General features: G+C 52.0%; 55 protein-coding genes and 1 pseudogene (1 of these 56 running past the window's edge). 24 read left to right on the top strand and 32 right to left on the bottom strand.

What is annotated here, in order from left to right; translation table 11 throughout:
- Both Y017_RS14395 and Y017_RS14390 read right to left on the bottom strand, forming a co-directional pair.
- A protein-coding gene (locus Y017_RS14395; RefSeq protein ID WP_035461696.1) for a hypothetical protein crosses the window boundary here: on the bottom strand, positions 1-1678 show its 5' portion. It extends 227 nt beyond the left edge of the window; the window shows 1678 of its 1905 coding nt (coding positions 1-1678); its start codon is at positions 1676-1678; its stop codon lies beyond the left edge, outside the window.
- Positions 1665-3197 carry a site-specific integrase gene (locus tag Y017_RS14390; protein ID WP_081737637.1) on the bottom strand — a complete coding sequence of 511 codons (1533 nt, stop codon included), beginning with the start codon at positions 3195-3197 and terminating at the stop codon, positions 1665-1667. Before Y017_RS14390 ends, Y017_RS14395 begins: the two co-directional genes overlap by 14 nt.
- Before the next feature lie 40 nt (positions 3198-3237).
- Between Y017_RS14390 and Y017_RS14385 the strand changes: the two genes are divergently transcribed.
- The 9 genes from Y017_RS14385 (at position 3238) to Y017_RS14345 (ending at position 14814) form a co-directional block, all read left to right on the top strand.
- The gene (locus Y017_RS14385; protein WP_035461692.1) at positions 3238-3825 is read left to right on the top strand and encodes a restriction endonuclease subunit S; all 588 of its coding nucleotides are present in this window, start codon (positions 3238-3240) and stop codon (positions 3823-3825) included.
- Between the two features lie 73 nt (positions 3826-3898).
- Complete coding sequence (locus tag Y017_RS14380) at positions 3899-5422, top strand: type I restriction-modification system subunit M (RefSeq protein WP_035461690.1); 1524 nt, start codon at positions 3899-3901, stop codon at positions 5420-5422.
- Positions 5412-6554 (top strand): restriction endonuclease subunit S, encoded by a 1143-nt coding sequence (locus Y017_RS15360; protein ID WP_081737636.1) that lies wholly within the window; start codon positions 5412-5414, stop codon positions 6552-6554. Before Y017_RS14380 ends, Y017_RS15360 begins: the two co-directional genes overlap by 11 nt.
- Positions 6554-6787, top strand: a complete 234-nt coding sequence (locus tag Y017_RS14370) for a DUF2188 domain-containing protein (RefSeq protein WP_035461688.1) — start codon at positions 6554-6556, stop codon at positions 6785-6787. Before Y017_RS15360 ends, Y017_RS14370 begins: the two co-directional genes overlap by 1 nt.
- A 124-nt stretch (positions 6788-6911) precedes the next feature.
- A complete protein-coding gene (locus Y017_RS14365; protein WP_081737640.1) occupies positions 6912-8582 on the top strand; it encodes an anti-phage dCTP deaminase in 1671 nt (556 codons plus the stop codon).
- A 40-nt stretch (positions 8583-8622) separates the two neighbouring features.
- Positions 8623-11916, top strand: a complete 3294-nt coding sequence (locus Y017_RS14360) for a type I restriction endonuclease subunit R (protein ID WP_035461686.1) — start codon at positions 8623-8625, stop codon at positions 11914-11916.
- A gap of 1 nt (position 11917) precedes the next feature.
- The gene (locus tag Y017_RS14355) at positions 11918-13393 is read left to right on the top strand and encodes a hypothetical protein (RefSeq protein ID WP_035461683.1); all 1476 of its coding nucleotides are present in this window, start codon (positions 11918-11920) and stop codon (positions 13391-13393) included.
- On the top strand, positions 13386-14126 hold the full coding sequence (locus tag Y017_RS14350) for a M48 family metallopeptidase (protein WP_035461681.1): 741 nt from the start codon (positions 13386-13388) through the stop codon (positions 14124-14126). The genes Y017_RS14355 and Y017_RS14350 overlap by 8 nt, the downstream gene beginning before the upstream one ends.
- A gap of 28 nt (positions 14127-14154) precedes the next feature.
- A complete protein-coding gene (locus tag Y017_RS14345; protein WP_035461679.1) occupies positions 14155-14814 on the top strand; it encodes a hypothetical protein in 660 nt (219 codons plus the stop codon).
- Between the two features lie 17 nt (positions 14815-14831).
- On the opposite strand, the gene Y017_RS14340 is transcribed toward Y017_RS14345, so the two are convergent.
- Positions 14832-15044: a helix-turn-helix domain-containing protein gene (locus Y017_RS14340; protein ID WP_035461677.1), complete on the bottom strand. Its 213-nt coding sequence runs from the start codon at positions 15042-15044 to the stop codon at positions 14832-14834.
- A gap of 123 nt (positions 15045-15167) precedes the next feature.
- On the opposite strand from Y017_RS14340, the gene Y017_RS15355 reads away from it, so the two are divergent.
- Entirely contained in the window at positions 15168-15626 is a 459-nt protein-coding gene (locus Y017_RS15355; protein ID WP_197017578.1) for a hypothetical protein, read from the top strand.
- A gap of 57 nt (positions 15627-15683) precedes the next feature.
- On the opposite strand, the pseudogene Y017_RS14330 reads toward Y017_RS15355, so the two are convergent.
- Together Y017_RS14330 and Y017_RS14325 are read right to left on the bottom strand one after the other, a co-directional pair.
- Positions 15684-15941 (bottom strand): annotated as a pseudogene (locus Y017_RS14330) (secondary thiamine-phosphate synthase enzyme YjbQ); the annotation flags it as partial.
- Positions 15942-16154: 213 nt separating this feature from the next.
- Positions 16155-17108, bottom strand: coding sequence for a 2-hydroxyacid dehydrogenase (locus Y017_RS14325; RefSeq protein ID WP_035461673.1), 954 nt, complete (start codon positions 17106-17108; stop codon positions 16155-16157).
- Positions 17109-17143: 35 nt separating this feature from the next.
- Here Y017_RS14325 and Y017_RS14320 point away from each other — a divergent pair, with 35 nt between their 5' ends.
- Entirely contained in the window at positions 17144-17812 is a 669-nt protein-coding gene (locus Y017_RS14320) for a DUF523 domain-containing protein (RefSeq protein ID WP_035461671.1), read from the top strand.
- A gap of 178 nt (positions 17813-17990) precedes the next feature.
- On the opposite strand, the gene Y017_RS14315 is transcribed toward Y017_RS14320, so the two are convergent.
- The 5 genes from Y017_RS14315 to speA all read right to left on the bottom strand — a co-directional run bounded on the left by Y017_RS14315 (position 17991) and on the right by speA (position 23567).
- Positions 17991-19520 (bottom strand): NAD(P)/FAD-dependent oxidoreductase, encoded by a 1530-nt coding sequence (locus Y017_RS14315; protein WP_035461669.1) that lies wholly within the window; start codon positions 19518-19520, stop codon positions 17991-17993.
- A gap of 1 nt (position 19521) precedes the next feature.
- Positions 19522-20370: an SDR family NAD(P)-dependent oxidoreductase gene (locus Y017_RS14310; RefSeq protein ID WP_035461667.1), complete on the bottom strand. Its 849-nt coding sequence runs from the start codon at positions 20368-20370 to the stop codon at positions 19522-19524.
- 464 nt (positions 20371-20834) lie between these two features.
- Positions 20835-21290, bottom strand: coding sequence for a DUF4112 domain-containing protein (locus Y017_RS14305; protein ID WP_011589669.1), 456 nt, complete (start codon positions 21288-21290; stop codon positions 20835-20837).
- On the bottom strand, positions 21290-21634 hold the full coding sequence (locus tag Y017_RS14300) for a Rieske 2Fe-2S domain-containing protein (RefSeq protein WP_011589671.1): 345 nt from the start codon (positions 21632-21634) through the stop codon (positions 21290-21292). Before Y017_RS14300 ends, Y017_RS14305 begins: the two co-directional genes overlap by 1 nt.
- A 52-nt stretch (positions 21635-21686) precedes the next feature.
- The gene (gene speA, locus Y017_RS14295) at positions 21687-23567 is read right to left on the bottom strand and encodes a biosynthetic arginine decarboxylase (RefSeq protein WP_035461665.1); all 1881 of its coding nucleotides are present in this window, start codon (positions 23565-23567) and stop codon (positions 21687-21689) included.
- A gap of 190 nt (positions 23568-23757) precedes the next feature.
- Between speA and speE the strand changes: the two genes are divergently transcribed.
- Complete coding sequence (gene speE / locus Y017_RS14290) at positions 23758-24618, top strand: polyamine aminopropyltransferase (RefSeq protein WP_011589673.1); 861 nt, start codon at positions 23758-23760, stop codon at positions 24616-24618.
- Positions 24619-24755: 137 nt separating this feature from the next.
- On the opposite strand, the gene Y017_RS14285 is transcribed toward speE, so the two are convergent.
- From Y017_RS14285 to Y017_RS14270, 4 genes are all read right to left on the bottom strand, one after another.
- Entirely contained in the window at positions 24756-26537 is a 1782-nt protein-coding gene (locus Y017_RS14285) for an AAA family ATPase (RefSeq protein WP_035461663.1), read from the bottom strand.
- Positions 26534-27016 carry a hypothetical protein gene (locus Y017_RS14280; protein WP_197017577.1) on the bottom strand — a complete coding sequence of 161 codons (483 nt, stop codon included), beginning with the start codon at positions 27014-27016 and terminating at the stop codon, positions 26534-26536. The genes Y017_RS14285 and Y017_RS14280 overlap by 4 nt, the downstream gene beginning before the upstream one ends.
- Positions 27013-28191 carry a dsDNA nuclease domain-containing protein gene (locus Y017_RS14275; RefSeq protein WP_035461660.1) on the bottom strand — a complete coding sequence of 393 codons (1179 nt, stop codon included), beginning with the start codon at positions 28189-28191 and terminating at the stop codon, positions 27013-27015. The genes Y017_RS14280 and Y017_RS14275 overlap by 4 nt, the downstream gene beginning before the upstream one ends.
- Positions 28192-28563: 372 nt before the next feature.
- Positions 28564-29496 (bottom strand): LysR family transcriptional regulator, encoded by a 933-nt coding sequence (locus Y017_RS14270; protein WP_035461658.1) that lies wholly within the window; start codon positions 29494-29496, stop codon positions 28564-28566.
- Positions 29497-29779: 283 nt separating this feature from the next.
- Between Y017_RS14270 and Y017_RS14265 the strand changes: the two genes are divergently transcribed.
- Together Y017_RS14265 and Y017_RS14260 are read left to right on the top strand one after the other, a co-directional pair.
- Positions 29780-30457, top strand: coding sequence for a histidine phosphatase family protein (locus Y017_RS14265; RefSeq protein WP_035461656.1), 678 nt, complete (start codon positions 29780-29782; stop codon positions 30455-30457).
- Positions 30458-30591: 134 nt separating this feature from the next.
- Positions 30592-31344, top strand: coding sequence for an SDR family oxidoreductase (locus tag Y017_RS14260; RefSeq protein WP_011589678.1), 753 nt, complete (start codon positions 30592-30594; stop codon positions 31342-31344).
- Between the two features lie 140 nt (positions 31345-31484).
- Here Y017_RS14260 and Y017_RS14255 read toward each other — a convergent pair whose 3' ends face one another.
- The 6 genes from Y017_RS14255 to Y017_RS14230 all read right to left on the bottom strand — a co-directional run bounded on the left by Y017_RS14255 (position 31485) and on the right by Y017_RS14230 (position 36177).
- Entirely contained in the window at positions 31485-32327 is an 843-nt protein-coding gene (locus Y017_RS14255; RefSeq protein WP_035461655.1) for an intermembrane transport protein PqiB, read from the bottom strand.
- Positions 32320-32835, bottom strand: coding sequence for a paraquat-inducible protein A (locus Y017_RS14250; protein ID WP_011589680.1), 516 nt, complete (start codon positions 32833-32835; stop codon positions 32320-32322). The genes Y017_RS14255 and Y017_RS14250 overlap by 8 nt, the downstream gene beginning before the upstream one ends.
- Positions 32825-33442, bottom strand: coding sequence for a paraquat-inducible protein A (locus tag Y017_RS14245; RefSeq protein ID WP_231483540.1), 618 nt, complete (start codon positions 33440-33442; stop codon positions 32825-32827). Before Y017_RS14245 ends, Y017_RS14250 begins: the two co-directional genes overlap by 11 nt.
- Positions 33443-33702: 260 nt before the next feature.
- Entirely contained in the window at positions 33703-35055 is a 1353-nt protein-coding gene (locus tag Y017_RS14240; protein WP_011589682.1) for a DEAD/DEAH box helicase, read from the bottom strand.
- A 196-nt stretch (positions 35056-35251) separates the two neighbouring features.
- Positions 35252-35467 (bottom strand): DUF1653 domain-containing protein, encoded by a 216-nt coding sequence (locus Y017_RS14235; protein WP_011589683.1) that lies wholly within the window; start codon positions 35465-35467, stop codon positions 35252-35254.
- Positions 35464-36177 carry a triacylglycerol lipase gene (locus tag Y017_RS14230; RefSeq protein WP_035461810.1) on the bottom strand — a complete coding sequence of 238 codons (714 nt, stop codon included), beginning with the start codon at positions 36175-36177 and terminating at the stop codon, positions 35464-35466. Before Y017_RS14230 ends, Y017_RS14235 begins: the two co-directional genes overlap by 4 nt.
- Positions 36178-36398: 221 nt before the next feature.
- Between Y017_RS14230 and Y017_RS14225 the strand changes: the two genes are divergently transcribed.
- Positions 36399-36965, top strand: coding sequence for an ATP-dependent zinc protease (locus Y017_RS14225; protein WP_035461651.1), 567 nt, complete (start codon positions 36399-36401; stop codon positions 36963-36965).
- A 91-nt stretch (positions 36966-37056) separates the two neighbouring features.
- Here the strand turns inward: Y017_RS14225 and Y017_RS14220 are convergent, their stop codons facing one another.
- Positions 37057-37962, bottom strand: coding sequence for a recombination-associated protein RdgC (locus tag Y017_RS14220; RefSeq protein WP_011589687.1), 906 nt, complete (start codon positions 37960-37962; stop codon positions 37057-37059).
- A gap of 218 nt (positions 37963-38180) precedes the next feature.
- Between Y017_RS14220 and Y017_RS14215 the strand changes: the two genes are divergently transcribed.
- Together Y017_RS14215 and Y017_RS14210 are read left to right on the top strand one after the other, a co-directional pair.
- The gene (locus Y017_RS14215; protein WP_011589688.1) at positions 38181-39134 is read left to right on the top strand and encodes an aldo/keto reductase; all 954 of its coding nucleotides are present in this window, start codon (positions 38181-38183) and stop codon (positions 39132-39134) included.
- 261 nt (positions 39135-39395) lie between these two features.
- On the top strand, positions 39396-40286 hold the full coding sequence (locus Y017_RS14210; RefSeq protein WP_011589689.1) for a haloalkane dehalogenase: 891 nt from the start codon (positions 39396-39398) through the stop codon (positions 40284-40286).
- A gap of 136 nt (positions 40287-40422) precedes the next feature.
- On the opposite strand, the gene Y017_RS14205 is transcribed toward Y017_RS14210, so the two are convergent.
- Together Y017_RS14205 and Y017_RS14200 are read right to left on the bottom strand one after the other, a co-directional pair.
- Positions 40423-40638, bottom strand: coding sequence for a VF530 family DNA-binding protein (locus Y017_RS14205; RefSeq protein WP_035461650.1), 216 nt, complete (start codon positions 40636-40638; stop codon positions 40423-40425).
- Positions 40639-40649: 11 nt separating this feature from the next.
- On the bottom strand, positions 40650-41570 hold the full coding sequence (locus Y017_RS14200) for a glutathione S-transferase family protein (protein ID WP_035461648.1): 921 nt from the start codon (positions 41568-41570) through the stop codon (positions 40650-40652).
- 199 nt (positions 41571-41769) lie between these two features.
- Here Y017_RS14200 and Y017_RS14195 point away from each other — a divergent pair, with 199 nt between their 5' ends.
- The 3 genes from Y017_RS14195 to Y017_RS14185 all read left to right on the top strand — a co-directional run bounded on the left by Y017_RS14195 (position 41770) and on the right by Y017_RS14185 (position 44413).
- Positions 41770-42378, top strand: coding sequence for a TetR/AcrR family transcriptional regulator (locus Y017_RS14195; RefSeq protein WP_051428789.1), 609 nt, complete (start codon positions 41770-41772; stop codon positions 42376-42378).
- Positions 42379-42486: 108 nt separating this feature from the next.
- Entirely contained in the window at positions 42487-43644 is a 1158-nt protein-coding gene (locus tag Y017_RS14190; protein WP_011589693.1) for an iron-containing alcohol dehydrogenase, read from the top strand.
- 79 nt (positions 43645-43723) lie between these two features.
- Positions 43724-44413: a type 1 glutamine amidotransferase domain-containing protein gene (locus Y017_RS14185; protein ID WP_011589694.1), complete on the top strand. Its 690-nt coding sequence runs from the start codon at positions 43724-43726 to the stop codon at positions 44411-44413.
- A gap of 143 nt (positions 44414-44556) precedes the next feature.
- Here the strand turns inward: Y017_RS14185 and Y017_RS14180 are convergent, their stop codons facing one another.
- Together Y017_RS14180 and Y017_RS14175 are read right to left on the bottom strand one after the other, a co-directional pair.
- Positions 44557-45555 (bottom strand): cytochrome d ubiquinol oxidase subunit II, encoded by a 999-nt coding sequence (locus tag Y017_RS14180; RefSeq protein WP_035461647.1) that lies wholly within the window; start codon positions 45553-45555, stop codon positions 44557-44559.
- On the bottom strand, positions 45555-46943 hold the full coding sequence (locus tag Y017_RS14175) for a cytochrome ubiquinol oxidase subunit I (protein WP_011589696.1): 1389 nt from the start codon (positions 46941-46943) through the stop codon (positions 45555-45557). The genes Y017_RS14180 and Y017_RS14175 overlap by 1 nt, the downstream gene beginning before the upstream one ends.
- Positions 46944-47236: 293 nt before the next feature.
- Between Y017_RS14175 and Y017_RS14170 the strand changes: the two genes are divergently transcribed.
- Entirely contained in the window at positions 47237-48250 is a 1014-nt protein-coding gene (locus Y017_RS14170) for a putative solute-binding protein (protein WP_035461642.1), read from the top strand.
- 402 nt (positions 48251-48652) lie between these two features.
- On the top strand, positions 48653-50107 hold the full coding sequence (locus Y017_RS14165) for a YdiU family protein (protein ID WP_035461640.1): 1455 nt from the start codon (positions 48653-48655) through the stop codon (positions 50105-50107).
- A gap of 73 nt (positions 50108-50180) precedes the next feature.
- On the opposite strand, the gene yghU is transcribed toward Y017_RS14165, so the two are convergent.
- The 3 genes from yghU to Y017_RS14150 all read right to left on the bottom strand — a co-directional run bounded on the left by yghU (position 50181) and on the right by Y017_RS14150 (position 53090).
- Positions 50181-51047, bottom strand: coding sequence for a glutathione-dependent disulfide-bond oxidoreductase (yghU, locus tag Y017_RS14160; protein WP_011589699.1), 867 nt, complete (start codon positions 51045-51047; stop codon positions 50181-50183).
- Between the two features lie 94 nt (positions 51048-51141).
- The gene (locus Y017_RS14155) at positions 51142-52098 is read right to left on the bottom strand and encodes an MBL fold metallo-hydrolase (RefSeq protein WP_035461638.1); all 957 of its coding nucleotides are present in this window, start codon (positions 52096-52098) and stop codon (positions 51142-51144) included.
- 101 nt (positions 52099-52199) lie between these two features.
- Positions 52200-53090, bottom strand: a complete 891-nt coding sequence (locus Y017_RS14150; protein WP_011589701.1) for a LysR family transcriptional regulator — start codon at positions 53088-53090, stop codon at positions 52200-52202.
- Between the two features lie 110 nt (positions 53091-53200).
- On the opposite strand from Y017_RS14150, the gene Y017_RS14145 reads away from it, so the two are divergent.
- A complete protein-coding gene (locus Y017_RS14145) occupies positions 53201-53701 on the top strand; it encodes a lactoylglutathione lyase family protein (protein WP_011589702.1) in 501 nt (166 codons plus the stop codon).
- A gap of 46 nt (positions 53702-53747) precedes the next feature.
- On the opposite strand, the gene Y017_RS14140 is transcribed toward Y017_RS14145, so the two are convergent.
- The 4 genes from Y017_RS14140 to ahpC all read right to left on the bottom strand — a co-directional run bounded on the left by Y017_RS14140 (position 53748) and on the right by ahpC (position 56981).
- The gene (locus tag Y017_RS14140) at positions 53748-54020 is read right to left on the bottom strand and encodes a hypothetical protein (protein ID WP_011589703.1); all 273 of its coding nucleotides are present in this window, start codon (positions 54018-54020) and stop codon (positions 53748-53750) included.
- 121 nt (positions 54021-54141) lie between these two features.
- Positions 54142-54354, bottom strand: a complete 213-nt coding sequence (locus tag Y017_RS14135) for a hypothetical protein (RefSeq protein WP_035461637.1) — start codon at positions 54352-54354, stop codon at positions 54142-54144.
- Positions 54355-54701: 347 nt separating this feature from the next.
- Entirely contained in the window at positions 54702-56318 is a 1617-nt protein-coding gene (gene ahpF, locus Y017_RS14130) for an alkyl hydroperoxide reductase subunit F (protein ID WP_011589704.1), read from the bottom strand.
- 99 nt (positions 56319-56417) lie between these two features.
- Complete coding sequence (gene ahpC / locus Y017_RS14125) at positions 56418-56981, bottom strand: alkyl hydroperoxide reductase subunit C (protein WP_011589705.1); 564 nt, start codon at positions 56979-56981, stop codon at positions 56418-56420.
- Positions 56982-57182: 201 nt separating this feature from the next.
- On the opposite strand from ahpC, the gene Y017_RS14120 reads away from it, so the two are divergent.
- Positions 57183-57509 (top strand): hypothetical protein, encoded by a 327-nt coding sequence (locus tag Y017_RS14120; RefSeq protein ID WP_011589706.1) that lies wholly within the window; start codon positions 57183-57185, stop codon positions 57507-57509.
- Positions 57510-57671: the final 162 nt, after the last annotated feature.

The following is a 57671-nucleotide window of genomic DNA, read 5'->3' as shown; positions in this document are numbered from 1 at the left end:
GGTACTTAAAGCTGATCAATTTATGGACATCATCAATATCAGAATGAACTTTATAGTTTTTACAAAACAAGCAGCCTTCAAACGTCCTGCAATCAGGCTCAATGGGTGTATTACCAAGGGTGGCAGGACTACTTCCGATACACTGTCCAACGGGCGTGCTTTTCGCCTTGGCGTCTATATCTATAACCATGGCCTTGTAGGAATCGAAAAAGCTGCCTATTTGGCTATCATTACGAGTCTTGCTACCTTCCGTATAATGCCTCAGTACCGTTACAGGGCTATTCTGTAAAACAAGCGAAGTCGTTGCGACATCTGTATTCCTTATTAACCAATCCCCCTTATACGCCCTCCACATTCTTGTGGTTATTTTTAAATCAAAGCCGAAACACACCTTCAAACGCCGATGAAGATCCCCCGCAATATCCATAGAAAGTGGCGCTGCCTGATCAAATGCAACCTTGAAAAAGAGCAAGGGATAAGAATGTATATTCAGTGCATCCAGCATGTACTGGCGAAGCAGCAGGAACTTCTTGAACGTTAGGTAAAAGGACGAAGATATGTGAAAAACAACTTCTCTGTTCCCCGCTCTATACTTAATCCCCTTAAATCCGATTCTATCTTTCAAAACCTCATGATCACCCGACCATGGGAGCTGCAACATTTGCCCCAGATTCATGCCGGTGTTTGCAGAAAATAGCATCACAAAAGCCTGAAACGCCATTCGGGCAGCATCTATTCGTCTATTATGAAATCGGGATGAATTGGCGATCTCCATTTTACTGATTGCGTTATTATGGGATGCTCGATGACTAGCGATCAGATTAGTTTTTGAAAGCTTCGTTATTTCTTCTACAGATCGAATACAACCGCTTATATAGTCATATGCCAAAAAGCGATCTTTCAATGCTGCTTTTTTACTAACAGTCGATTTCCCTCCGAAGGGCACAGATACGGGAAAGAACCAGAAGCGATTATTCTCAATGACTATCTCTTTTGGGAATTTCTGAAAATCAATAACAAAATCAGACAGTTGATTAAATACTTGAAGATAGACCGTCAGTGTGCGAGCTACACTTGTATCTTCTGGTATTTTCGTTTTATTAACTGCTTGTAGAGATCTCCTTACTTTTCTCACATTTCGAAAAAGATCTCCGTAAGGGTCGCCATAGACATAGCGCCCGACCCCCATTATCAACTGCTGCAAAGTTGCAGCAGTATTAACGTTAATGTCACTAGCTCTGACTTTATGAATCAGATATTCCGTAAACAACCTTACGGCCTCTGCAAAATCATCCATAGAATCAAGCCCTCGAACATAGCTTGAATCACACCACCGTACAAACCTATTAAACTGCCCGAAATTTGTTTTAAGCGTGTGTGCAGACTTCCCCAACTTTATGTGATGAAGGAAAAACTCGATATACAAAGAGACAAACTCTTTCCTGGCAGACCGATAGCTTTCCATAGTTACCAGATTCGACGCGCAAGCCTCGGTTGACGTGTCTGCCGTCATACGCCGTCTTTTTGTGTAACACCAACTACCAATATCCACCGCATATTTATATCCTGGGATAAAAACCTTCACAGCTGATGGGTCTAGCAGTACGACTTTCCCGGTTTCATCGGTGGGAAGCTGTTCGATGGTATAGGAAACGGTCCTTCGCTTACTCCATGTCATCGGTATTTACCTCGTTCAGCATGGATTCGAGGTAAGCCTCATACTCCGATTGCAAATCAAGCGCGACGCGGTATTTTTCGCGATAGTTCAAGTAGGCCTCCGTTGTCCGAATACTGGTATGCCCCATCCTGGAACGAACCAGCATCAGGGCTTTTGTCATATCTGCCTTTACAGTCAAATTGGGTTCAGCCTGCGACATTTGATTAACAAAACTTTCCAACAGATTCATTCCAAAGGTCGCCCGCAGATCATGAAAACGGAATTCAAATTCGTGCCCGTGGCGGTACAGCTCTGGTTTTAATTGCTGCCTGATGAATTGAGTAACGGCGTTCCCCCTTGGCGGGCTTCGATACAAAAACGCAAAGGGGTCATTCTCAGCCATGTAGTAAGGCTGACCAACGCGAGTCAGAAACAGATATTGATCGCCATCTTCTGGATATACGTGCTTCGATAACTTTATTCGTTGGCGACAGCGCTCAGAATTCATGTAGATCTGCACCCGACGATACAAAAATAGCGGTACAAGCAACACCATCTGCTTGTCATACTTGGTGCTGACTGGTGTTCCGGCACCGACCTTTACCCTATGAGATATCGCGCCTTTATACGGCTCATCCAAAAAATTCTGCCGACGAAGCGTGAAAACAGTTTGCAACCGTGCGCCAGTCGCTAAAGCCAGAAAGAACGCCAATGTCATTTCGGTGTTGCCAATGGCTTTCAGGGCTTGAATTAAGGCCACTTGCTCATCCTTTGGTAAAGGCCTCAGCTTACCGCCGTCATCAATGTACTCACTGTAGTCATCATTGCTCTTCACTATCCTGAACGATCGAGTCAGGTCTGTGCTTTTTACTGATTTTCTGCGCTGAAAACCTCGCGCATCTCTGAACATCAGTGCTGCCTCATCTTCAAGCCATAATGGATAGTCAAACTTAAAACCTTCCGTTTCCAGCCAACGATAAAAGTTCTGCAAGCTACTCATACGACGCTTAGCCGTGCGTGCCTTTAACTTTCCTTGGCGGATTTCATCATGCAGATAAGTGCAATAGCGGTATGTAGGTCTGGCCCTGGGCCGGGCAGATACGGTCAGAAAATCGATCTCCTCTTCCAGCAACCACTGCCTGAAATGTGCCAGATCCCCCGCTATAGATTCGAGAGTTCTGCGCTTTGCTGGCACAAATCCGTTAAGCCTGCTCAGCAGATAACGATTAGCCTCTACCCAGAGCGAACCATCCGGGTCAACAATCATCGGGTAGTGGTAAAACACATCATGTGCCACGTCCTGCGCCGGGTGCCGATAGTAGTCACGACCTTTGGCGGCAGCACTGCATACATGGCTACCCACAAGTTCTACCGTTGATGGCTCATAGCATTCCAGCTTGCGAACCACCTCTACTCTGACATGAAAATTTGGCTTCATAGACAATGATGTAATCACCCTACCCAACAAAAAACCCTTGAGCAACTTTCTTTGCATCAAAGGCGATGAAACAACTTTAGCTTGACATTTAACCAGGATCAACAGATTATTTCTGCATCATTGACTATGAACAGGTGAAGGCGTGAAGCTTAAACAGATCGCAACCATCAATGCAGGCTATCCATTTCGGGGCAAAATCCCTGAAGCGCCAGGCTCTGCTGTGGTCGCGGTTCAGATGAAGGATGTTTCGCTAACCGAAGGGATTCGCTGGTCAGGCTGCTTGGAAACAGAGCTAACCGGCAAGCGTGAACCCGACTACCTCACCACAGGTGATATTTTAGTGGCCGCTCGTGGTAGCCATAACTACGCCGTGCAGGTCGATCAGTTATTGGCTTCTGCGGGTAAGCAGGCCGTTGCTGCACCTCATTTTTTTGTGGTCAGCCTGAAGAAGAAAGACATCCTGCCCGAGTTTATGGTGTGGTTACTGAATCAGGCACCGGCTCAACGTTACTTTGAGCAAAATGCCGAAGGCACCCTAACAAAAAGTATTCGCCGCAGTGTGCTGGAAGATACCCCTGTCATTGTTCCGCCACTTGCCAAGCAGCGAGCAATTATTGCGATGGCCAACACTTTGGGTGAAGAGCAGAGGCTTATACAGAGGCTAGTAAACAACGGTGAGCGCATGATGGGCGCAATCGCCAACGACTTATACCAGGCGCATGGCCACTAAACAGCCTGCACAACGAATTTAAGATTTGAACCGGGCCAGCCATTGATTGGCCCCACATAAAAGGAAGCAATGGATGAACGACAAGATTAACCAAGACAGCATCAACAAAGCGCTGTGGAACGCCTGCGATACCTTCCGTGGCACCATCAGCGCCGATACTTACAAAGACTTCATCCTGACCATGCTGTTCCTCAAGTACATCTCTGATGTATGGCAGGATCACTACGATGGCTACAAGGCCGAGTACGGCGACGAACCGGAACTCATCGAAGAGATGATGAAAAACGAGCGCTTTGTACTGCCCAAAGCGGCCAGCTTCTACGCCCTGTACGAACGCCGTCACGAACCCGGCAACGGCGAACGCATCGACCAGGCGCTGCACGCCATTGAAGAAGCCAACGGCACCAAACTCAAAGACGCCGGTAAAAGCGTGTTCCAGGACATTTCGTTCAACACCGACAAACTGGGTGAAGAAAAGCAAAAGAACACCATTCTGCGTCACCTGCTGGAAGACTTCGCCAAGCCCGAGCTGAACCTCAAACCCAGCCGCGTTGGCACGCTGGATGTGATCGGTAACGCCTACGAATACTTAATCAAAAACTTCGCAGCCAGTGGTGGCCAGAAAGCCGGTGAGTTTTATACTCCGCCAGAAGTCAGCGACCTGATCGCCGAGTTATTAGACCCGCAACCGGGTGACAGCATCTGCGACCCTGCCTGTGGCTCTGGCTCGCTACTTATGAAGTGTGGTCGCAAGGTCGTGACAAACCACGGCAGCAAGCAATACGCCCTGTATGGTCAAGAAGCCATTGGTTCCACTTGGTCGCTGGCCAAAATGAACATGTTCCTGCACGGCGAGGACAACCACAAAATTGAATGGGGCGACACCATTCGTAACCCCAAGCTACTCGATAAAAGCGGCGACTTAATGCTGTTTGATATCGTTACCGCCAACCCGCCTTTCAGTCTGGATAAATGGGGCCACAACGAAGCCGAGCACGACAAGTTCAGCCGCTTCCGCCGTGGTGTACCGCCGAAAACCAAAGGTGACTACGCCTTTATCCTGCACATGATTGAAACCCTCAAACCAAAAACAGGCCGAATGGGCGTGGTGGTGCCACACGGCGTGTTATTCCGTGGCTCGTCTGAGGGCAAAATTCGCCAGCAATTGATTGACGAAAACCTGTTGGATGCCGTTATTGGCCTGCCAGAAAAGCTGTTTTACGGCACCGGTATACCAGCGGCAATCCTAATCTTCAAGAAAAATAAGAGCGACGATAACGTCATGTTTATCGACGCCAGCCGCGACTTCAAAGCCGGTAAAAACCAGAACCTGCTGACTGAAGAGAATATAGCCAAGATTGTAGCTACCTATCACGCTGGCAACGATGTCGATAAGTACGCCTACGTCGCCAGCCTCGAAGAGATTAAAGAGAACGATTACAACCTGAATATTCCGCGCTACGTCGATACCTTTGAAGAAGAGGAAGAAATCGACCTGATGGCCGTGCGTGCAGAGCGTGAGCAGCTTAAAGCACAGCTGACCGAGCTGGAAACTGAGATGGCCAAGTATCTTGAGGAGCTGGGATATGGCCAGTAATCCAAGCACTCATCTGGGTGAACTGTTTAAATCCAGCAGAAAAAAAGGTGAAGCAGGTCTTCCACTTCTGTCAGTTACTTTGAACAATGGACTGATTGTAAGAGATCAACTGGATAGAAGAACGGAAACAAATCTGGAGGCTAGCGAGCATTTGCTAGTCCAAAGCGGAGATATTGCTTACAACATGATGCGTGTTTGGCAAGGAGCCTTGGGGCGAGCCAGCGTTAATGGGTTGGTCAGTCCAGCCTATGTTGTACTCAGACCAACTGCAAAAATAGATTCGCTCTATGCCGAGTACTTGTTCAAAACTCCTCGAATGATTTACCTATTTTGGGCCTACTCGTATGGCCTGACGAAAGACCGTCTGCGTTTGTATTTTAATGATTTTGCTCGAATTCCGGTCACAATTCCCAACATCAAGGAACAAAGGAAAATCGCCCAAATCCTCTCCACCTGGGATAAGGCCATCACCACCACCGAACAACTGCTTGCAAACAACCAGCAACAGAAAAAAGCTCTGATGCAACAACTGCTAACCGGCAAAAAGCGCCTGCTGGATAAGAACGGGGTTAGGTTTAGCGGGGAGTGGAAACGGGTCGAGCTAGGAGACTTGCTGGATTATCAACAGCCGACTCCCTATTTGGTTGAGAGCACGGAATACAGTGATGACTTTTCAACACCTGTTCTTACGGCTGGAAAGACGTTCATCCTCGGATATACAGATGAAGAGTCGGGAATATTTTCGGAACAACTGCCTGCCATAATTTTCGATGATTTTACTACTGACAGTAAGTTCGTGGATTTCCCTTTTAAGGCTAAATCCAGCGCAATGAAGATCCTGACAGCCAAGGAAGGTGTTTCAATAAAGTACGTATACGAGGCAATGCAGTTGCTGGATTTTTCTGTAGGAGGACATCAGCGACACTGGATTTCGATCTATTCTCGTCTGGTCATACCATTTCCCGATAGTGAGGAACAACAAAAAATCGCGGTTGTACTGTCCACCGCCGATCAGGAAATCTCCGCCTTACAACAAAAGCTCGATGCCTTAAAGCAAGAGAAAAAAGCCCTGATGCAGCAGTTATTGACGGGTAAACGACGGGTAAAAATTGATGATAAAGAGGTTGCATAATGGCAAAAGGTAAAAACCAACACGTAGTGAAACACCCCGATGGATGGGCTGTAAAAGGCGCTGGCAACTCAAAAGCGACCAAGGTCACCAAGACACAGAAAGAAGCCATCGAAGTTGCTGAAGAGATCGCTCGCAATCAGCAATCCGATACAAAAATTCATGGCACTGATGGAAAAATCCGAGCTGGTAATAGCTACGGTAATGACCCTCACCCACCGACAGATAAGAAGTGAGGCAACAATGGCGTTGAAGTTTTCTGGCACGTTCGCAGATCTATGCTCTAAGTTAGTAACTCTTCGGGGGGAGTGGGATGAATCGCAACCAAATAAAAAGGTGCTCCGGCTAAATGGCGGAGTGATGAACTGGTTCGAATCTACAGGTTCCATCAATTTCCAAGGTAAAGATCCCGGTAAAGCCACTTTGGAATCTGAGGTTCCAAAGCTGCTTTATCCTGCTGAAGCGGAGTCGATTGCTGCATCAAAAATTACAATAGCTACTTCAGAGCCAAGCTTATCTGCCCCCAATCCTGCTAAAACTGATTCAATTGAGCGGAGATACCTGACAACAGGAATCAACGAGGGAGAATTGGTCATTGGGATAGTGAGTGCGGTTGGTACAGAATACAAACGCGTAACAGAGCCTCTTATAGATCGGCTCAAAGGTTTCGGCTATTCAGTCCAAGAAATACGGGTTTCAGCATGTTTGCCTAGTTTTTCAGGAGCGGATGAGTACGCGCGTATCAAGCACTATATGGAGGCTGGTGATGCACTGCGAAAAAGCAGTGAAAACAATGCCATTTTAGCTGCGGGTGTGGCTAAAAACATATCTTCATCAAGGAGTGCTTCGAGTTCCAAACGTGCTTTTATTGTGAACTCTTTAAAACACCCGAGAGAGGTTGAGTTTCTCCGGAAAATTTACGGTGACGGCTTCTACTTAATCGGTATTCATGCGGATGAAAAAAGACGTCATCAGCACTTAACCGATGACAAAGGTATGACTCAAGCCAAAGCTAATGAATTGATTCGAATTGATGAGGACGAAAGCTTCGATCATGGTCAGAAGACCAGAGACACCTATCATCTTGCCGATTTCTTTTTGAATCTTGGCAGCAATAACGATCAGGTTAAGAACCGCTTACAGCGATTTTTGGAACTGATATTCTCTCACCCCTATAAAAATCCAACGTTTGATGAATTTGCCATGTTTATGGCATTTAACAGTTCTGTACGCTCCGGTGATTTATCTCGCCAGGTTGGTGCCGTGATTAGTCGAGAAAAACAGATTATTGCGACGGGTGCAAATGATGTTCCGAAATCTGGCGGAGGGCTGTACTGGGCTGAGGTTGATGAAGCGACGGGCAAAGTCGAAGATGACCTGGATGGAAAGGACTACACCAGAGAAGGTGATTCGAATAAACAAGCACAAGCCGAAATTATTCAGGAGATCGCCAAGAACCTGCTCGACAGAGGTTTAGTCGATGGGCAAAACGAGGTTGAGCTGCATAAAGTACTGAAAGAAAGCAAAATCTCTGACCTTACGGAGTTTGGCCGTGTCGTGCACGCGGAAATGGATGCTCTTTTGTCATGCAGTCGTGCGGGCATACCAACCACAGGCTCAACACTCTACTGCACGACATTTCCTTGCCATAACTGCGCAAAGCACATAATCGCAAGCGGTATCAATCGCGTGGTTTATGTAGAGCCCTATCCGAAAAGCCGTGCTCTCGACTTTCATTCTGAATCCATACAGCTCAAATCTGAGCTGGAAAAAGCTCCTGATGAAACAAGTGAATTGGTAAGCTTCGAGCCATTTATTGGGGTTGGGCCAAGGCGTTTTTTAGATCTGTTCTCAATGAGTCTGGGTGGAGGTTCAAAACTACGCCGCAAAGACAAGAACGGAAATACTTTAGAGTGGGATAAGTCTAGCGCACCTATAAGAACACCTTTGATAGAAAAATCATACTTGGACATTGAGCGCGCAGCAGTCGAGATGTGGAACGAGTATTCACAAGACGAAAACCCATTTTAGAAAGCGCACCTCGGTTTCAGGGGTTGAAGAGAGATAACGAATGACACAATACACACCCAAATTTCAGGAAGAATACAGTGCCAAGTTACCAGCGCTGACGTTGTTGACCAACCTCGGGTGGTCGTTCCTCTCTCCTGAACTCGCGTTAGCTGCCCGTGGTGGCAAGGCCGATGAAGTGGTTTTACGCCAGGTGCTACGCAGCGAATTGAAGAAGCGCTCGTTTAACTTTGCTGGGAAGAGCTACCCGCTGTCTGAAAAGGCTATCGACAACCTGATTGCCGAGGTATGCAACCCTGCACTTAACGAAGGCCTGTTAACCGCCAACGAACGCCTGTACAACCATCTGCTGTATGGCATCTCCGTCACTGAGTTTGTGGATGGCAAAAAGGCCAGCCCGACCGTTGCGCTAATTGACTGGCAAAACCCAGCCAATAACAGCTTTGTATTTACCGAAGAGTTTACCGTTACCCGCACTGGCGGCATTGAAAGCCGCAGACCGGATATTGTCTGCTTTGTGAACGGTATTCCTCTGGTTGTGATTGAGGCGAAACGCCCGGATGGCTATTCAGGGAAAGGGGCAAAAAAAGGCCCCACCATTGACGAAGGCATTTCGCAAAGCCTGCGTAACCAGCGCCATTATGAAATTCCGTTACTGTTCGCCTATAGCCAAATGTTGTTATCCATAAACGGCAACGAAGGCCGTTATGGTACCTGCGGCACACCCGCTAAGTTCTGGGCCGCCTGGCGTGAAGAAGACATCACCGATGCTGAGATGTACGCCATCAAAAACAAAACGCTCAAAGATGAACAGTTGGCAGGCCTATTCAGCCACCGTCCGGCAAAAGACCTGGATTGGTACCAGAGCCTGACCGCCGCGGGGGAGCTTGCTGTGACTGGGCAAGATCAATTACTGATCAGCCTGTTAAGCCCTGCCCGGTTGCTGGAGATGACCCGTTATTTCACCTTGTTCGATAAAAAGGCTGGCAAAATCGTCGCCCGCTATCAGCAGGTGTTTGGTATTAAACGACTGATTGAACGCATCAATACCCGCAGCGTCACCGGGGGCCGTGAAGGCGGTGTGATTTGGCACACCACGGGTTCGGGTAAGTCATTCACTATGGTGTTTTTAAGTAAGGCGCTGATCCTGCACGAAAGCCTGAAGCAATGCCGTATTGTGGTGGTAACTGACCGGGTAGACCTGGAAACCCAGTTGAGCAAAACCTTTGCCTCTGGCGGCGAGCTGGCCGGTAAAAAAGACAAAGAAGCGGCGATGGCCACCTCTGGCAAACGCCTGGCTGAACAGATAGGCAAAGGCACTGAGCGGATCATCTTCTCACTGATTCAGAAGTTTAATACTGCAACAAAAATGCCGGAGTGTGTGAACAACAGCTCTGACATCATTGTGCTGATCGACGAGGGCCACCGCAGCCAAGGTGGTGAAAACCATATCCGTATGAAGCAGGCGCTGCCTAATGCAGCTTTTGTCGCCTTCACCGGCACGCCACTGTTAAAAGACGACAAGACCACCAATAAGTTTGGCCCCATTGTGCATGCTTACACCATGCAGCGCGCCGTGGAAGACCAGACAGTGACGCCGCTGCTGTATGAAGAGCGTATCCCTGACCTGGATGTGAATGAGCGAGCAATCGACAGTTGGTTTGAGCGTATTACCGAAGGGCTTTCAGACGAGCAAAAGGCCGACCTAAAGCGCAAGTTTGCTAAGAAGGGCCAGGTATACGGTGCGGATGACCGCATTCGTTTGATTGCCCTGGATATTGCTAACCATTTCGTAAAGAACATCGACGAAGGTTTGAAAGGCCAGCTAGCCTGCGACAGTAAGGCCTCTGCGATCAAGTACAAGAAGTATCTGGACGAAGCAGGCTTGTTTGAATCTGCCGTGGTGATGAGCCCGCCTGATAGCCGTGAAGGTAACACTGCTGTCGATGAGGCCACCACACCTGAAGTGACCCAATGGTGGAAAGACAATATTGGCAGCCAGGATGAACAGGCTTACACCAAACACCTGATAGAACGCTTCGACAAAGATGATTCACTGAAGATACTCATCGTGGTTGATAAGCTGCTCACGGGCTTTGATGAGCCGAAAAACGCAGTGCTGTATATCGACAAACCCCTGAAAGAGCACAACCTGATCCAAGCGATTGCACGGGTAAACCGCCTGCACCCGAAGAAGAAGTTTGGCTTGCTCATCGACTATCGCGGCATTCTGGCTGAGCTGGATACCACCATCCAGAAATATCAGGATCTGGCCTCCCGCACTCAGGGCGGTTACGACATCAATGATATTGCTGGCCTCTACAACCAGATGAGTACCGAGTACAAGCGCCTGCCACAGCTTTATAAGCAGCTATGGGCCATATTCGATGGCGTGAAAAACAAGAACGACATCGAGCAATTGCGTCAGGTGCTGGTTCCAAAGATTGAAGAGCGTGGCGGCGAGCTGGTTGACGTGCATCTAAAGGTGCGTGAAGACTTCTACGAAGCCCTGACGGCCTTCGCCAGCTGCTTGAAGGTAGCGCTGCAATCGGCCACCTTCTTTGAAGACAAGAGCTTTAGCGACCAGGATCGTCATCACTATAAAGAAACCGTGAAGCAATTCTCCAGCTTGCGCCAACTTGTGCAGCAAGATGCCGGTGAGAGGATTGATTACGACGAATACGCCGAACAAGTGAAAAAACTACTGGATAAGCATGTGGTGGGTGTCGAGGTTAAAGAACCCGGTGGCGTGTATGAAGTGGGTAAGATGGGACAAAAGCAACAGCCGGAAGACTGGAGCGAAGATAAAACCCGCAACGAAACCGACATCATCAAAACCCGCGTAACCCGAATGATTGAACAAGAGCTACGGGATGACCCTTATGCTCAGGAAGTGTTCTCAAAACTGCTGCGACAAGCCATTGAAGAGGCCGAAAAGCTATTCGACCACCCACTGAAACAGTACATGTTGTTCCGTGAATTTGAAGAGCAAGTTCAAGACAGGCGCTTAAACGACATACCTGATGCCTTTGCTGGGAATCGCCATGCTCAGGCTTACTTTGGCGTCTTCAAGAAAGTTCTTCCTGAAGCTTTGGCTGTACTCGACCACCAAGTTCAGGATAAGTGGGTCAAAGTTGCCTTTGAAATTGACCAGGCGGTAGAAACCTCTGTCGCGGAAAACTCCATCAACCCACAAAACATCGAAGCCGACATTCGTAAAAAGCTACTGCCGCGCATGTTCCAGGAATGCAAAGCCATTGGTGGCGGAATGGATCAGGCCAAGAAGATTGTGGAGATGATTGTTCAGATCACTCGTGTGGGCTTGAGTGGGGTTTGATATGAAAATTTATTTTTCTGATTTTTTCGAAGTTTCGCCCAAAGAACTAGAGGAATATGGCGGATTTGATCCTTCATTAATCAATGACCTTCCCCTTTTCATTGACCCATTCCTCTTATTTAATAGCGACAAACCGGAATATCAGAAACTACATGATGACATCATCCAATATGTTGCATTTTTGCGCGACCGTTCTGAAAAAGAAGGGATTAGTAAAGGCTTAATAAAAGCATGGTTCTTATTCCCAGAAGTAAAACAAACATGGTTTGGATACAGCAAAATTGGCAATGGTGGAAGTGGTCTTGGCCAGAAGTTTGCAAAGTCTCTTAACGAAAACCTGAACACTGTATTTACGAATTTTGGCACTGAAGAGATTACCAACGGTAGTCACCTTGAGAAGCTTTGCTTAATCAAAGATGGCGTTGGAAGAGATAATATAAGCGACTTCACAACCAATCTTATCAAAAAGTTTTTACTTGATTACACTCAAGCATTCGCCCTAGAGCATATTGATGCTAAGTTTTTATCTAATCATCTTGTTGATAAAGTCGAGTTTAACTACAAGACAAGATCATGGATGGCGAAAACCTATACGCTACCAACATTCCAACATGATTATGTGCTTTTGACTCCGAAAGACATCCTCACAAAAGATGAAAACTGGATTAACAAGTCCGATATGATTGGTGATTTTAGAGGTGTACTCGAAAGTATTCCAAATGACCAATTAAGAGCTCAGTTGAATGACTACCTAGCCAGGATGCTTCCTGAAAATCCTGATAAAAAAGAGTTTGACAAAGCCGTCGTAAGCACGATCATAAAATTCCCTCAATATATTGACTATTTTATAAAACTTAAAGAAGAGAATGGTGACAAGGCTGTTAAGCTTAGCGAGCTAAAGGTAAATGAGACAGAGTACCTGTTCATTCAAAAAGTTAAAGAGCTCGTGAGCAGTCTAGAAAAAGATACGACGTTTTATGATCAACCATCAAATTCCTTAGACGAAGCGTATCAGCGTGTTCTCTTTCTAAAGCAGATGGTAGAGAACAATGATGGCTACAGGTTTTTCTATGTAAAAGGAAATCCAATAAAGCGAGAGCAAGACCTTCAGCTCCTATTCAAGCTTACATGGTTTGCCAGTAAATATGATGTAAATGCAGAAGTTAATAATGGTCGAGGGCCCGTTGATTTCAAAATATCAAACGGGAGCAAAGATAAATCTCTCGTTGAGTTTAAGCTGGCTTCAAACAAAAAACTAAAACAAAACCTGAAACACCAAGTTGAGATTTATGAGGCTGCAAACTGCACCCATCAGTCAATTAAAGTCATTCTCTTTTTCAGCGATTCCGAGCTTGAATCCGTCAGCAAGGTTATGAGGGAGTTAAAACTAAAAGAGGACAAAGGCTTCGTATTAATTGATGCACGCCCGAACAAAGTATCTGCTTCAAATGTAAGAGACATGTTTGAAGATGACTGATTCAACGCGCTTTGAATTCCGCTACGGCGATCATCTTATCCCGTTCGAACGAGTAACGAGAAGATCAGCCTCAAATAGAATACTAATCAAAGTTCATCCAGATTGCAGGGTAATCGTGTCGAGTCCCGAAGATGCCGACAACGATGCGGTTCTTTCTGCTGTTAAAAAGCGTGGGCGTTGGATATACGAGCAGCTTAGGGACTTCCGCAAACAACTTGAATTCACCACCCCTCGGCAATACATCAGTGGTGAAAGCCATTACTACCTTGGGAAACAGTACCTGCTGAAAGTGATTGAAGCACCAGAGCAGGTTCAAGGCGTGAAACTGCTACGCGGTAAGTTGGAAGTTTCGGTAAGAACAAAGTCCGCTGACAAGGTTAAAGAGCTACTAACAGACTGGTACAAAGCGCGGGCCAAGGAAACCTTCGCCAAGCGGCTCGATGCCATGCTGGAGCAAGCCCTTTGGGTAGAAGAACGGCCACCGCTGCGCATACTGACCATGCAAACCCAATGGGGCAGTTGCTCACCGAATGGGCGGATTACACTGAATCCTCACCTGGTAAAAGCGCCTCGTGAGTGTATTGACTACGTGATTTTGCACGAGCTTTGTCACATAGCCGAGCATAACCACAGCGAGCGGTTCTACCGGCTAATGGGCCAGGTAATGCCAAAGTGGGAAAAGACGAAAGAACGACTGGATGGGATGGCCACCTTAATAACCAGTAAAAGCTAAACAACTAAATAGAAGCAGGCAGAGAAAAATGGCAGACAAGTTTTCTTTAAACGGTATCAGCAATATTTTTAATGAATCGATTGCGAGAAATGAACCAACACTTGCATTTGAATTAAGAAATGGAAAAGGCCTCTTTCTTTTTATGATGTTCTTCGACTATGAAGATGATTCTACGAAAGACGTTATATATATTTTCATGAAAAACATCCAGAGGATGCTTAAACTGAAACTCTATGGCAATCATTTAAAAGGCCAGTTTGACATATATATTGACGAATGGATGAAAGAACTATTCATGCGAGAGCTTCTGCTTGAGGATAGCCAATCAAACAAAAAATTTATCTTCGAAAACTTCTTTAATGCACTAAACCTATCAATACCGTCCGTAATAAAATTATCAGACAAGGTAAATGTCCTGAGAAAATCGTGGTCAGAAGTTAGTTCACATATTCCATCGGATGTTATCGAAGAGGGAGATAAAACGATTCTAATAGGTGATGTCCAATTACCTAAAAACAAGAAACCCAGAGAAAAGACGCTTCGAAAACTGTACTTATATGCAGATGGAAATGCCGATGAAATTGAGACATTGATCAGTCGATTAAAGTCAATGAACAGGACTGTTGCTTGGACAAGCGATAAGAATCGCTCCGGAAAAAATGTACAAACGATTATCTCAACATTCTAGTTTCGGGCGTGAACTAATCACTCCGAAAAGAGCATAGTTAAAGACACTCCCAGGGCATCAGCAATTTGATGTATTTTTGTAAGAGTGACATTCTGATCACCACGCTCAATGTGCCCCATATAACTGCGGTCGATCCCAGCCAGATCAGCCAATGCTTCCTGCGACAGTCCCTTATCTTTTCTTATATGACGCACTCTTTCCCCAAATGCGACTAAACGTGGATCTTTCATGATTGCTCTGTTCAAAAAACAGAACTATCACCAAGTAGTGAATATATCACCACGGGATATATCGCTCATTTTCCGGTTTTTTGCGGTACGCTTAACCAATCATAAGAAAAAGGGGATGAGCGTATGTGGAGCAGTAAGCAACAAAATCAACTGGAAAGAATCCTGAATCACCCAGGACTTAGATTTAGAAAAGTCAGCAAATACAAGTACCTGCTCTATTACAAAGGCCGTCAATGGTTCCTGTGGCCTCGGTCTGGGCGATACCAGAAGATCTCATCAAACGGTGCAGTATCAGCAATCTTCATGGGTGAACTATCAGATTTCTATCACCGATACCTGACTGAGGAACTTGATTTACCATTAAATTTTGGCAAGACCTGGTCTAAAGATGATGAAGAGGTGCTGTACGACATGATTGAACTGGCCTGTACATGCAGGCAAATGGCCGAAGAGCTAAAACGCCACCCTGCTAGTGTCGCAACGAAACTGGCTAAGTATCTGGATGATGAGAGCCTTCAGAACCAGCTCACTGAAGATATGTATGATGTGCCTGTAAGAGAGCTGATTGACTGGAAAACCTGATGTCCATATAGCCACTACATAACCCGGTACGATAATCCGTGTCTATATAACCCGTACATCCGGCCCTTCCAGAGTGTGCTCATAATACGGCGCGTTCTCCGGCACCATTACATTCAGGTGCCGCTCAAGATCACCGCGCACATCCGGGTCCGCATTTTCATTCACGGTGAGCGATGCAGAAGTGTGCTGAATAAACAGGTGCAGCAAGCCTATCTCTAGCTCAGCCAACTCCGGCAGCTGCTCCAACACTTCACGGGTCACCAAATGGCAGCCACGCCGTTTAGCGGTGAGAGTGATGTTGCTCTGTTTCCACATCGTCGTTCCCTCGCTGGCGGTTAAAAAGCCTTTTGCATGGCCGGCCTGAAAGCCCGCGCAGGCCTTAGACCCTAGCGCCTAATGCTGAACACGACAGACTGTATTTTGACCGCACAGCATTCACAGGCATGCATAAAACCTAAAGGCCAAACCATTGTACTTATCGGTGCCGTCAGTGGCATCCATGCCGAGGCTGCGGGGATCAGCGACAGATCAACACACCACGTTCATTGGCGTACCCGCCTGCCATTGGCGAATATTCTCCACCACACCATTGAGCAACCGTTGCCGGGATTCGCGGGTGCCCCAGGCATTGTGGGGGGTAATCAACAGGTTGGGGATACCGTCCGCCAGCAACGGATGCGCCATCGAAGGCGGCTCGCTGCTGAGCACATCCAACCCGGCCCCGCCAAGTTGCCCACTGCGCAACGCTTGCGCCAATGCAGGCTCATCAATCAACCCGCCGCGGGCGGTGTTTAACAACACTGCGCCGGGTTTCATCTGCGACAAAAACGCCGCGTCCACTAGCTTGTCGGTCTGCGCTGTTAGCGGGCAATGCAGGCTAATCACATCCGCCGCCGGCAACAGCTCCGCCATCGGTACCCGGCCGGGCTGATTGCCCTGGGCCTGAAACGATTCGGCAACCAGCACCTGCATGCCAAACGCCTTTGCCAGCCGGGCAACTTCGCGGCCCAAATCGCCATAACCGATAACCCCGAACGTTTTACCCGACAGCTCCATCATTGGATGGTCAAGCAGGCAGAACTGCGAGGCACGGCTCCACTCCCCGCTACGCACCGCTTCATCGTAGGGAACCAGCCGAGCCGCCAGCGACAACAGCAGGGCCATCGTATGCTGTGCCACCGAGGCGCGCGCATAGCCCGTCACATTGCAAACCGTGATGCCCAGGGCAGAGGCCGCAGCCAAATCCACATTATTGGTACCGGTGGCGCAAATGCAGATAAGCTTAAGGGAAGGACAGGCTTTCAGCGTGGCGGCATCCAAAACGACCTTGTTGGTCACCACCACCTGCGCACCTTCCAGCCTAGCCGCACACTGGTCGGCACGGGTCTGCGGGTAGCACGCCCACGACAACAAAGTGTCGAAGGTGCTGAAGTCCAGCTCACTGGGAACCAGGGTATCGGTATCCAGAAAAACGCCTTGCATAACCTGTCACCGTTGGGGAAGAAGGGAGGCCTGCCATGCTAACGGATTTATTGGAAAAAATGGGCTTCGACCTGCCGCAGCAGGAGTGGCAAAAACCCATCATAGGCGTTAGTGCCTGCCTCACCGGGCAAAAGGTACGCTACGACGGCGACCACAAACACAATGCCATTGTGATCCACCAGCTGGCGCCCTGGTTACGCTTTCGGGAAACCTGCCCGGAGGTGGCCATTGGCCTGCCCGTACCGCGCCCCCCTATTCAGGTGGTGCAACTGGAGGGCCGCCTGCGGGTTCGGGGAGTCGATCAGCCCCAGCAGGATGTGACCGACGCACTGGAAAACGTGGCGGCCACACTGCAACAACCCTTGAGTGGTTTCGTCCTCAAAGCGCGCTCGCCCAGTTGTGGTTACCTGAACACCCCGGTACATAACCCCCAAGGCCAACAAATCGGCATAGCCTCCGGCGCCTTCGCCAATAAGCTCCACCAACACTTCCCGCGCATTGCGCTGGCCAACGAAGAAGACATGGAAAAGCCCGCTTTCCTGCAGGCCTTTGTGCTACAGGCATACTGCTACCACCAGTGGCGCCACAACGATCAGCAAGGCCAATGGTTACATCACATGCAGCAGCAAACCGAGCAGTTGGATGAGCCGCTGCGCAGTGACATGCGCCAGTACCTGGAGCAGCTCAGCCAGGCCATGCATTAAGAGAGTCGCTCAGGCTCTCGTGTTACGCCTTTCAAGCGAATTCAACTTACAAAACCGCACGGTTCATCGGTATGTCGAATTAGGCCGAAGGCCGTCATCCGACTCCACACCGAGAATCGTTTTGGCAAAAAAAACGCACGGCCCTAAAACCGTGCGCTTTTATTTATCCGTACCGTATTCAGGACACCTTGCTCAACACCGCTTCATTGCGGTACGTCACGTCATAATCATCAAGATCAAACACACTCAGCCGTCGCTTCAATTCGGCCAATGACCAAGGCCAGGCCGCGAAGTTGCGGCCGTTCTGGTCCAGGTAATAGCTCTTGCAGCCACCACTATTAAACACCGTACTTTTCAGGTGTTTTTGCACCTTGGCGTTATGCTGTCTGAGCACATCAGAGCGAATGGAAATTTTGCCAATATCGTTGTCCTTCACTTTTTTCAGGCCATCGATAATGTAATCCAGCTGCGCCTCGGCCAGCCCGATAAAGGAGTCGTAGACCAAAACGTTAGGGCCCAGCACCAAAAACGCATTGGGCGTATTTTCCAAGGCCGCGCCCAGATACGCTTCCGGCGACGTGTCTTTCCAAAGGTCCGACAGGCGATCACCATTGGCATTCACCACCTTGCTGCCAATCGGCGGGTGCGACACTTCAAAGCCGGTACCCCAGATAATCACATCCACTTCATGGCGTTCACCGTTGGCCGCGACCACAGTATTGCCATCCACTTCTACCAACCCGTGGGGAATCAGGTGGGTATTGTCTGCCTGCAAAGCCGGGTAGTAATCATTGGCGAACAGCACGCGCTTGCAGCCCAGGGTAAAGTCCGGCGTTACCGCCTTGCGCAAGGCCTTGTCACTAATCTGTAGCCGTAGCAGCTGTTTTGCTGCAGTACTAATGGGCCTCAACACCTTAGGGTTACGCAGGCCAAAGTTAATCACATTCAGCGATCTGGACACCGCATTGCGCCAGCCACGCTGAATCACCGGCAGCACTTCAATCGTCTGTTTGACTCTATCCCCCAGTGGCAGGTCCGGCTTGGGCAGCACCCAAGGCGCCGTGCGCTGGAACACAAACAACTCTTTCACCTTGGGCTGAATCTGCGGCACGAATTGAATGGCTGACGCGCCAGTGCCGATCACCGCCACCCGTTTCCCGGTCAGGTCGTAATCGTGGTTCCACTTGGCGGAATGGAACATTTCCCCGCTGAAGCTTTCCAGCCCAGGGAGCACAGGGGTCTTGGATTCGGTAATCGGCCCGGTGGCAAAAACCACCGTCCGCGCCAAGTGCTCTCCGTTAGAGGTTCCCAACACCCAAAGGTAACGACTTTCATCCCAGGTCGCGCTCTGCAAATTCGTATTGAATTCAATCAGCGGCGTAATATCAAAATTGTCACTCACCTCTTCCAAGTAGCTGAGAATTTCAGGCTGCTTAGCAAACAGGTGGCTCCACTTGCTGCTCAACGCAAATGAATAGGAATACAACGATGACGGAACATCACAACCACAGCCGGGGTAGGTATTTTCCCGCCAGGTGCCCCCCACTCGGTCCGCTCGCTCGATGATTTTGAAATTGTTATAGCCTTCTTTCTTCAGCTTGATCGCGGCGGCAATACCGGAGATACCGGCACCGACAATAAACGAATCATAAATTTTTTCCGCAGGGCCCTTGGCCGCTGAGGGTTTGGTTTTTTTTGCTGCGGCCATGTTATGCCTCCTTGGTGCGAACAAAGCGGTAAGAGAAACTCATGAACTTGGCGTAAAGACGGGGCGACGCCCGCTTCATTATCCAAAACAGTTTGGCGTCCACCTGGGGGGTGGTGTACAGCTCGCCCTTATCCAGGCGGTTCAGGGTCAGCTTGGCCACGCTCTCACTGGTGGTCATGGCGTAGTTCATTAGCGCATGATCCGCCAGCTTGGCGTACCGGTCGGGGATACGGCCATTCTTAATAATATTGGTGGGCACCAGTGTCGGGCACAGCACATTCACCCGAATATTATCCTTGGCCAATTCCGAAAACAGGGTTTCAGACAGGGCACGTACCCCTGCCTTGCTCACGTTATAGGCGCTCATTTCTGGCGCCGCTGTGTACGACGCCGCAGACGCCACATTGATAATGGCGCCGTGCCCCTGCGTCTTGAAACCGGGTACAAAATAATGGCACCCGTTGATCACGCCCCACAGATTCACATGCATGCACCACTGCCAGTCTTCCAGGCTCAGCTCATCGAACTTGCCCCCCAGACCAACGCCGGCGTTGTTGACGACCAGGGTTACCGGGTGCCCCAGCAACGCTGCGGATTTTTCGGCCAAGGCAGCGACCTGCTTGGCATCGCCCACGTCACAGTGAACGGCAAACCCCTTCGCGCCCTGCGCGTTCAGTAACGCCACCGTTTCTTCGGCAGCCTTCAGATTCACATCGGCACAGACCACCGCGCCACCGCGCTTGCCCAGCTCCAGTGCAAAGCTGCGACCGATACCACTACCGGCGCCGGTCACCACCGCATAGGCATTTTTACTGGGCTTGATAAAACGCTGCTTCAAAAAATTCATCATTACGATTATCTCAACAGGTTATGGCGACACGCTCGATTAAACAGGCGCACCGGCAACATCACGCTCGCAGTGTCGGCACCCATGCCTTAATCAGATTCCGCGCCTTAAAGTACACAGTGGCAAGCGCGGCATCGTAAAAAACAGCATCGAGCCCCCTAACATACAAAGTGGAATTCATATGCCAGCGGGAGGCCTGCGGGGGGTTTCCCCGGTTTTCGGCGCGAATGAATTAATGGCACGATAAAGCGAATGCTTGTTCGGGTTCAATTCGGATTGTTATGCCGCTAAGGCCCGGCCCAGCCAGAGAAGAGCGACGAAAGAGGAAAGCGCGACTTTAAAGGCTCTCATAGATAGTAAGCGCAAACAAACAAGGCAGTTTCAGGTCGCCTGATTATGCAGCAGCACCGCCGCTATTAGCGCACCAGGCAGCGCAAAAAAACCGGCGCAGGCGCGCCGGTTATCGATCACAAAATCAGGGTCAGACCGCCAGTAATCACGGCAAATAGCACCGTCAGCCAGACCAGTGTCCACCACGGGAACGGCGGTGGCGGCGGCTCCACTTCCAGCTGCTTTTCCAGGTAGTTTCTCAGCAGCTGGGTGTTACGGGTATTGGCTTTGTAAATCGCATCAAAGGCATCGCCTACCACCGGCAGCAAGCCACCCAAGAAGTCGATGCCCATGTTGCGCAGCATACGCAGCTTCACGCCCTTACTGGCGCCGGCCCGCTGGGCCTCCACCAGCACATAGCTGCCAAGCACTAGGCCTGCCGCATCACCGACTATCGGCACCAAACCAATAATCGCCTCGGCGCCAATTTGAAACTTGGTGAAGGGAATGCCAATACTGCTGTCAGTGAAGCGGCTGAATTTTTCCAACCGCTCCAGCGCGGCTTGCTGCTGCGCCTTGCTCCGATTTGCCATTAGATCTCCACGTACAGCTGGCCGCCTTCTTCCGTTACCGGCCAAGTTTCCAGGGCTTTCTCACCCCGCACCACATTCAGTATTTGCACCCCCGGCGGGAAGTTCGCCCACTCGGTGACGGCACCGGTGCGGATATCAAACTTGGCCCGGTGCAGCGGGCACTGCACACACTGATCTTTAAGAATTTTGCCTTTGCCCAGCGACACAAACATATGGCTACAACGGGCCTGAGTGGCATAGAAGCCATCACTCAGGTGGTACACCACCAGCTTGGTGTCCCCCGCCTTCATGGCGCGGCTTTGTCCTTCCGGTAAATCTTGGCTGGCACAGAGTTCATAACGCATGGTGGTCTCCTTGCTGGCTGAGAATCAGTAATGAGTTGACCGTTCAACTCAATCATTCCAAATAGGTATACCCGCCCAACCCTTCGCGTACCAGTTCGATGAAGCCATCTTGTTCCGCTGCGCTTAAATGCGCTTGGCGACAATGCTGCTCCAAAGACGCCAACAGCCGGTCCGGGTCGTAATTCACGTAGCGTAACACCGAGCTCACCGTATCGCCTTGAATGGCGTGGTCCAGCACGATATTGCCCTGCGCATCCACATCCACATCCACGGAATCCGTATCCCCGAACAAGTTATGCATGTCGCCAAGGATTTCCTGGTAAGCGCCCACCATAAAAATGCCCAGGTGGCCGTTGAGCTGTTCCGGCAGCGGCAGGGTGGCTTCCACCCCTTCACCATCCACAAACTGGTCGATGCGGCCATCGGAATCACAGGTAATGTCCTGAATCACCGCACGGCGGGTCGCCGGTTTATCCAAACCGGAGAGCGGCAACACAGGGAACACTTGATTAATGCCCCACACATCCGGCACCGATTGGAACACTGAGAAATTCACGAACAACTTGTCCGCCAGGGTTTCGTTAAGGCTATCCAGCAGCGCCCGCTGCTGTTTGCGCAACGGATTCAGGCGGCCACGCAACGCCAGCAGGCAGTTGATGTATAACTGCTCGCCCCGCGCCCGCGCCGCCAGCCCTAACTCGCCTGCAATATAGCGCTGGTGAATATCCTGCCAGGCGCCGGCCACTTCCGAGAAGCGTTCCAGCAGGTTGCCCGGCTCGCCGGCCAACACCTGTTGCAGGCCCCACAGCTGCTGCAGCTCCGGCGCATCATGCTCGGTGGGTGCATCCACCGCCACCGGCGCCATCTGTTCCTGATCGGTGATATTCACCAGCAACACTGCATGGTGGGCGGTCAGCGCGCGGCCGGATTCGGAAATAATATGCGGCTCCGGCACGCCGTGCTCCGCACATTGCTGTTGCAGGGTCTGCACAATATGGCGGGCGTAATCGGCCACCCCATAATTCATGGAGCAGTAAGAACGAGAATGGGTGCCTTCATAGTCCACCCCCAGGCCGCCGCCCACATCCACGGTTTCCACCGCCGCGCCCAAGGCGCGCATCTCGGTGTAGTAACGGGCCGCTTCGCGCATGCCCGCTTTAATGTCCTGAATATTGGCCACCTGGGAGCCCAAGTGAAAATGCAGCAGCTTCACGCAGTCCAGCCGCCCGGCGGCGCGGCAATGCTCAATGGCCGCCATCAGCTGCGGCGCACTCAAACCAAACTTGGATTTTTCACCGCCGGTGTTCTGCCAGTTACCCTTGCTGATACTCATCAGCCGCACCCGCAGGCCAATGCGCGGCGACACCCCCAGTTCATCGGCCAGTGCCAGCAGCGCCGGCAGCTCGGAGGTTTTTTCCACCACGATCTGCACATGGAACCCCAGCTTTTCGCCCATCAACGCCAAACGCAGGTATTCCGCATCCTTGTAGCCATTGCAGACAATGGTGTCGCCGGGGTTAGACAATGCCAGCACTGCCAACAGCTCGGGCTTGGAACCGGCTTCCAGCCCTACCCGCTCGCCGTCATCGCGGGCACGGAGGATTTCGTGCACCACCCGGCGCTGCTGGTTCACCTTAATCGGGTACACCGGCGTGTAGTCACCCTGATACTGGTGCCCCTCGATAGCCTCCCGAAAGGCGCCCGCCAGCAGCTTCACCCGTTGGCGCAAAATGCCAGAGAAGCGCGCCAGCACCGGCGCCCGCAGGCCAGCCGCCCGGCAGCTTTCCAGCACCGCTTCCAGCGTGGCTTGGCCGCCTTGCTCGCCATTGGGGCGCACACACAGCTGGCCCTGGCCGTCGATACGGAAGTAACTGTCGCCCCAACGATCCACGTTATAGATATCGCTGGCGGGTACGGGAGAGTTATCGGTCATTGCGGGTCCTGAAAAAACGCCTGCACGCAACACGCGGGCAGGCCATCATGCGGTTAATGGTCGCCATTATGCCTGCCGGAAGGCCGCGCTAGCACCCATTTTTCATGCTTTCACAGGAGCCGTTCTGGTCTTACAATCGCCCCTATTGTCCACCACGGAGCCCGCCCGCTCCCAGCCACCGGAATCGCCCATGAGCAGCACCACAAAAAACTGGTTTTACGAGCACTTCGACTCCGCTGGCACCGCCTTCGGCCTGCGCCTGAAACAAAAACTGGAAGAAGTACAAACCGAGTACCAGCACATTGAGATGTGGGAAACCGACACCTTCGGTTACCTGATGACCATCGATGGCGCCACCATGCTTTCCACCCGCGACAACTTTCTCTACCACGAGATGATGTCGCACCCGGTACTGTTCAGCCATGCCAGCCCAAAGCGTGTCATCATTATTGGTGGCGGCGACTGCGGCACCCTGCGTGAAGTGCTGCGCCATCCGAGCGTGGAAAAAGCCACCCAGATCGACATCGACGAAATGGTCACCCGCTATTCCGAGAAATACTTCCCAGAATTGTGCGAGTCCAACGATGACAGCCGTGCCGAGCTATTGTTCGAAGATGGCGTGCAATACATGCGCAACTGTGAAGACGGCAGCGTGGACGTGATCATCGTCGATTCCACTGACCCGGTGGGCCCGGCGGAAGGTTTGTTCAAAGCCGACTTCTTCCGCGATTGCCACCGCGTGCTGGCCGACGGCGGCATCATCGTGCAGCAATCTGAATCCCCGCTGCTGCACAGCGACACCATCATTAAAGACCTGCATACCAACATGCGCGAAGCGGGCTTCACCACCACCCAAACCCTGCCCTTCCCGCAGCCGGTGTACCCCAGCGGCTGGTGGAGCTGCACCCTGGCGGGCAAGAACACCGACGTGAGCCGCTTCCGCGAAGCCGATGCCACCGGCAAAGGGTTTGATACCCGCTACTATTCAGCGGCGATTCATAAAGGGGCGTTGGTAATGCCACCGTTTATGGAAGCGGCAATTAAGCGCTGAGTTGAACGTTAAAAAAATGCCCTTGTCTTCGCTGGAAGCAAGGGCATTATTTAGATATATCGACCGATAAGGACCAGAAGCGCACGGGGAAAGACCTGACCCTCACGTTTTCGCGAACCTGCGCCCCCCTTCGTCACTTATTCTGGCCAGGCACCACCAATTACACCTAAATACATTGGCTGTTCAAAGCCAGGAAACTCAGGCTTCCATTCAATGTCACCCTCTGCTGCGTTGTAATGATACTCTGTAGTAGAGAAAACAATTTGGGCTCGATTATCTTTACAGATTTTTTTTAACCTAGTGATAAATGCTGCAAAATCTTTAGTTTCGATATCATGCTGCCGCGGCGTATCAAATATCAAAAATTCAATAGAGGCACACCCCATAGAAATGAACAGCTCAAAGAAGGCAGCTCTGAGAGCAAGAACTGTTCGCAAAAGGGTACTGCCGCTGAATTGTGATAATTTCTCCCTTCCAAAAATAACATTAAAATCAGCATCTACAGCAATGTTTCTAGAAACATTTTTGGTACTAAGCACATCCAGCCATTCAATGATCTTCTTGCGATAGGCATTTTTGAATTCGAAAATTCTTATATCGCTCGATCTAGCGCCGCCTTCAAAAGACGAAATATCGCCTTGAAGACCTCTTCGCCTATTCAATAGCTGTACGTAACATTTTTTCTCGGACTCAATCCTCCCCATTACTTCTTTTTTGTGTTGCCGGTCAATAATAGATCGCGTCAAGGAACTTATTGCCGATATCAAAGAGGCTGTTTGCGAATCATTCCCTTCTTTTGTAAAATTCGATTCGAGCGATGCGATTTCTTCATCAATTTTTCTTAACCTAGATGAATATTCTTCCACTCTGATCTTTTGAAACCCGCTATTTCTATCTAAATCTTTTATTTGATCGCGAAGGTAAAGTAAATTTTTTCCGTAGGAATCGGAGCTGGAGATGAAAAGTCCACAACCTGGGGAGGCACAAACTTCCTTAAAAGAACTAAAAAGTCGACGGGACTCTTCATTAAGAGACAAAGTATTGATCTCTATTTCAATTTCTCCCTTTATCTTATTAAACCCTGATATCCGACTTTCTATATCTTTTATTGAAGCAGAGAGATTCAGCCGCTCATTTTTTTTATCACGAATTAGTCTTTTCAAAATATAATCTGCATCGTTCGTAGCATCGAAACTATTACGGAGTTCTTCCAATTCACATCTCAACCGCTCCAGCTCATCTTCTAGTTCTGCAACGGAAACACTATCAACACCAGACTCCTCTTCGAGTTTTTGGATAAACCCTTCAGTGTTAACAATTTTAATATTTATCAAATCAAGATCTTTTTTCTTTTCTATAAGTAAACGCTTTGCCTCAAACGAATGCTTTGGCGCAATTCCAATTCCCAATCTTATCATCTCGGCGTACTGGTCTTTTATGAAACTACTTGGAGGCTTGTAAGCACTCGTATAACCAGCATCTTGATCTATGTAAAAGAGGGGCAAAAATGTCGATATATATGGATAAGCGGGCTCGTTCTTATTGCTTGTTAGCGCGATAGGCGAGAGTCCGAGTCGCAAAAAAAGGTACTCGGAAACCTCATATTCTTTGTAAAAGATATGCTTTTCGTTAGAACTTTGCTCTGATACCTCTATGTGAAAACTATTAGAAAAAGACCTATCGAAAGTGAGCAAACTCCCTTCATGTTCTACAGTGAGCCTGACTGACGAACATTTCGCCATAATATCGTCCCTGTATCGAACAGGGTACCCAAGCGCGTAGGCAATCGAATGAATGACAGGCGTTTTCCCTGCCCCGTTCGGACCATATAGCTGGGTAATATCACTAGCAAAAACAAGATCCTTAGAACCCCAGCCATCCCTCCCAGAAGGATAAATTTTTAATTCAACCAGTTTCATTCCAAGTCCATTACAATTTGTTTTTCTATTTGCAAATCAAAATAATTCCTTTCGATCACCTGAAGTGTATAACTGAGGTCTGATTGAACGTCTAATGCTTTTGATATGATCTTCCTCCCAAACTCAGTAGCTTTAATGCGGGAATCATGGCGGTCTACATCGACAAGGCTTACTGTCTCAAGAAAGGTTAGTGCCTTGACCGTCCGCATCCTAAGATTTGCCGACCATCCCAAGTGCTGGGATGAACCTTTAAATCCTGAGAACGTACGCTCAAAACACTCACCAATCAGCTGGCCTATCTCATCGGACTTCGGTTTGCGGCGCGTTTTGGATAACAATAGAATAGTCATTGCCAGAAGTGGGAGATGAAAAAGCGCCTCATTACTTAGCCGATGAGTTGCTGATCCGCCAAGTTCATCTAGAGACAGCCCAATTTCTTTTTCAGATGCTTCCTGAAAGAATTCTTCGTAATCCATCACGCAGCCCCCCTAACTAGAAATGAGAAAACAGCGCCAAGAAGAAGCTCACGATTAAGAGTGGAAGATAAGTTGTCATCATCCAAAGATGACAACACATTATCAATTCTATTTCGAAGAATTGGCAGTTTTTCTCCAGATCTAACCCACTCAGCAGCATTGCTTTCTATTTCTTCAAGAATAATATTCAGATCAAAATCAGGGATAGTATGACGCTTATCCCTAAACCATATATCCCATCGAACCTTACAGTCAGACACGAACTCTATCATCCGCTCTGACGCACCGGCCTTACTCATCAACCTATGAATAATAGAGGCATTCTTGATCGCTTGTGAGTCGCCACTATCTCTTAAGCTCTGATATGCTGCTTTGGAAATACTCAAAATATCTAGCATTTCAGAAAGACTAATACCGGCTATATCATCAAGCTCCTCTTCTCCGATTTCCTCCAATAGCTTCCCAAACGATTTTCGCTCAACAAGAGATATAAGACTATTAAGTATTTCCTCGCACTCTGAACGCTGTAAATCTATTTCGCTGTATTGATAAATAGTTTCTCTTGCCTCGGAGAAGAATCTATCATCGTGCGGATTTAAATAGGGAATATTAGATTTAATCTGAAGCTTTTTAATGCGATCTATAATCTTCTGATCTTCTATTGGCGCTTCCGGGGTTAGGGCTTCATTAAAACTCTCAATCAACAACTTGTAATAACTGTTATCGCCACAACCCTGTATTGCATCGCGCAACCCCTCTAAATCGTCATTCAGATGAACATTCGTGAGAAAAACGACGTTCCCACAGGATTTTTCAAATCTGATAGTGTGGATGAGGAGCCTTCCAAGGTAGCTTTCCGTTATCTTGAAAGGCTCGCATGTCTTAGCCCCTTTTCTTATCCCTAAGACATCATTTACAGACCATTGGTAATTCAACTTACCCTTGGTTTTGACCTGAAAGAAATTATAAACATAGTTCCCGCTTACATTGAGGCGAGAAACGAAATCGTCCTGGTAATCACAGTATACTCGGTCTAGCGCCTCACCCTCCAACAAAGACAAGCACTCGAAAGCCGCTCCGCGAAACTGAGCTTGATAACGTGCAATAGTTTCCCGTCCAGCATTCTCCCGCGGCTCAATTTCATGAAGTTTTGTACCACCGCTATTTTTTCCAGCCACACTCAACTTCCTTCAGGGAATATTATTTTCTTGAAAATACACATTCCTTAATCCTCTCCTTTATTCTTAAGAGCATTTAGTATGAGCACCGCATAACATCACGACCGTGATTGGGGAGAGCTATTGCCCAATGCACGCTGCGCCAGAGAAGAGAAGCCAGCCGCAGGCCAGCATAAAGATAAGCAGACAGGCATCCCTTTCCCCGATTCGCTTTCGCAGGCCGTGCCACCCTGGCTGGCCGATTTTCATTTGTGATCCTATTTTGAATCTACACAATCCATCCCCACAAATAAATGCACATGAGGAAAAGTCTGTTTACGGCTTACACTCCGCGTTGACGGCGACGGTGGAGCTTTCCATGAGCCAAGGCCTCTACACAGCAGAGGCGCTGAGCTGAATGTCGTTTTGCATGACTTCCAGTTGCGCCAGCACCCGTTGGCGCAGCCAACTGTGAGCCGGGTCGGCACTCTGGTCGCGGTGCCAGTACAGGTGCATTTCCAGCCCCGGCAATTCCCCAGGGAACGGCTTCCATACCAGCCCCTGATCGCTCAACTGCCCGGCCAGGCTGGCGGGCATGGTGAGCAGCAAGTCGGTTTGTTGCACGGTGCTTAACGCGGCCTGGTAATGCTGGCAGCGCAAACGAATGTGCCGGCGATAGCCTTGCCGTGCCAGGCCGAAATCTTCCAACCCCGGCCCTTCGCGGCGGGATGACACCAGCACATGCTGGGCGGCGAGATAATCGGGCAGGTCCATGCCCTGGGCCAACGGGTGCGATTCACGCATCAGCACCACCAGCGGCCCTTCCAATACCACCTGATGCTCAATGGCTTCGGGCAGCGCCAGCATCACATCGCAGGCTAAATCCAGCCGACCACTGGCCAGTTCCGTGGCCATTTGCCGGCGGCTCACGGTTAACGATTGCAGTTTGATGCCCGGCGCTTCATCCATAAACTGGCTCATCAAGGCGGGCAGCAACCGCGCTTCCAGCCCATCGCGCAGGCCCAATACAAACGTACGCTCCGCTTCACTGGCATCGAAGCCGCCCTCTTCACTGAGGCAACGCTGAAAACCGCCCAGCGCGTGGCGCACCGGGCTCACCATGGCCCGAGCCCGAGCGGTGGGTACCATGCGGCTGCCCTGGCGAACAAATAGCGGGTCGTTTAGGCGGGCGCGCAAGCGCGCCAAGGCATGGCTAACCGCTGGCTGGGTGAGGTTGAGCACCTTGGCAGCGCGGGTCAGCGACCCTTCGGTATAGATGGCGTCGAAGACCACGAAAAGGTTCAGGTCGAATCGCGAAACATGCATGAAACTTATCCAAAATAATTGCCATGATTCATTGGATTTATTGAAACGCGCTCTCTAGCATCGGTCAATGGATAAGTGCTGGCGGCTGGCCTACGGGTACGGATTGGCTAAATGATGCAGCTCGAAGCGGCTAAACATTTATTTCCCTGCCGCCCCACGAAAGCGGCCGCCCGCCTTGGATAAAGCGGCTCATGCCGTTTGTGTTCAACCGGATGATGCGAAAAAGCGCCGGGCGCCTGCAACGTTAATGGAAACAACCTGAACAGAAAAAGAGCACTGATGTATGCCGGTGATTTACCTTATACGCCACGGCCAAGCCAGCTTTGGCAAAGAAGATTACGACCAACTTTCTGAGCCGGGCTGGGAACAAAGCCGGCTTCTTGGGCGCGCCCTACAAAACCAGATGCTGGGCCTCCCCCGTGCCCTCTGTGGCACCATGCGCCGCCACAGGGAAACCGCAGAGGCCACCCTGGGCGAGCTGGGCCTACCCAAAGAATGGCACACCGACACCGGTTTTAATGAGTACAACCACGAAGAGCTGCTGGCCGTCGACTGGCCCCTGGCCACCGACCGCCCCGCGCTCACCGCTTGGCTGGCGGAGCAGCAACAGCCGCGCAAGGTTTTCCAGGCCCGCTTTGAGCAGGCCCTGCGCCGCTGGCAGCGAGGTGAAGGTGACTACAGCGAAACCTGGCCCGCCTTTCGTGAGCGTGTGCTGGCCAGCACCTACAGCTTGGGTAACAGCTTAAGCAGCGGCGACAGCGCCTTGGTATTCACTTCCGGCGGCGCCATCAGCGTGATTATTCAACAGCTAATGGCCCTGGATAACGAAGCGCTAATTACTTATAACCGTAACCTGATTAATACCAGTGTGACTCGGGTACTTGTGAATGCAGGCACGTTGCGGCTAGTGTCGGTAAATGAGCACCTGCACCTGCCGAGCGATCAAGTAACTTATCGATAAAGAACAAGCGGAAAGTTCAATGTGTGAAACACGCGGCACAAGCATAGCCGATGGCTACACCGTGAAACCGCGTTTCAATTTTAACTGTTGAGCTTACTTTCATTCGAGCAACACGACACCGAGCGGAGAAAACAATGCCGACACGTCAAAACATTCTCATCACCGGCGCCAGCTCAGGGCTTGGCGAAGGCATGGCGCGCCTGTTTGCCGCCATGGGCCGCAACTTGGCGTTGTGCGCTCGGCGTATGGATCGGCTGGAAGTGTTGAAGGCCGAGCTGGAAGAAAAACATCCCGGCATCAAGGTGCTGATTAAACCGCTGGACGTGAACGACTACGACCAAGTGTTTGCGGTGTTCGATGCTTTCCGTACGGAAATGGCCGGCATCGATCGCATCATCGTCAACGCGGGCATGGGCAAGGGCCAACCCTTGGGCACCGGTTATTTCTATGCCAACCGGCAAACCGCTGAAACCAACTTTGTTGCTGCCCTGGCCCAGGCCGAAGCGGCCATGGAAATTTTCCGCGCCCAGGACAGTGGCCACCTGGTAATGATTTCTTCCATTAGCGCCATGCGCGGCATGAAGAAAAATTTGACCACCTATGCGGCCACCAAGGCCGGCGTGGCCATGCTAGCGGAAGGCCTGCAAATGGAATTACAAGATTCGCCTATCAATGTAACCACTATTTTTCCGGGTTTTATTCGCACCGAGATCAACGAAAAACTGAAAAACACGCCCTTTATGGTGGACACTGAAACCGGCTGCAAGGCGCTGGTTAAGGCCATAGAGAAAGAAGGCAAAAATGCCTCCGTACCTAGCTGGCCCTGGGGGCCACTCGGCTTCGCCATGCGCACCTTGCCGCTAAAAATGGTCGGCAAGATTATGTAGTAAATAATGTAGTAAGCGGCGCACCACGCTGCAGGCTTTTCGCTTTACCAACGCAAGAGGCCGCGCCCAAACATTAGGCGCGGCCTCTTGCGTATCACAACGTCAACACGATGCCCTGTTGCGGCTTATCTTTTCTACAGCTATTTCCACTTCATAATCGGTGCCCATTCGTGCCAGTCATCTTCTGGCTGGCTGTAAAGGTCAAATCGCTCGCCCTCTTTGGCTAAGGGCCCGGCCTCTGTTGGCGTGGCAAAGCTGATGCCACCGCGTAACAGGTTTTCCAGAGAGCTGGCTTGGATTTGCGCACCCTTGAATAGACCCACATCGACGCTCAGCCCGGAGCTATTCCAAAAGCGGGTATTGCTGCGCACTAACCGGGTGTATTTCGGCTCAATAATGGCCTGAACTTCCACAAAGCGGCCGCCCTGACTTAACTCACTTTCACCGATGGTGCCCACTTGCACATCGCGATAGTAAATATGCCGGCCTTTTTTCAAGGAGCCCAGCTGCTTCGCCACCAGGGTGACTCTGAGACCCAGGTTGGGCTGCTGCTCAGGGGGTGTTTCCAGCCCGTCAAATTCCTTTACCGGCTCCCCCTCACCCGGCGACACCGCGATGTATTTTCCCGATACCAGGGTGTCCAGATTACGCGCACCCGCGATGCCCAGTTCCGGCTCTACAATCCAGAAACGGCTTTTCTCCCGGGCCAGCTTTTCCGCATCACGATTCAAGCTAGCATGGACCGTGACATGATTCAGATCGTCGCTGAGTACGATTTTATCTACGCTACCCACAGGCACGCCCCGGTAGCGAAGATCAACCCCTGGCTTGATGCCTGCTCCGTTATCAAAGGTGATTTCAATTTGCACATCACGCTGTAGCAACTGGTCGTACAGCAACCAGCCGGCCACTAGCAGGCTCACTAAGGGCACTAACCAAATGGGGGAAGGCCAGCGGGAGTGTTTCACTTCGGGGCTATCCATGGTCTGCTCCGTCAGGGTTTTGGATCCATAATTGTTGGGGCGAAAAGGCATGGGCAGACAACATGGTCAGCACCACGGCCAATGCAAAGGCGAGAATCCCCGGCCCCGGTTCCACTCGGGCCAAATTGCCGAATTCCACTACCGCTGCCAGTAATGCCACCACGAACACATCGAGCATGGACCAACGGCCAATCCAATACACCAAACGATAGGCGCGAGTACTGGTGCGTGGATTACTTTCGTGGGGAACGCGCCAGTAGATTACGGCCAATACCAGCACTTTAAAGAACGGCACCAGTAAGCTGGCAATGAACACAATAATGGCAATGCCGGGCATGCCGGCTTCAAACAATTGCCAAATACCATCGGCAATAGTGCTGGCTTTTCCTTTGCCGGTTTCGATAACGGTCATGATGGGCAGCAAATTTGCGGGCACCAGCCACACCACAGCCGCGATCAATAATGCCCAGGCCAATGGCCGATGGCCTGGGGTCGCCTCAGTGGCCATGCCGTGCCTCCAGCAGCCGTTGCAGCTGATCCGGTTGTGCCAAGGTTTCCACAATAAGACGCAACAACACCGCCACCACCAAGCAGAACAAGCCCGCACCGGGGGTCACTGTGGCCATATCACCCAGCTTGGTCATGGCGATAAGAATGCCGAGCAGAAAAATATCCGTCATCGCCCATTCCCGGCTGTGCCGATACACCTTCATCCAAAATGGAGCTGGCGATGTCGCTGCAGCCGTATCGGTACGGGCCGCCCATAACAGACGCCCCACTGACAATAAATTTAACAACGGCATAAGCACCAGGGTAAACAGCAGCAATAGGCCCACCGGAAAGTAGATGCCTTGCATGAGGCGCAGTACACAATCTAGCAGGCTGGCTTCACGGTCCAAGCCCAGGTTTTCCAAACGCATTAACGGCAGAATCAGGGCGGGCAACCACAACACAGAGGTGGTCACCGTTAGCGCAAGCAAAGAATCTGGGCGCAAGGTCCAGGCGCCACTTAACTGGCACTCGCAGCGAGGGCAGCGCCATGTGCCACGGGCGTGCTGGGAAGGCGCAGCAAGCTGAGTACCGCAATCCGGGCACTGCAACGCATCAGTAGACATCAACTCCCCTCCCCTAAGCTCGGACACCGCTAGCTCCAGCCAATAACCGTACCAGAATGCCTTCCCCTGTGCGGAAAGAACGTGAACGAGAGGCGGAATTTTACGGGGTTTTATAAACCCCGTTTAAGGTGGAAACAGGCTCCGTGTTTTATGGATTTCAAACAAAAAAGGCCGCGCTCAATTTTTAGGGCGCGGCCTCTTGGGTTTATAAAACGATGCTAGGCGTAGTGCCTTTTCACGTTCTCAATCTAGTTACGTTATCAATCTAGGGGGCCGGGGGTCTTTTTGCGCTTCACTGTGGCAAACCCGCCTTTGGTGTCTTGGCTCGGCGGCCTGGCATTGCGCTTGGGTTTAGCGGCGTTTTTCTTGGCTCCGGATTTCTTGATGCCTTTTTTAGCATCTTCTTTTTTCTTCATTTTTTTCTTTTTATTACCGGCAGCCTTACCGTTGGATTTCAGGTTTTTCGGCCCCAGGAAGTTGCCCCGCAGGGCTTCCACCAAGCGGTATTCAAAATTTTGACGCAGGTAACGTTGAATACTCGCCATCAAATTCCATTCGTGGGCGGCAATCAGGGAAATCGCGGTGCCTTCCCCCCCCACTCGCCCGGTGCGACCAATACGATGCACGTACTCGTCGCCACTGCGAGGCATGTCGAAGTTGATCACCAAGTCCAGGTTATCCACGTGGATACCTCGGGCAGCCACGTCTGTGGCGACCAGCACTTTCACGGCGCCGGTTTTAAGACGATCCATGGCCAGCTTGCGATCTTTCTGATCTTTCTCGCCGTGCAGCACAAACACTTTCAGGTTAGAGGCCACCAGCACACCGCAAAGCCGATCGGCTTGTTCACGGGTATTGGTGAACACTACCGCTTTATCATAGGTTTCATTGGCTAGCAGCCATTGCACCAACCGTTCTTTGTGCTTCACATCGTCGGCAGTGATGATCTGCTGGCTCACAGATTCATTCAGGTCACGCACGGAATCGAGCACCAGCGAGCGGGGGTCGCGAAGCACACTGCTGATCATGTTTTCCATGGCGTTACCGCCCGTGGTGGCGGAGAACAACAGGGTCTGCCGCTCGGGCCGGCATTCCGCGGCCAGGCGCAGCACGTCGTCGTTGAAGCCCATGTCGAGCATGCGATCGGATTCATCCAACACCAGCATTTCTAGATCCTGCAAAAGCAGGTTGCCGGCATCTAGATGCTCGATGAGGCGCCCCGGGGTGCCAATAAGAATTTCCGGGTTCTTGCGCATTTTGGCCGCCTGCACTTTGAAGTCTTCACCGCCGGTGAGTAGCTCGGCTTTAATGAAGGTATAACGGCCTAGCGCTTCTACTTGCTTGAGGGTCTGCTGGGCCAACTCGCGAGTGGGCAACAGAATCAAGGCGCGGGTGTCGGTACGCGGGCGGGAATATTGGAGCAGCTGATGCAGCATGGGCAGCAAAAATGCCGCGGTTTTACCGCTACCGGTGCGGGCCACTACACGCAAATCGCGGCCTTCAAGCGCCGCAGGAATGGCTGCCGTCTGAACAGGGGTCGGGGTGGTAATTTCCAGCTCACCAAGCGCCTTAATTAAGCGCTCATGCAGGTTCAGGTCGGCAAACGAAGACATAACAGGCTAACTCCATGAATAAGGCGAACATTGTAGCATCCAGAGCCGTTGAAAGTTCACCGTTAAACGTGGAAACACAGTGATCGGTGCAACCCGGGCCTGAACGGTTATTGCTTCGCGCTGGCCACATAGAAGGCCGGGCGCCACGCCAACAGCCCTGCCCACGCCTTTCTACTTTGAATGCTCTCCTTTCTGCTCAATCCCCCACCCGAGCAAAGCGGGGCTGCACTTTGCCATCTCGCTCTACGGTCTCGATAAACATGGCCAATGGGCGCACCCACAGGGCCTGATCCCCGTAGAGCGGGTGGTAAACCACCACGGTTTCGCCGGTCTCAGAATGGGTTGCCAAGCCAAGCACTTGGTATTCGTTACCTTTGAAGTGCCGGTAACGACCGGGTTGCAACTCGCTCATGGCACATCTCCTGGTAGCGGGCTGCGCGGCAAACGCTCGGCAATGGCCGCCAGCACTTGAGGATTCCACGGTAGCCCCACATGGGTACCCTGCACTTCCACATTTTCAGTCATTGGCCCGCTTTCTTCCTGGCTGCACTGCCAAGCCACGATGCCGTCTTCACGGGTAAAGATGGCTGTGCACGGCACGGGTGGGGCCGCAATGCGTTGGTTAAAGGCCTCCCTGTCGGTTGGAGGTCGATTCGGATTGAACCAACTAAAAAGCGTGGACACATTATTGGCGTCTGGATCGCCATTGATAGGGCTACCCAGAGTAAAGACCTGACTCACCAGATCAGGAAAGGCCCGCGCCAGTTCCCGAGCAAACACTCCGCCCAAGCTCCAACCTACTAGCGCGACCGGTTGCTGGTGTCGCGCGCTGATTTCTTGCAACTGGGTAACTAACAGGTTTTTACGTTTGCTATTCATGCCCAGATTCGTGCCCTGGGCCCAGCCATACACGTTATACCCCAGCTTACCCAGGGCCATGCGCAAGGGCCGAGTGCTCAAGTCGCTGGCCCCAAAACCGGGCAAAACAATCACGGGCTGCCTTTTACCTAACGGCAGTTGCTTGTGCTCCAAGCCCCGTAAAAGGTAGCGCCCATAGGCCCATGCTGCGCGGCTTTCGCCTAGTAGAAGTTTGATTGATGGTGGTGCGATAACAGGTGTCATTACTGGCCCTCGGGCTGTTTCCGGCGCCATTAGCAACGGCGCATTATGGAACAATGGTAACCTGTCTGAGTGGGGTGGGGGTGGCTGACTGGCGACCGGCAGCAGCCAGACGGTCAATGATTTGCCGGGGAACGGTCTGCAGCGAACACAGTCATACTCTGCCAGCGGGGTCGGACGACTCACCCTTTTACGCAACCTATTTTTACCAACAAGGAGCGCCCATGAAAAAAGGATTTATCGCTTTCATTACTGCCTCATTACTCAGCAGCACTGGCATGGCCATGGCTACCCCCCCAAGCAGCCCGAACGTATTTGGCTGGGTGGAAAAGTCCATGTTGATGCCCTGGGGTGTGGAATTGAAAACCAAGCTGGACAGCGGCGCGCTCACTTCGTCTCTGCACGCCACCGATGTGGATGTTTTCGAGAAAGATGGCGACGACTGGGTACGCTTTACCGTGAATGTAGTGGATGAGGCCACCGGCAAAAAAGTGGAAAAAACCTTCGAGAAACCACGCTACCGTAAAGTGGTGATTCGGGGTGCCGGCGGCACCGAGCGTCGTCCGGTGGTATTAATGAAAGTGTGCATGGGCAACACGGTATATGAAGAACAGTTCACCCTGAATGACCGGTCTGACATGATTTATCCGGTTCTTCTCGGCCGGCGCACCATTTCTCACTTGGGTTATCTGGACGTGACACAGACCTTCCAGCATTCACCCCAATGCGATGAGAATTCGCCGGTGAAAATGGATAAAGACCAACAGGACGATAAGGACATTGAGGACTGAGCAGCAACGCGCATCGCTGTCATCAAATGATTAAACGCATTACCCGCGCCCCTGAATGGGGAGCGCGGGCAAAGCCTTTGCGAAACGGCGGTTACGCCGGATTCACTTCAAAATAACCGTACAGGCTGTCAATGGCGTCGCGTAGCACCTTGCCCTGCAAGCTAATACGCGCCTGCAATTCGGCTACCGCGTCTTCTGCGTCCAGTGCATCTATGTTTTCCTGTAGCAGATCCAGCGCCTTAATACGCTTGATCTCCAGCTTGTCGTTGATATCCAGTTCTAACGAATCCTGCCAAGCCAAGTTGATACGGGTGGCGACCATCCCCGTTTCCAGGTGTGCGAGAATTTCTTCCTGCCCTAGGTCCACGGCGGTGAACTTGACTGCGGCCCCTTCATCCTTGATGCCTTTCAGCTCACAACGGTCTCCCAGAGTGAAGCCTTCCGGCAGCAGTTTGGTATCGCGCAACCAATTGCTAAAGCTTGTGTAAGGGGCCGAGTTTGGCGCCGGGTACGCTACGGGCAGGGTGCCGATGGCTTTACGCAGGCAGGCGATGACTTCTTCACCGCGACTGGCGGAGGAAGAATCCACCATTACCCGCTTACGCTCAGTGTCGATAAGCAAGGAGGTGCGGCGCGAGCGAGTAAAAGCCCGAGGCATCAGCTCGAAGGTAATCTGCTCTTTAAGATCGGCCTTTTCTTTGCGCCCAACCTTGCGACCTTCTTCTTGCTGAATGTGCTCCACTTTTTCATCCAACAGTTCCTTGATCACCGGCCCAGGCAACAAGCGAGCGGTTTCTTGATAGGTGCAAAAAATAAACCCGTCCACCGCGTAGGCCATGGGGTCTTGCCCCTTGAGCGGCGGCACAAACCCTTCTGTGCGCTCCGTCTGCGAGCCACAGGGTTGGCAACGGTTCTGGTCGAGAATTTCATCCAGTTCGGCCACGGAGCAGGGGAAGGCTTCTTCACCCACAAAGACAGTCAGGTTCTTGATCCACATAGAGTTTTCCAAAAGCAGGGGCAGTGAGAAAATGCACTGCCGATAATGAGGGCGGCCAACGCCGGTCGGCCACAGTAGCGAAATGCCGAGGGCGGCTCAAGCAGGGAAGCACCCCAGCCTGCCGGGAATCAAACCAGGATTCATCAGGAACCCAACCGCCACTGGCAAAGTCCCACTATCAGAAACGCAAATACACACAGGCTTAACAGGAGCAGACCATGAAAACGCTGACTTTCGAAAATGGTGACACCCTACCCATGCTGGGCCTGGGCACCTGGAAATCCGCTCCCGGCGAGGTGTACAACGCCGTCAGAAGCGCCATTGAGATGGGTTATCGGCATATCGACTGTGCCCATATTTATGGCAACGAGGACGAAATCGGCAGAGCCCTAAGCGATGTATTGTCCGCCGGCACAGTAACCCGCGAACAATTGTGGATTACCTCAAAACTGTGGAACAGTGACCATGCCCCCGAGGATGTTCAGCCCGCACTGGAAACCACCTTACGTAACCTGCAGCTGGATTATCTCGACCTTTATCTCATGCACTGGCCGGTCGCTCTGAAGCCGGGCGTATCCTTTCCTGAATCTGCCGACGACATGGTGTCACTGAACGATTTACCGGTGGAAACCACCTGGGCGGCCATGGAAGCGCTGGTGGACAACAATCTGACTCGGCAGATCGGCGTGTCGAATTTCAGCGTAAAAAAACTGCAGGATTTAATAGGCAAGGCACAACGCAAACCCGCCATGAACCAAGTAGAGCTACATCCTTATTTGCAACAACAGAGCATGCTGGATTTCTGCCAACAACAAGGCATCCATCTCACGGCCTATGCTCCACTGGGCTCATCCGATCGCCCCGCTGGCTTAAAAGCTGAGGGCGAACCGGCACTGCTGGAAGACCCGATTATCCATGAGATTGCTGACCGTCATCGTGCCAGCCCGGCTCAAGTGTTGATCAGCTGGGCATTACATCGCAACACAGCGGTAATCCCCAAATCGGTTAACCCGGAGCGCCTAAAACAAAACCTGGCTGCCGAGGAACTGACCCTCAGCGACGAGGACATGGATGCCATTCGCTCACTGGACAAGCATCGCCGTTACGTGGACGGTGGTTTCTGGGCACAACCGGGCAGCGATTACACTGTCGCTAATCTTTGGGATGATTGACGCTAGCAAAAAAATCGAGGGGTTTTTGTAACGCCGTGGCCGGCACCTGCATCTACTGGCATTGATTTCCCACACTCCATTATCAGGGAGCCACTGAAAAACGCCTTACGTGCTTAACGTGGCCTTACGCGTGCAGCGGTTGTTTCTTGCCTTCACGGGCGGGGGCGCCCCTTCCTAGGGATTGGGTTCAACCGATGTGCGCTTAAGGCCCAGCATTCACGGCGCTTTTTAGCGGCGCCTTAATAGCAAAAAGGATCGACCATGGATTACTTGCGCACCCCAGATTCCCGCTTCGAGCGATTGCTCGACTACCCTTTCGAGCCAAACTACGTAACCGTGGACGGGCTGCGCATGCATTACGTGGATGAGGGGCCAGCCGACGGCAAGCCCATTCTGATGCTGCATGGGGAGCCAACGTGGTCCTATCTATATCGGCACATGATTCCGATTTGTGCGGCGGCGGGCCACCGGGTGATCGCCCCGGACTTGATCGGTTTCGGTAAATCCGACAAGCCAACGGATATCAATGCTTATAGTTACCAAAACCACATGGACTGGGTTAAGTCCTTACTCGACCAGCTTGAGCTCACCGAAATCACCTTAGTGTGCCAGGACTGGGGCTCACTGATTGGGCTGCGGATGGCCGCGGAGAACGAATCCCGATTCCGCGCTATTGTGGTGGGTAACGGCATGCTGCCCACCGGAGACGAGCAGGCCCCAAAGGCGTTCCATATTTGGAAAGCGTTCGCGATCCACAGCCCGGTACTGCCAATTTCCCGCATTCTCAATGTCGCCACTTTCCGCAAACTCGGCCCCGACGAAATCCGTGCCTACGAGGCGCCATTCCCCAATAGAAAATACAAAACCGCCGCACGTGCTTTTCCCAAGCTGGTGCCGGTGACACCGAACGACCCGGCCACGCAAGCTAACCGTGCAGCGTGGAAGGCGTTGGAGCAATGGAAAAAGCCGTTCTTAACGACCTTCAGCAACGGCGACCCGATTACCCGCGGAGGGGATAAATACATGCAAGAACGCATTCCCGGCGCCCAGGGGCAACCACACCAAACCCTGGTGGGCGGGCATTTCTTGCAGGAGGATTCGCCGGTGCAGTTTGCCCAAGCCGTGAATAATTTGCTGGCAGGCATGGACTAATTAAGGCTACCGCGGCATCAAATGGAGGGGGTGCCCGCCCGCGCGCCCCCTCTTTTGGGCGATCAGGCGGCTTGCCTGCTATGTCGGATTACCTCGCTAGGCTCATTGGCCTAATGACTATCGTGGTCAGCGCGGCTCACGGGGAAAAGGTGTCGACAAATAACGTTTCCACTTTCTCCCTCGCCCAGGGGGTTTTGCGTAAAAACTTCAAGCTGGATTTCACTGAGGGATCACTGATAAAGCAATTAATTCGAATGCGATCACCCAGCTCTTCCCAGCCATAATGTTCAACCAGGCGCTTCACCACCGTTTCCAGGGTGACGCCATGCAAGGGATTGTTCGGCTGATTCATCAATATCCCCTTCAGTGAGCCTTGGACAACACGTAACCCTCGCGGGGAAAGTGCACATGAACCTGCCCCACCACGGGGTCGTTACGGCGCAACACCAGAGTGTTGGCATCGCAATAGCAGAGCTCGCCCAATACGGGATCACGGCCATAATCGCACGGGGCTACACGCACAGATTGCCCGAGCAAGGGGGCTTGCTCAACCTGTACCGGCAGAGCCCGCGGCTCGGCCTGGCGTGCAATATCCAAGGCCTTATCGGCGCTAATATCCTTTCGTAAGCCTTGACCGAAAGCCTGCATCCTGTTCATCCAGGCATCCACTTTCGGGTGGCTACTGGCTAGCGGTCGGCCCGCTAAATCGCGGCGAAACCAAAGGCTGTGATAGGCGGAAAAGTCCCCAGCATTGGGGGTATCGCCAAACAGGAAATCCCCTGTTAGCAAAGTTTCCATATGATTTAGGTGCGCCGCCACTTGGCGCCGCATTGTTTTCGGGCTACCCGTCTTCACTTTCGATTTACTGCCCATTCTTACCCGGTCCACCAGCAGGCGCCCCAAACCCAGTAAGGACGATTCTTTCAAAACCCGGCGCAACAGGGTGAGATTCCCTGCCGTGACAATAGACGCCAGGAAAATCGACAGGTCCACTTCGCTAACAAAGTTTTGTACCTCTTGGCTGCAATTTTCCACGACCAACTCAGGCTTGTTTGCCAACCGGGCAATTTCGCGACTCAGCGTGCGGGTATCACAAAAAATGTCGGCGCCGATTTGAGCCACCGGAATTTTCCGATAACCACCCGCCAGCGGCGCGAGTTTAGGCCGCGGCGGCATTTCTGGCACCGTGACCGACTGCCACTCTAGGCCCGCATAGCCCAACATGGCCCGGGCCTTTTCGGAAAACGGCGAGAGTGTGTAATGGTGTAGAATCAGTTCCGACATAAAGGCATCCTATGCTACGCCAACAATGTGCCGGCAAGCCTCGTCCCCACGGGCGTGAAGGTCAAGCGCGCATTGCGTTCCCCTTGCATTGGAAACGCCATAATGGGCGAAACGCTTTGCTGCTGGTGCGTCATCCTCGTGTTGTACGCCGGGTCGCACCTCTAGACGACCGGTCTAATTTACTGTTAGGATAACCGCCATGACCGCACACGTCGTCACGCCACAGCCTGACAAACATCGCGATACCCGCCAGCACCTGCTGGATACTGGCCGCGAGATTCTCGCTGCACGCGGTTTCAGTTCTGTGGGTTTGAGCGCCATTCTGCAAGCCGCCGGTGTACCGAAAGGGTCGTTCTACCATTACTTTCAGTCCAAAGAGCGGTTTGGCCAAGCCTTACTGGAAGATTACTTTACCCACTACCTGCAGGATCTGGATTGCCGTTTTGCCGATGACAGCACTCCAGCCATCGGCAGGCTGATGCAGTATTGGCAAGACTGGCAAGAAAACTACTGCGGCCCCACCGGCCTAGGTGATTGCCTAGTGGTCAAACTCAGCGCCGAAGTTGCCGACCTCTCTGAAGCCATGCGCCTCACTTTGCGTGATGGCACCGAGCAAATCATTTCACGCATTGCCGACTGCATCGACGCCGCCATTGCCGATGGCTCTCTACACTCGCAACCTGCCCATCAAACCGCAGGCAACCTTTATCAATTATGGCTGGGCGCCAGCCTGCTCACTAAGCTGCACCGCAATGCGCAACCCATGAACCAGGCCATGACGCTGACCCAAAACCTGCTCGCTCGCTAACACACAAACACAAAACGCCACAGGCCCGCGGTTTAGCGGGCTTTTTTACCGGCCATCTATAGACGACCGGTCTAATTTAAACACATCACCGACCAAGGATACCGCATCATGAACAACTTTGATTTCTACAACCCCACTCGTATCGCCTTTGGCGAAGGAAAAATTGCGGCTCTCGACACCCTGGTTCCCGCCAACGCCAACGTGCTGATTCTGTTTGGGGGCGAAAGCGCGCGCCGCACCGGCACCCTGACCGAAGTGGAAGCGGCATTGGGTGATCGTCGCGTACAGCTCTTTGGTGGCATTGAACCCAACCCCAGTTTTGAAACCCTGATGGAAGCGGTGAGCGTGGTACAGCGTGATGGCATCGATTATCTGCTGGCTGTGGGCGGAGGGTCCGTAATCGACGGCACCAAGTTTGTCGCGGCAGCTTCGCTATTCGAGGGGGATGCTTGGAACATCCTGCTCAAGGGCGGCAGCAATATTCACCGCGCCCTACCGTTCGGCTCGGTACTGACCTTGCCCGCCACGGGATCGGAAATGAACAAGGGCGCCGTGGTAACGCGCAAGTCGCTGCACGCGAAGCTCCCTTTCCACAGTGAGCATGTGTTCCCGCAATTTTCCGTGTTGGATCCCACTAAAAGCTACACCTTGCCGCCCCGGCAAGTGGCCAACGGTGTGGTCGATGCCTTTGTTCATATTGTTGAGCAATACCTGACCTATCCAGCCGACGCTCCCGTGCAAGACCGATTCGCGGAAGGCTTGCTGCAAACGCTGATTGAAATTGGCCCGCAGGCCTTAGCGGAACCAGAACATTATCAGGTACGCGCTAACCTAATGTGGGTGGCCACCCTAGCGCTGAATGGCCTGATTGGCTCCGGCGTTCCTCAGGACTGGGCTACACATATGCTGGGGCATGAGCTCACGGCCCTGCATGGCCTCGATCATGCTCAAACCTTAGCCATTGTCCTCCCGACAATGCTGGCTGAGCGCAAGGAAGCAAAACGCGACAAACTGGTGCAGTACGCGCAGCGGGTTTGGGCTATCAACGAAGGCAGTGATGAACAGAAGGCGGATTTGGCCATTGAAAAAACCCGTGATTTCTTCGAAGGCCTAGGCGTGAAAACCCGGCTAGCGGACTATCAATTGGCTGCCGAGCACATTGAGCCGCTTATCGACAGCCTTGAAGCGCATGGCATGACGGCTCTGGGGGAACACAACGACGTCACCCCTGAGGTATGCCGCCGAGTACTGCACGCCAGCCTTTAACAAGGGCGCGAGCACTCCCTTTACAACACCATCATCCCGACCCGGGGTGATGGTGAAATCACAGAACGGAGATCACCCAATGAATATTCTGATGATTCTTACCTCCCACAATCAACTGGGCGATACCGGCCATAAAACCGGTTTTTGGCTGGAGGAGTTCGCCGCACCCTACTATGTTTTCAAAGATGCCGGTGCGCAGATCACCCTGGCTTCGCCCAAAGGCGGTCAGCCCCCTCTCGACCCAAACAGCGCCACACCGGACGCACAAACCGCAGCCACGGACCGATTCAACCAGGACAGCGAGGCTCAAGCCGCACTGGCCAACACTCGGACTCTGGCGGAAATACACGCCGATGCATTTGATGCGGTGTTCTATCCTGGCGGGCACGGCCCGCTTTGGGATTTGGCAGAAGATGCCACCTCTATTGCCCTGGTTGAATCGTTTAACGATGCGGGCAAACCTGTGGGCGCGGTCTGCCACGCACCGGCGATTTTCCGTCACACGCGCCACAACGGCCAACCACTGGTTAAAGGCCGTACCGTTACCGGCTTCACCAATGGTGAGGAAGAGGGCGTACAACTCACCCACGTGGTTCCTTTCTTGGTGGAAGACATGCTCAAAGCTAACGGTGGGCTCTACAAGAAAGGGGAGGACTGGGCCAGCCATGTAGTCACTGACGGTAATGTGGTGACAGGGCAGAACCCCGCCTCATCCGCAGACAGTGCTAAAGCAATACTGGCCCTTTTAGACCACTCCAGCCGGCATTAAATGTCCGAGCCCGACGCCAGGAACGCAAAAAAAATGAGCCTCACGTGAGGCTCATTTTATCAACCTGCCAATTGGCAGCCGTTGTGGCCGGCAGGCGCCCTTTTAATCGCAGGAGGCAGGAGGCACTGCCTGCCCTGCCTTATTTACTCGTAACTAAGGTCTGTTGCCTTCCCACGAAACACCCGATAAATGAAGAACGTATAGCCAAGAATCATCGGCAATGTAATCACCGTTCCCCAGAACGTGAACAACAACGACTCCGTGGCTGAAGCTGATTCCCAAATCGACAACCGACCCAGCACAATATCCGGAAATAAACTGTAGGCCAGGCCAAGACTCGCCAGCACACACATCACAATCAGAGACAAGAACGCCAGCCAGCCATAACCATTATCCAGAATCTTACGGCTGTTAAATACCCAGATCAGCCCCGCATAAGCCAGTGCGGTAGCAATCGGAATGGGCATCAAGCCGATAGCGTTTGGCAGAGTGAACCATTTGTCTGCAATGGCTTCACTGACCAAGGGCGTAGCAACGGAAATAAGCAGTAAAAAGCCGCCCATAGGCAAGACTGCCCGCCGCCCCCAACGCACTGCCTTGTTAAACAACGCGCCTTCCGTCTTGATTAGCAACCAAGAGGCACCCAGCATGATGTAAAGTGCCGGTAACGCCAGTGCGATCAGGATAGCGAACATAATATTGGTGGCATCCCCGGTAAGCCCCGTCACAAAAGCACCCAGCATCCAGCCCTGCGATACTGACGCGACCAGCGAACCCACTGCAAATAGCGAGTTCCATTTGCCCTTATGTTTGTCGCCAGCCTTAACGCGGAAGTCGAACGACACACCGCGAAGTATCAGCCCCATCAACATCAGCGTTACAGGCAAGTAGAGAGAAGTGAGCACTAACCCGTGGGCCTGAGGAAAAGCAATTAGTAAAATACCAACCCCCAATACAATCCAGGTTTCGTTGGCATCCCAAAACGGGCCAATGGCGGCCACCATGACATCTTTCTCTTCTTCATCGGCAAACGGCAATAGCAAACCGATGCCCAAGTCATAGCCATCGAGCACCACATAAATCAGCAGCGCCAACCCCATGGCGCCGGCAAAGAACAACGGAAGCCAATATCCAATATCCATCACGCTTCTCCTTCTGCTTGTTCATCGTCGGCTCGTTCAGCTTTCATAGCCCGCTGCTGTGGGGTCAGAGACAAGGAGCGCGCCGGCTTGGTGGCCATGTAGCGCAATGCCGCGATGTAAGACACCAATAGAAAGACGTACAGCAATACGTAACCAAACAACGTGCCCATGACCGTGGCGCTACTGTGATCTGCTACCACCTCGGAGGTTCGCATCAGGCCACTGACCATCCACGGCTGGCGGCCAATCTCGGTGACATACCAGCCAGCCAAGACCGCCACCCAGCCCGAAAATGTCATCACCGATAGGGCCCGCAATAACCATACTTGAGCATCCCGGTTTTCATCACGTCGCCGGAACAATCGCCAAGCGGCCCACCAACCGACCAACACCATCAATACCCCTACGCCCACCATGACCCGAAAAGACCAGAACACGGGCGCCACTGGCGGATGGTCGCCCTCAAAATCGTTCAACCCTTTCAGTTCACCATTCCAGTCATGGGTCAGGATAAGGCTGCCCAAGCCGGGCACTTTAATGGCCATATGAGTAGTACGCTGCTCCTCATCAGGGAATCCAAATAGGGTCAGCGGGACATTGCTCTCGGTCTCCCATACCCCTTCCATGGCGGCAATCTTTGCCGGTTGGTGTTCTAGGGTATTCAAGCCGTGAAGATCGCCTATCCAGACTTGCAAGGGAGCCAGTACCGCAGCCATCACCGCGCCGGTGCGCATCACTTTCCAGGTAGCTGGGCCATCGACCCTGCGCATGGCCCGCCAGGCACTAACCCCCATAATCAGGAACGCGGCGGTAAGGAGAGAGGCATTAAACATATGCGCCAGGCGATAGGGAAACGAAGGATTAAAGATCGCCGTCCACCAGCTATCCACGTAAAAAACGCCATCCTCCAAGCGGAACCCTGTTGGCGTCTGCATCCAAGAATTAAGGCTGAGAATCCAAAATGCGGAAAAACTGGTGCCCACAGCCACTAACGCACAGGACGTCAGGTGGAGGCGATTGGAGACACGGTTTTTACCGAACAGCATGATGCCAAGAAACGAGGCCTCAAGAAAAAACGCGGTCAGCACTTCGTACCCTAGCAATGGCCCGGCAATGTTCCCCGCCTTTTCCATAAAGCCTGGCCAGTTAGTGCCGAACTGGAAACTCATGGTGATGCCGGACACCACACCCAATGCAAAACTGAGTGCAAAAATCTTCACCCAGAAAAAATAGGCATATTCCCAAGCCTTATCTCCGGAGAAGGTGTAGCGCAACCGGAAATAAAAGAGCACCCAACACAGGCCTATGGTGATAGTAGGAAACAAGATATGAAAGCTGATGTTGGCGGCAAACTGAAGCCGGGCCAACAGGAACGGATCAAATTCCACCGAAGCAACTCCTTCGCTTAATTGAATGGCAGGGGTTCACTCCTAGAGACAATATCATAGAAACTTGCAAGCTAAATGAGACAAATGGTCCATGTTTAACCTCGATCAACCGCAAAATACACGACAACAAATTCCGCAGGTGTTAACATGCTGTATACAGTGGCAACATTTCTATACCTCGACCACTACACGTTATGCACAGCATGTATCCACTTTAGCCAACAAAATGCATGCCATGAAACTGGTAGTTCAACCAGATCATGCATAATAAGTTCACTTTCGGAGAGCATTACATGAAAAGAAGAATGGGGCTGGTAGCCCTAGCCACCGCAGCCATGTTATCCCTAAGCGGCAACGCCATGGCGTTAACCAAGCGCAGCTTCTGCGTCTTTGATCTCATCGGTGCCAATGGCGACACCTTTAATATCATGCGCGACTACAAAACTGCCGCTGTAGCTTGGGGCGTAGATGTTGAACTGAAACCTTACACCGATGAGAAAATCGCTTCCGAAGACCTAAAAGCCGGCCAGTGTGATGCTGCCGTTCTCACCGGTATCCGTGGCCGTCAGTTCAACCGATATACTGGCAGCATGGACTCCATCGGCGCTATTCCTACCTACGACGCCATGAGAACTGTCATCGCTGTGATTGCCAGCAACAGCCCCAGCGTCAACAAACATTTGGTTGCCGGCCCGTATGAAGTGGGCGGTATTGTTCCGCTTGGTGCCGCTTTCTTGTTCCTCAAGGACCGTGAAATTGACACCGTGGAAGAACTGGCGGGTAAATCCATCGCCGTACTAGAATATGACAGCGCCCAAGCCCACATGGCCTCCCGCGTTGGCATGTCCCCGGTTATGTCTGATATCACCAACTTCTCAACTCGCTTTAACAATGGCTCTGTCGATGTCTGCTTTGCCCCGGTGATGGGCTACTCTGCGCTTGAGCTTTATAAAGGCATGGCCCCCGATGGCGGCCTTCAGGATTATGTGCTCGGTCAGCTGAGCGCCCAGATTATCCTCAAACATGAAAAATTCCCTGAAGGCTTTGGCGAGAAATCCCGCGCCTTTATGTTCGGCCAGTTTGACCGCGCCATGAAGCTAATCGATAACGCCAGCAACGAAATCGCTGAGCGCTGGTGGATTCGCATTTCTAAGGAAGGCAAGCTGCGCTACGACGAAATGATGCGCGAAGCGCGGATTGGGCTGACTGAAAAAGGCGTCTACAGCAAAGACATGATGTCCCTGCTGCTTAAGGTACGCTGCAAACAGGAGCCATCACGGGCGGAGTGTGTAAACCCACAAGAATAACCCCTCCTCCTCACACACCGTCGCCATGTATTCTGGCGGCGGTGCGCTTTACCCCTTTCCCATCCTCACCTTAGTTCCACGCCAAACCCACATCACGGATGCGCCGGAACCTGGCTGTTATAAATCTAATCTATAGCAATTTATGGATCTGATCTCGGCAGGTATTCGCTCTGCTGCCCTTTAAAATAATAAGCCCCAGAACGACAAGAGGCCCTTACCTAGGGGGACAGTAAAACCCTTAGCAAACGTTCTCGCACGGTTCCGTTAACTCGCAGACCCACCAAGAAAAGCACCGTGAAATGCTACAGGCTGGGCGAACGACCAAATCGGCAAGGTCTCCCGTCCGTACAGACTCTGATACTCTGTAGGCGACCACATTACTGCCACCATTCAGGATATTGCATGCCAAGCGCGTTCGGCTTCCGTTTCGACAACACCTACCGTCGGCTGCCCGAGGCCCTATTCTCAGATTGCCTCCCGCAACCGGTCAGTACACCCGCCTTTGTCTTGTTCAACGATAATCTAGCCCAAGAGCTGGGGCTGGATAGCGAAGCCCTGTCGGAGCACCCCGAATTTTTCAGTGGCAATGAATTACTGGCAGGCAGTGAACCCATCGCCCAGGCTTATGCGGGCCACCAGTTTGGCAGCCTGACCATGCTCGGCGATGGCCGCGCTGTTCTGCTGGGTGAGCAGCTGGATGGCCACGGGCAACGCCATGACATCCAGCTTAAAGGCGCCGGCCGCACTCCTTTTTCCCGAGGTGGCGATGGCCGTGCAGCCCTTGGCCCCATGTTGCGCGAATACATTGTCAGCGAAGCGCTCCACGCGCTGAATATTGCTACCACTCGCAGCCTGGCCGTTACCCGCACCGGCGACAGAGTGCGCCGGGACACCCTGCTTCCCGGGGCCATCCTGACCCGGGTGGCGGCATCACATATTCGTGTCGGCACCTTCCAGTACGCCGCCGGACAACAAGACCCTGTGTTGCTGGAAAAACTGGTGGATTACACCATCGCGCGCCATTACCCCTCCTTGGAAGGGGCAGAGAATAAAGCCTTGGCTCTATTCGAAGCCGTGATGGATCGGCAAATAGACTTGGTGGTCGACTGGATGCGGGTAGGTTTTATTCACGGTGTGCTCAACACCGACAACGTAACCCTATCCGGCGAGAGTATCGATTTTGGCCCTTGTGCTTTTATGGATCGCTTTGACCCGAACACGGTGTTCAGCTCCATCGACCACCAGGGCCGCTATGCCTATGGTAACCAACCCAGCATTACCCAGTGGAACCTGGGCCGCTTTGCGGAAACGCTGCTCAGAATGATGGACGACAACACAGACATCGCGATCGAAAAAGCCACCACATCACTAAAATCATTTAGCCTGCGTTACGAAGAAAAGTGGCGCGCCATGATGAACAAGAAGCTGGGGTTGTTCGGCAGCGAAACCGAGGACGATACGCTGATTGCCGATTTGCTCACCTGGATGCATGCGCAGAACGCGGACTACACCAATACCTTCCGTGATCTAATCCAGGACGGCCTGCCTGATGGCGAGCAATACCAAAGCGAAGCGTTCCAGCACTGGCACCAACGGTGGCGGGCTCGGCTGGCCCGCAACAGCAAACCACTGGCCTCATCGTTGTGCCTGATGCGTAATCACAACCCGGCGGTGATTCCACGCAACCACTTGGTGGAGCAAGCCCTCCAGGCGGCCAGCGAGGATAACGATATGACACCCACCCATGCCTTGCTGCAAGCACTCTCCGCCCCCTATGCGGACCGGGACAGTAATGACCGTTATCGGCAACCCGCCGCACCCTGCGAGCAAGTCCACCAGACTTTTTGTGGCACCTGAACGAGGCAGCGTCTTAGCATTCTGTCGGATTACAGCTGAGCGTAATCCGACATTCAGCGCTCGATGAACACCATCAGCCCTGCACTTTGTCCTGCGTTTTCAACTCGAAGTCGCTAGCATCGTGACGCTCATGCAACTGGCTGGACGGCTCGCCCCAGGCCCGGTTCACCATGAGGCCACGCTTTACTGCCGGACGCTCACCGATTTGGTTAGTCCAGCGCAGTACATTGGTGTAAGTGTGGGCTTCAATAAACTCCGCCGCTTCATACACTTTGTTAGTCACCAGAGCGCCGTACCAGGGCCACACCGCCATATCCGCGATGGTGTATTCATCACCGGCCAGGTATTCGTTATCCGCCAAACGCCGGTCCAATACATCCAGCTGACGCTTGATCTCCATGGTGTAACGGTCGATGGGGTATTGATACTTTTCCGGCGCGTAGGCATAGAAATGGCCGAAACCGCCCCCCAGTAGCGGCGCACTGCCCATCTGCCAGAACAGCCAGCTCAGGGTTTCGGTGCGGGTTGCCAGCTCCCTGGGCAAAAAGGCACCAAACTTTTCCGCCAAATAAAGCAGAATACTGCCGGACTCGAACACCCGCTGGGGCGGATTGACGCTATGGTCCATCAGCGCGGGAATCTTGGAATTTGGATTCACCTCCACAAAGCCACTGCCGAACTGATCACCCTCCGTAATCTTGATCATCCAAGCATCGTACTGCGCACCGGTGTGCCCCTTTTCCAGCAGTTCTTCCAGCATCACGGTGACTTTCACCCCGTTGGGGGTGGCTAGCGAATAAAGCTGCAAAGGGTGCTCACCAACCGGCAGTGCTTGGTCGTGGGTGGGGCCGGCAATAGGACGATTAATATTGGCGAATTTGCCACCGTTTTCCTGGTCCCATTTCCAGACCCGAGGCGGGGTGTAGGTATCGTCAGACATGCGGGCTCCTAAAGAGAATCAATGCCGCTACTATGGCCAGCAGCGTGCAAGTGAACAAGGGCAATCATGCGATCCATTTTTTCAGCTGAATGAATCAATCCGCTTGCTGCCCAAGCCATACCATCAACCCCTGGCTGTTGAGATTAATATCAAACCCCAACGCATCTTGCAGGGCTTCATCCGATAGCGACACACCATGGTCACGGGCTTTGTCGAACATATACTCTCGCATCGCCGCCTCCAGCCGTTGCAGCAAGGTCGCGTCATCGCCCGGTGCCGCTTTTTTTGCCAATGCCACGTAATCATCCACCATAGCCAGTAAACGCTCCCCCGGCTCCTGAGGCGTCTCCAGCACACCGTAATGGGTCAGGAACATGCGCTTGGGATTCAGTGCCAGTAATTTACGAATCGACAGTTTCAATGCGTCCGGATCGAACTGCACCGGGGTGGTGGTGGGCAAAATGAAGGGACCTTTTTCGGTAGTCAGTGGCGGGTAAGACAAACCAAAGGTATCACCGGTAAAAATACCGCAAGAGAGCGAATCAAAAACACAGAAATGGTGACGGGCATGGCCTGGGGTATCGTAAAAGTCCAGGCGCCGGTCACCGACCAGAACATGGTCACCTTCGTTCATCTCTCGCACACGGTCAGCCTGCACGGGAATCACATCGCCATAGGTTTTGGCAAAGGCGTCTTCACCGTATACCGCGATGGCCCCCGCCTTGAGCTTGGAAGGGTCAATCATGTGCCGGGCGCCACGGGGATGAATCAACAAGGTGGCGACCGGCAACGCCTGCATCAACCCTCCTACGCCCCCCGCATGGTCAAGATGCACATGGGTGGGAATCACGAACTTGACCTGTTCACGCTCGATCTCCCGCTGTTCCAGCAGGGTGAGAATAATCGGTACGGTATTATGCGTGCCCGTCTCGATGATGGCGTACTCATCACCGTCCTGGAGCAGATAACAGGCCGCCAGCCCATCGCGCATCAAGGCGGTATCAATACGGGTGATATGCTGGCCGAGATCGGCATAAGGCTGGAAGGGCATGAAGCAACTCCTGGCAGGTCAATGGCAGCCCTGACTATAGAGGAAGAGGCAGGCCACTTGCATTCGACCCTAGTCGCAATCGCCAAGCTTGCCTGACACCGCTACACCAGCTCCAGCGTCTTCCCCGTTAAACGGGAAGCCAACTCGCTCGCCACAAACCGGGCGCGGGCCGACAGCGTCCATTGCGCACGATAAATCAGCCACAATGAATCGACCACACGAGGGTCCATTTCCACCACCCGAATTGCATCAGGCCAGGCATAGGCTTCGCGGGCATAGCGTGGAAGCACTGTAAAACCGAACCCCCGCGCCACTGGATCCAGAATCAAACCAATCTGATTCACAAACCCCTTGCACGCAATGCTGCGAATGCCGCGATTTCCCGGAAAGACTCTGCTCAATAGCCGTGACGCCATGGCCTGCCCATCCGGGTGATCAATAAACCCTAGGTTTTCAAGATCTTCCCAACAACTCACCATAACTTTAGCTGGTACGACCAAATCCAGTGGCTCCTGCGCAAAAAGACACGCCGCCAGTCGCGGGTCGTCTGGCTTGATGGTAACCAGACCTAACTCGAAGTCATTATTTCCCACAGCCTTAAGAACATCATGATCGGGAGCAAAACGATGACGCATCGTCAAACCAGGGTATAAGGCCTGCAAATCCAGCAGCAAAGGATACAGAGACAAACCAATGCTGCCGGGGCTGATCAGGCTGATTTCACCCTGCCGATCATCCTCCCCGGACAAGCGCAAATTTAGCCGTTTTTCTGCCTGCTCCAGGTCTGCGCAATACATCAGCAGTGCCTGACCTGCCGGCGTCAGCTCAATCTGGCGAGGCCGGCGAATCAACAGCGGCCCCAAGGTCTCTTCCAGGTGTCGAATATGCTGGCTGACCGCCGCCTGAGTCAGCCCCAGCTGGTCTGCCGTACGAGTGAAACTGCCCCGCTCCGCTAACACCACAAAAGAACGCAACCATTGAGGGCTGATCATAAGTAAACCTTATCGAGGCAATAAGATGAGCTCCATTTATCTTATAACACAACCCTTTTAGGCTTTCCTCATGCCGTAGCCGCAATCGCCACCAGCCATGAGGCCCCACCATGAACCAGCCCTACCCTCGCAACTTTTCCCACATCGGCCTATCCGTTACCGACCTAGATGCCGCCGTACGCTTCTACACCCAGGTGCTTGGCTGGTATTTAATTATGCCCCCCACTGCCATCACCGAAGATAACAGTGCTATCGGCCTGATGTGCACCGACGTATTCGGAAAGGGCTGGACATCATTACGCATTGCCCACCTTTCCACCGGAGACCGTATTGGTGTGGAGATTTTCGAATTCAACCATGTTGAAAAGCCGGAAAACAATTTTGAGTATTGGAAAACTGGCGTGTTCCATTTCTGCGTTCAGGACCCCGATGTGGAAGGCCTAGCAGAAAAAATTGTGGCCGCAGGAGGCAAACAGCGAATGCCAGTAAGAGAATACTTCCCTGGCGAGAAGCCTTACCGCATGGTGTACATGGAAGACCCTTTCGGAAACATTCTTGAAATCTATAGCCATAGTTACGAGCTGACGTACTCGGCAGGCGCGTATAATTAAACGCCCCTAGCCACAGCGACGGTGCTCGCCCTATAACTACGCTTGCCTATCCCTTGGCCAGCTGCAGCAAATCGCGAGCGTAAGCATTAATATCAAATGGCGTTTCGTCTTCCATGGTTGCAGCTACATGGACGGCCAACACATCAGCCATTTTTTCCAGTGCTTCATCATGGTCCAGGCCATTTTTTGTCAACGCCATCATCACCATGCCGGCCTCGCGGGGATGACCGTCAGCGATCTGATTCTCCACCGCTTCAACCATTGCCTTCTGGGCAAATTCGTCTTCCGCCTGTTCCATTTCATTCATAACAATATTCACTTGCTCTGCTTACTTTATTGTTTGCCACAGATTCAGTATTACTGGACACCGAAGCAACACCCTAGCTTAAGCTTAATGCCCCATGATAACTCGAGATCGCTGCTCGCCTGAACAAGACAGCCTATTCGTCATCAGAACGCTGCATCGGCAAGGGCCGGCTGTCGCCTACCGGGCCAACAAACGTTACCGGCGGCGAATCCGCCAGTGAGCCAACGCAGAGCATGCACTCCCCTTCAGGCGGAGTCGAACTTTCCACATAACGCACCGCATGGCGGGCCCCGCCCCGGTTGCTGGAATATTGCATTCTGCGTTCCGCAGTTTTAGCTCTGCTCATATCTGCCCCCTGTTTTATGTTAACAACAATTCACGCTCTCAAAATTTACTAACGGAACGGACACATTGGAGTAAATTTAGGCGGCGCATTTGATGTCTGCGCTGCGCCGCCCCTAATCCCTTTCACTCATATCAAAACCCAGGCAGCGAGACCAGCAGACATGACAGCCGCCTCAGTGATGAAACCATCGCCCAGAGAAAGCCTAGGTACAAGCTACCAACTTCAGCACAGAAGGCCACACTACTGAGCGCCATGCCGGTAGCACTGGCTAGGGCAAGCGATTGCGGCAAATATAAGGTACCGTTTTCCGCTATGTATGCCCGTGACTTTCTCTTTTAGCGCTGGGGTCAGGCAACCGCTGCGACCTTCTGCACATCCTTGTCATTTTCATACAGGGCATCAAGACGATCGCTCTGTGTCAGCAGGTATTCAAAAGCAGCCAGGGAAGCCTTGGAGCCTTCGCCCATACTAATAACAATCTGTTTGTACGGCACGGTGGTCACATCACCAGCCGCATAAATTCCCTCTTGCGATGTCTGGCACTTCTCGTTGATTTCAATTTCTCCAAACCGACTACGCTCAACCACCCCTTCTAGAAAGTCACTATTGGGCACCAGTCCGATCTGCACAAACACCCCATGCAAGGGCAGTCGATGTAATTGCTCAGTATCACGGTCAATGTATTCAATGGCATCTACCTTGCCGTTACTGGCCATTATCTGATTGGTTGCCACGTTCCGGTGAATGGTAATGTTGGCTTTGGCTTCAGCCTTGTCCACCAGCACCTTGTCCGCTTTCAGCTCTGGCATGAACTCGAATACATTCACTGATTTAACGATACCGGCCAAATCCAGCGCAGCTTCGATGCCAGAGTTGCCACCACCAATGACAGCGACATCCTTGCCCTTGAAGAAGGGACCATCACAGTGTGGGCAGTAAGCCACACCATTGCCGATATTTTCCTTTTCACCAGGCACACCCAGTTCGCGCCACTTGGCGCCGGTGGCCACGATAATCGTCTTGGTGTCGATAGCTTCACCGGAAGACAAAACCACGGTCTTAATATCGCCTTTCTCCACACGAGCCACTCTCAGATGCTCTTTTACTGTCACATCGTATTCGCTCATATGCGCCTGCAGCGCACCAGACAGTTCCGGGCCGGTGGTTTTCTTTACGGAGATCAGGTTTTCGATATCCATGGTGTCTTTCACCTGCCCACCAATACGATCGGCGATCAGGGTGACCTTCAAACCTTTACGGGCGCTGTAAATTGCGGCGGAAACACCCGCCGGGCCGCCCCCGATAACGGTAACGTCCTGCAATGGCAGTTTTTCTCCGACACCGGCTTCAGCGAGGCTTGGGTCGTAGGCCAACAGCTTATCGATCAACTCAGCGGCGGTAACCTTGCCATTGGCGAACAACTCGCCGTTCAAGTAAACGCTGGGCACACCCTGAATGTTCCTGTCACTGACCACATCCTGAAACAACCCCCCGTCGATCATTTCCGTACGGATATTGGGGTTCAACAAGGCGAACTGATTCAGCGCCTGAACCACATCTGGGCAGTTATGGCAGCTCAGGCTAATAAACACTTCAAAATGCATGTCGCCTTTGGCCTTAGCCACCATGCGCTGAAGACCCGCGTCCAGTTTAATTTCGGTCCCAGATGCATGTAGAAACGCTAACACCAAGGAATTGAATTCATGGCCTGCGGGAATACCGGAGAAACGGATACCGGTGTCTTCACCATCGGCTTCTAACAGAAAACTGATTGGACTACGGAGCCTGTCACCCAGATCCCGTTCTTCGAACGCGAGATTGTCACTGACACCCGCGATACTGGAAAGAAACGTTACCAGTTCCTCGCGTTTGTCATGGGATCCGCTTTGCAGCACAAAAGAGACTTTCTTCTGCATGTTGGCGGCGTAGCCCTTAAGAGCCTGCAAAATTTCATTCGTGAGCATGGGTATCCCCTCACTATAAATAGAGTGTTCATTAACTTAAGCATTCAAGGGGTAACAACCCCGGCACTGTCGCTAGGGTTGTTACAATCGGAAGCGAGATTAGATCTTGCCGACCAAGTCCAGAGACGGGGCAAGAGTGGCTTCACCTTCTTTCCATTTCGCCGGGCAAACTTCGCCAGGGTTGTTGCGAACATACTGGGCCGCTTTTACCTTGCGCAGCAGATCGTCCGCATCACGGCCGATACCTTCAGCTGTAATTTCCATTGCCTGGATTACACCATCTGGATCAATCAGGAAGGTAGCGCGGTCAGCCAGGCCTTGGCCTTCACGCATTACACCAAAGTTATTGGTGATGTTGCCGGTCTGGTCTCCCACCATGAAGTAATTAATCTTGCCGATGGTGTCGGAGGTGTCGTGCCATGCTTTGTGGGTGAAGTGGGTATCGGTGGATACAGAGAAGACTTCTACGCCCATTTTCTGCAGCTCTTCATACTTGTCGGCCACATCGCCCAACTCAGTAGGGCAAACAAAGGTGAAGTCGGCGGGATAGAAAAAGAAGATCGCCCACTTTCCCTTAACATCCGCTTCTGAAATGTCTACAAATTCGCCCTGCTTGAATGCGGTGGCGTTGAACGGTTGGATTTCGCTGTTGATCAGTGCCATGTGTCCAAGACTCCCTAAGTTATCGGTAAAACGATTGCGTTAATGTTTTCGTCGAGAACAAGAATGGGGCCTTTATGGCGATTGGTAAATTTGGATGCTTTCATTGAAGCGATAGGAAATAACTAACGAACTAGCAAACCTGTAACAAGCCTGCCTCACTCACTAGCTTGCCTAACTGGAGAGCCCCATGCCGCACAGAGAATGGCAACGGACCGTACTGGCTGCAGGGTCACTGCTGGCATTCGCTGCCACACCCCTCCGGCTTATGGGGAGCGCTACGATTACATCCGTGGGAACGATGTGTATGAACAGGATTACCAGTATGGGCTGGATTATGACGGCCTAAGCCGCATCCCCCAGACCGACCTGAAAAAAGACAGTACCGGAAGCACGAAAAACGCCGAAAACCGGCTCCAGAGGCGGGCATTGGAATTGCAAGAAGAGACGGCCCAACCTTCCATGACCCAGAAGTTGAAGCACTGGCAGGCAGATATCCAACTGAAAACACCGGGGAAAGCTTCCCCCTGACTGAAAGAGTGCCAGCGGCTCTTTATTATTGGAGTTGCACGCGGCGCCCCCATTGCTAATGGCCAGCCAATACCTTCCCGCTAAGCCCAAGCCCCTCTGGTTGCTGCTGCTCAAACAACGCACTTAATGGTTGGGGTGTATTAGTTCAGACCAAATCTGACA

Origin of the sequence: Alcanivorax sp. 97CO-5, from assembly GCF_000524665.1 — a bacterium.
Taxonomy (GTDB): domain Bacteria; phylum Pseudomonadota; class Gammaproteobacteria; order Pseudomonadales; family Alcanivoracaceae; genus Alcanivorax; species Alcanivorax borkumensis.
This window is presented reverse-complemented; position numbering and strand designations above follow the sequence as displayed.

Bases quoted from the DNA above. Each gene is read 5' to 3' on its own strand.
- Y017_RS14285 (WP_035461663.1), bottom strand. From the start codon at position 26,537: ATGAAACTGGTTGAATTAAAAATTTATCCTTCTGGGAGGGATGGCTGG.
- Y017_RS14220 (WP_011589687.1), bottom strand. From the start codon at position 37,962: ATGTGGATCAAGAACCTGACTGTCTTTGTGGGTGAAGAAGCCTTCCCC.
- Y017_RS14270 (WP_035461658.1), bottom strand. From the start codon at position 29,496: ATGCATGTTTCGCGATTCGACCTGAACCTTTTCGTGGTCTTCGACGCC.
- Y017_RS14135 (WP_035461637.1), bottom strand. From the start codon at position 54,354: ATGAGCAGAGCTAAAACTGCGGAACGCAGAATGCAATATTCCAGCAAC.
- Y017_RS14320 (WP_035461671.1), top strand. From the start codon at position 17,144: ATGCTAACGGATTTATTGGAAAAAATGGGCTTCGACCTGCCGCAGCAG.
- Y017_RS14155 (WP_035461638.1), bottom strand. From the start codon at position 52,098: ATGCCCTTCCAGCCTTATGCCGATCTCGGCCAGCATATCACCCGTATT.
- Y017_RS14315 (WP_035461669.1), bottom strand. From the start codon at position 19,520: ATGGCCGCAGCAAAAAAAACCAAACCCTCAGCGGCCAAGGGCCCTGCG.
- Y017_RS14210 (WP_011589689.1), top strand. From the start codon at position 39,396: ATGGATTACTTGCGCACCCCAGATTCCCGCTTCGAGCGATTGCTCGAC.
- Y017_RS14360 (WP_035461686.1), top strand. From the start codon at position 8,623: ATGACACAATACACACCCAAATTTCAGGAAGAATACAGTGCCAAGTTA.
- Y017_RS14370 (WP_035461688.1), top strand. From the start codon at position 6,554: ATGGCAAAAGGTAAAAACCAACACGTAGTGAAACACCCCGATGGATGG.
- Y017_RS14190 (WP_011589693.1), top strand. From the start codon at position 42,487: ATGAACAACTTTGATTTCTACAACCCCACTCGTATCGCCTTTGGCGAA.
- Y017_RS14355 (WP_035461683.1), top strand. From the start codon at position 11,918: ATGAAAATTTATTTTTCTGATTTTTTCGAAGTTTCGCCCAAAGAACTA.
- Y017_RS14345 (WP_035461679.1), top strand. From the start codon at position 14,155: ATGGCAGACAAGTTTTCTTTAAACGGTATCAGCAATATTTTTAATGAA.
- Y017_RS14200 (WP_035461648.1), bottom strand. From the start codon at position 41,570: ATGTCGGAACTGATTCTACACCATTACACACTCTCGCCGTTTTCCGAA.
- Y017_RS14325 (WP_035461673.1), bottom strand. From the start codon at position 17,108: ATGCAAGGCGTTTTTCTGGATACCGATACCCTGGTTCCCAGTGAGCTG.
- Y017_RS14350 (WP_035461681.1), top strand. From the start codon at position 13,386: ATGACTGATTCAACGCGCTTTGAATTCCGCTACGGCGATCATCTTATC.
- Y017_RS14240 (WP_011589682.1), bottom strand. From the start codon at position 35,055: ATGTCTTCGTTTGCCGACCTGAACCTGCATGAGCGCTTAATTAAGGCG.
- Y017_RS14215 (WP_011589688.1), top strand. From the start codon at position 38,181: ATGAAAACGCTGACTTTCGAAAATGGTGACACCCTACCCATGCTGGGC.
- speA (WP_035461665.1), bottom strand. From the start codon at position 23,567: ATGACCGATAACTCTCCCGTACCCGCCAGCGATATCTATAACGTGGAT.
- Y017_RS14300 (WP_011589671.1), bottom strand. From the start codon at position 21,634: ATGCGTTATGAACTCTGTGCCAGCCAAGATTTACCGGAAGGACAAAGC.
- Y017_RS14165 (WP_035461640.1), top strand. From the start codon at position 48,653: ATGCCAAGCGCGTTCGGCTTCCGTTTCGACAACACCTACCGTCGGCTG.
- Y017_RS14310 (WP_035461667.1), bottom strand. From the start codon at position 20,370: ATGATGAATTTTTTGAAGCAGCGTTTTATCAAGCCCAGTAAAAATGCC.
- Y017_RS14250 (WP_011589680.1), bottom strand. From the start codon at position 32,835: ATGGCCACTGAGGCGACCCCAGGCCATCGGCCATTGGCCTGGGCATTA.
- Y017_RS14230 (WP_035461810.1), bottom strand. From the start codon at position 36,177: ATGACACCTGTTATCGCACCACCATCAATCAAACTTCTACTAGGCGAA.
- Y017_RS14255 (WP_035461655.1), bottom strand. From the start codon at position 32,327: ATGGATAGCCCCGAAGTGAAACACTCCCGCTGGCCTTCCCCCATTTGG.
- Y017_RS14245 (WP_231483540.1), bottom strand. From the start codon at position 33,442: ATGTCTACTGATGCGTTGCAGTGCCCGGATTGCGGTACTCAGCTTGCT.
- Y017_RS14205 (WP_035461650.1), bottom strand. From the start codon at position 40,638: ATGAATCAGCCGAACAATCCCTTGCATGGCGTCACCCTGGAAACGGTG.
- Y017_RS14340 (WP_035461677.1), bottom strand. From the start codon at position 15,044: ATGAAAGATCCACGTTTAGTCGCATTTGGGGAAAGAGTGCGTCATATA.
- Y017_RS14365 (WP_081737640.1), top strand. From the start codon at position 6,912: ATGAACTGGTTCGAATCTACAGGTTCCATCAATTTCCAAGGTAAAGAT.
- Y017_RS14185 (WP_011589694.1), top strand. From the start codon at position 43,724: ATGAATATTCTGATGATTCTTACCTCCCACAATCAACTGGGCGATACC.
- Y017_RS14180 (WP_035461647.1), bottom strand. From the start codon at position 45,555: ATGGATATTGGATATTGGCTTCCGTTGTTCTTTGCCGGCGCCATGGGG.
- Y017_RS14305 (WP_011589669.1), bottom strand. From the start codon at position 21,290: ATGGCAAATCGGAGCAAGGCGCAGCAGCAAGCCGCGCTGGAGCGGTTG.
- Y017_RS14260 (WP_011589678.1), top strand. From the start codon at position 30,592: ATGCCGACACGTCAAAACATTCTCATCACCGGCGCCAGCTCAGGGCTT.
- speE (WP_011589673.1), top strand. From the start codon at position 23,758: ATGAGCAGCACCACAAAAAACTGGTTTTACGAGCACTTCGACTCCGCT.
- Y017_RS15360 (WP_081737636.1), top strand. From the start codon at position 5,412: ATGGCCAGTAATCCAAGCACTCATCTGGGTGAACTGTTTAAATCCAGC.
- Y017_RS14225 (WP_035461651.1), top strand. From the start codon at position 36,399: ATGAAAAAAGGATTTATCGCTTTCATTACTGCCTCATTACTCAGCAGC.
- ahpF (WP_011589704.1), bottom strand. From the start codon at position 56,318: ATGCTCACGAATGAAATTTTGCAGGCTCTTAAGGGCTACGCCGCCAAC.
- Y017_RS14195 (WP_051428789.1), top strand. From the start codon at position 41,770: ATGACCGCACACGTCGTCACGCCACAGCCTGACAAACATCGCGATACC.
- Y017_RS14265 (WP_035461656.1), top strand. From the start codon at position 29,780: ATGCCGGTGATTTACCTTATACGCCACGGCCAAGCCAGCTTTGGCAAA.
- Y017_RS14120 (WP_011589706.1), top strand. From the start codon at position 57,183: ATGGCAACGGACCGTACTGGCTGCAGGGTCACTGCTGGCATTCGCTGC.
- Y017_RS14235 (WP_011589683.1), bottom strand. From the start codon at position 35,467: ATGAGCGAGTTGCAACCCGGTCGTTACCGGCACTTCAAAGGTAACGAA.
- Y017_RS15355 (WP_197017578.1), top strand. From the start codon at position 15,168: ATGTGGAGCAGTAAGCAACAAAATCAACTGGAAAGAATCCTGAATCAC.
- ahpC (WP_011589705.1), bottom strand. From the start codon at position 56,981: ATGGCACTGATCAACAGCGAAATCCAACCGTTCAACGCCACCGCATTC.
- Y017_RS14170 (WP_035461642.1), top strand. From the start codon at position 47,237: ATGAAAAGAAGAATGGGGCTGGTAGCCCTAGCCACCGCAGCCATGTTA.
- Y017_RS14145 (WP_011589702.1), top strand. From the start codon at position 53,201: ATGAACCAGCCCTACCCTCGCAACTTTTCCCACATCGGCCTATCCGTT.
- Y017_RS14150 (WP_011589701.1), bottom strand. From the start codon at position 53,090: ATGATCAGCCCTCAATGGTTGCGTTCTTTTGTGGTGTTAGCGGAGCGG.
- yghU (WP_011589699.1), bottom strand. From the start codon at position 51,047: ATGTCTGACGATACCTACACCCCGCCTCGGGTCTGGAAATGGGACCAG.
- Y017_RS14380 (WP_035461690.1), top strand. From the start codon at position 3,899: ATGAACGACAAGATTAACCAAGACAGCATCAACAAAGCGCTGTGGAAC.